The following is a 56,490-nucleotide window of genomic DNA, read 5'->3' as shown; positions in this document are numbered from 1 at the left end:
ACCTGCGGGTCAATGTCGCCGTACCCGATCAAGTGGGAACGCTGTCGACTGTTGCGGCTGTGCTGGCGGTTGAGCGGCTCGCCGTTCGGTCTGCGGTCATCACATCCGTTGAAGGGCTGGGTATCTCGCAGTGGACCGTGGCCGGCTCGCCGCCCGACCCCACACGGTTGCGGGACCGACTCGCGGTGGCTCTGCGCGACGACACTGACCTGGTACGGCGCTTGGCCGCGCGCGACTCGTCCGCAGTGAAGGCACGGGTCGCCAGCCGGGTGGACCTGTTGCCTGGTGCTTCAGAGACGGCCACTGTGCTGCAGGTGCGAGCACACGACCGTCCGGGCCTGCTGTACGACGTCACGTCGGCTATCGCGTCCACTGGGGCCGATATCCGCTCTGCCCACGTGAGCACACTGGGTGCTGAGTGTGTGGACGTCTTCTACCTCACCGACAGCCACGGCTCGCCGCTGGACGACGAAGACGCGCGCACGACGGCAAAGACGGTCCTGGATCGTCTGACCTTCTAGTGTCGGCAGTGTGCATGTCGTAGAGACTCTCCAGCGTCAAGCGGTTGCCTGCGAGGACCTCGGGTCGTCGATGTACGCCGAGCTGTGCCGGCTCCTCGTGGACGACTACGAGGTCGGTGGGGTGTCCACTGGCGTACTGGCCGGCTATGAGGGCCGTCCGTTCGGTGACGCGATAGCACTGCGGTTGCTGGGCTCAGTGCATCGGCTTGTGCTGGCAGGGGAGGCGCCGGAGCTTGCAGCCTTCTATCCGAGCGTGGGTGGGTCGTGGGACCCGGTGCTGGGGTGGGAAGCGTTCGAGCAGGTGCTGCAGTCCCGGTCGGCCGAGCTGCGGTCGTTGCTGACCCAGCCGCCGCAGACGAACGAGGTCGGCCGGGCTGCTGCGCTGTACGGCGGCCTGCTGCAGTTGGTCGAGGCTGTGCCGCTGCCGGTGCGGCTGTTCGAGATCGGGTCGAGTGGTGGGCTCAACCTGCGGGCGGAACACTTTCGGTACAACGTGGCCGACGGGACGTCGTTCGGTGCTGCGGAGAGTCCGGTGGTCTTTGACGAGGCCTGGTCGGGTCACGCGTTGAAGCCGGCGCCGTTGCGGATCGCGGAGCGGGTCGGGAGCGACATCGCGCCGGTGAACCCGCTGACCGAGGACGGTGCGCGCACGCTGACGTCGTACGTGTGGCCGGACATGCCTGTGCGGCTGGCCCGGTTGCGCGGTGCCCTGGAGATCGCGCGTGAGGTGCCGGCCGACGTACGGCGGGAGGACGCGGTCTCGTTCCTGCACGGGTTGGAGTTGTCACGCGGGCACGTGACTGTCGTGTGGCACTCGATCATGTGGCAGTACCTGACCCGCGACGACCGGGCTGCGGTCGAGGCGCGGCTCGCAGAGCTCGGTGCCACGGCAGGGGAGTCGTCGCCGTTGGCCCGGCTGCGGCTCGAGCCCCTTCCGCGGACGCCGGGTGGGCCGTACGACTTCCTGGTGGAGTTGCAGCTCTGGCCGGGCGGCGTCCGGCGGATTCTCGGCCGGGCCGAGCCCCATGGCCAGGGCTTGGTCTGGCAACTTCCCACCGAGGTCAGGTAAGCCCAGCCCTCAACTGAGGGCCGCGACCAGGGTGTCGGTGAGCTCGGCGGCGTACCTGCCGTCCAGATCCAGATCGGGGTCGAAGATACCGATGTCGATACCCCTGCAGGTGGGTGCCGCGAGCAACGGTCGCAGCAGCTCGACGAGCTGGGCGTGATCGATGCCGCCCGGGTCGGGGCTGTCGACCGCCGGCATGATCGTCGCGTCGAGGATGTCGACGTCGAGATGCACCCAGAACCCGTCGAGCTCGTCTCGCTCGAGGTGCTGCAGCACGCCGCTCGCTGCTGCGGTCGCATCCTCGGCGACCTTGAGGGCCGGCCAGACCGGGATCCCGGCGGCCGTCACGTCGCCGACGTACTCGTCGTCCGCCCGAATGCCGAGCAGCGCTGCATCGGTGTCTCTGGTGTAGGGGCCCTGCTGCTCTAGATCGGTGAGATCCGCCTGCCCGCGCCCGGTGATCAACGCGAGCGCCTCACCACCGGCGGCCCCGACGTGCGGCGAGTTGTCGACCGTCCGGAAGTCCGAGTGCCCGTCCAGGTAGACGACGCCGTACCGCCCCCGCCGCTTCAACGCCAACGCCGGCCCGAGCAGGTTGCTGCACTCACCCCCGAGCAGAACCACGAACCGCTCTTCGTCGAACAGCTTCGTCAGCCGATCCGCCAACTTCACCGTGTACGCCGCCATCCCCTCGGCGTTGAACACCCCGTCCCCCGGCTTCCACCCCTCCCGGTCGTACCGAGGCGGCGTCACGCACCCCGCATCCCCAGCCCCGATCCGCTGCAGGAACCCCTGATCCCGGACCGCCCCCGCCAACTTGTAACACCCCGGCACACCCCCCACCACCGGCGGCCGCAACCCCAAATTGGAAGGCCCATCCACCACCACCCAGCTCTTCGCCACACCACACCTCTAACCGCTAGTAGTTGCTCTACCGGTTAGATCCTGGCGGTCTCTGGGGTCAGGTGTCAACGAACCTCAATCCCGCCACCGTCTGCCGACGGATCCACCCACGGCGTCCCGCCCGCCAACATCTCCTCCGACCGCTCACTCACGGGTGCGGCCCGGCTCTGGCGTGGAGGGCGGGCCGGTGCGCCGCGCACCTAGCCCCAGCGACGGCCTCAGTGCTACGGCTCCATCCGCTGGCGCCTGCGCATCCAGGAATCGCAAGCCACCAGCCACATCGGCCTCCGCAGACCCGGCCTCGAGCCGTCCACGCCCGGCCACCTGCCCAAACCCCTCACCCTCGAACGGCCGCCAACCGCCGCCCCGGTAATACCGCCGAACCTCATCGACCTTCGCATCCAGCCCCATCCGAATCTCCAGCGCGACCCGCTCACCGATGCTTGTCGGCTGGTCGGGAAGCTGAGGCCACACGTCGTGAAGCATCGGTCTGATGAGCGCCGCTCGCACCGCGCGTTGATGATCCGGGTGGTGTGGCACGACATCCCACAGCCGGTTGCGGACGACGCCGCCGGCGAGTCGATCGAAATGCGTCGCAGCTGGACCCGCGACGAGCTCGTCCGTCAGATCTTCCCGTGACGTGAAGATTCCACTGGCCTGGTCGAGCAGGCGGTCAGTCGCCGCGAAGGCACCTTCGTACTGCGGTCCGGGCAGCACGACATCCTGGTAGCCCGCCCGCCAGGTGAAAGCCTGGAAGTCCTCAATGGCGCGCACTTCGGCGACACCCTCGGTCAGGCCGAGGCTGTGCTTGGAGTCCACCGCATTCGGCTCGGTGGGGGCCTTCAGCGCCATGCCTGCGTGCGTCGACTCGTGCAGGACCGTGGCCAGCGCCTCGGCCTGCTCGACGGGGTGGTGATGCGACGTCTTTCCAGTCAAGTGCGGCAGCACGAGCTGGGCGGAGAGACGGACAGCGCCGGTCAGCGGGCTCACGCTGCCCCAGACGGCGGTGTCGGTGGCGTAGAGCTCACCGTTCCATCTGTCCACCGGCGTCGACCGGAGCGTCCGGGCTATCCGGTACAGGCGCACGAACTCCCGGTAGACCGCAGACTCAGGCGCGATCAGCCGGTCGGCGGCGGCCACGAGTCAGCTTCCCGGGCCTGCGGGGCCGTCGGTCCAGCTCGGCTCGCGAAGCTCGGCTTCGAGGTGGTCGAGCACTCGGGTCATCGCCCTGATGTGCGGCGCCTCGTCCTCGGGCGCGCGATCGGCGATCGCCCAGATGCGTCGACGTGCCTCCTGCAGTGCAGCGATGCGTTCCTCGACGGTGTCGCCCGTCCGGTACGAATCGGCGTGGATCGCGCCGGCTTCGTCGTACAGCGCACTCCACTGACGAGGCGGTGCGGGCGGTACGGCGAGCGACTCGATCAGGCGCAAGGCCCAGTCGCGGTCCTCGGCGGGATCGTCGGCCGACACCAGTGCGCGCAGCCGCTCCTGCTCCCGGCCGACATCTGCCCGCTCGGACCTGATCCGGCGCCTGGCCCCGGAAAAGGCAGAGTTGAAACCCGCGATGTCCATGTCTGTTCCTCTACGCGCCGTCGATCGCTGTCGGTGACAACGGTAGTGACCGGAGTTCGACGGCGGCGGGAGTTATCCACAGGTGGGGTGGTCGGTAGACTCGGTGGGGTTGTACTGGGTTTTCTCTGAGGAACGGACTGTTTCGTGTTCGATACGCTTTCTGATCGGTTGGCGGCCACCTTCAAGAACTTGCGTGGCAAGGGCAAGTTGACTGATGCCGATATCGAGGCGACGACGCGGGAGATCCGGATCGCGCTGCTGGAGGCGGATGTCGCGCTGCCGGTGGTGAAGGAGTTCATCGCGGCGGTCCGGGAGCGGGCCAGCGGGGCCGAGGTGCGCGGCGGGCTGAACCCGGCGCAGCAGGTGATCAAGATCGTCAACGAGGAACTGGTCACGATCCTCGGCGGCGAGACCCGCGAGCTGCAGATGGCGAAGCGGCCGCCGACGGTGATCATGCTGGCCGGTCTGCAGGGTGCCGGTAAGACGACCCTGGCCGGGAAGCTGGCCAAGTGGCTGAAGGAGACCAGGCACCAGACGCCGATGCTGGTCGCGGCCGACCTCCAGCGGCCGAACGCGGTGACCCAGCTCCAGGTGGTCGGCGAGCGGGCCGGCGTACCGGTGTTCGCGCCCGAGGCCGGTAATGGCGTCGGCGACCCGGTGGACGTGGCCCGCCGGGCGATGGACGAGGCGCGGGACAAGCAGCACAGCGTGGTGATCGTTGACACGGCCGGCCGGCTGGGTGTCGACGAGGTGCTGATGAAGCAGGCTGCCGACATCCGCGACGCGGTCACGCCGGACGAGATCCTGTTCGTGGTCGACGCGATGATCGGTCAGGACGCGGTCACCACGGCCCAGGCGTTCCTGGACGGGGTCGGGTTCGACGGCGTCGTCTTGTCCAAGCTGGACGGTGACGCCCGCGGTGGCGCCGCGCTGTCGATCGCGCAGGTGACCGGCCGTCAGGTGATGTTCGCCTCGAACGGCGAGAAGCTCGAGGACTTCGACGTCTTCCACCCCGACCGGATGGCCTCGCGCATCCTCGGCATGGGCGACGTGATGAGCCTGATCGAGCAGGCCGAGCGCAGCTTCGACGCCGAGGAGGCCGCCAAGACCGCGGCCAAGCTGCAGAAGAAGGGCGGCAAGGATTTCACCCTGGACGACTTCCTCGCCCAGATGCAGTCGGTCCGCAAGATGGGCCCGCTGACCAAGATCTTCGGCATGCTGCCGGGAGCGTCGCAGTTCAAGGACCAGCTGGAGAACTTCGACGAGCGCGAGATCGACCGGATCGAGGCGGTCATCCACTCGATGACGCCGGCCGAGCGGACCGATCCGAACATCATCAACGGCTCCCGCCGGGCCCGGATCGCGAAGGGTTCCGGCACCGAGGTCGCCACCGTCAGCGGGCTGGTCGAGCGGTTCTTCGAGGCACGCAAGATGATGAACGCGATGGCGACCGGCAAGGGCATGCCGGGGATGCCGGGAATGCCCGGGATGCCGGGGATGGCCGGTGGCGGCGGCGCCCGGAAGGCGAAGCAGCAGGCGAAGAAGGGCAAGAAGCGCGGCTCCGGCAACCCGGCCAAGCGGGCCGGCCAGACCAACGCGCAGCCGTCCGCACCGCAGCCGGGCCAGCTGCCCGCCGCGTTCGGCGGCGCCGGCCAGAACGGCGACGACTTCGAGCTCCCGGACGACCTGAAGAAGATGCTCGGCGGTCAGTAGGCGCGCGTACGGTGGGTGACACGCGAGGGGGAGCTTGATCGGTACTTGGTGACTGCGTGAAGTGGCGCACCGTTACCGGTTGTCCGTAACCCTCTGGCGACTAAGATCGTGCCTACGCCCGAACACCCCGGTACTGCGAACACGTCGAAGGACGGCTCGGATGAGGCAGCAGTTCAAGAACCTGGATACGTGGCGGGGAAAGTTGACCGCCACCTGGGTCATCTTGGCGCCGCCGACCGCCATGGTCGCCGTGTTCGTCGCCGGCGGAGTCACCTCGAACACGTTCATCGTCGACGCGCACGCGCTGGCCCAGCCGCGCCAGGATGCGCAGTTCGACGAGTTGGCCGAGAACGTCCCGAGCCAGCCGGGTGCCGACGGCAGCCTGCCGACCCAGGAGAAGTCGCAGATCCAGGTGCCGGTTACCGGTGCGGTCGACGGTCCGGTGCAGCCGATCCCGGGGATCACCGGCAACCCGTCGGGCATCCCGGGGACAGTGCTGGCGGCGTACCAGAAGGCTGCCAACGAGCTGGCCGTGACGATGCCGGGTTGTCACATCACCTGGCCGTTGCTGGCCGGGATCGGCAAGGTCGAGTCCGCGCACGCCAGCGGCGGCCGGGTGGAGCCGAACGGGAACACCCGCGGCAAGATCCTCGGTCCGGTCCTCGACGGCGGTCCGGGGATGGCTGCGATCACGGACACCGATCAGGGTCTGTACGACGGGAACACGGCCTGGGACCGTGCGGTCGGGCCGATGCAGTTCATCCCGGGGACGTGGACGGCGTTCGGGGCCGACGGCAACGGTGACGGGGTCAAGGACCCGCACAACGTCTACGACGCGGCCCGGGCGGCCGGCGGTTACCTGTGCTCGGGTGGTGCGAACCTGTCCGATCCGCAGGGCCTGGTGCAGGCGGTGCTGCGCTACAACCACTCGATGGACTACGTGTCCACGGTGCTCCGGTGGATGCAGACCTACGCCAACCAGACCGTGACGATCCCGGACACCGAGGGCGTGATCAGCCCGCCGGTCGACGACAACGGCAACGTGGACCAGTCGAACGATCCGACCCGGACGAACACCACGGCGCCGACCACGCCTGCGCCGACGGTCGCGCCGACGTCTCAGCCCAGTACGCCGATCCCGTCGACGACCACCTCGAAGCCGCCCACCACGTCGAAGCCGAGCAGCCCGGCGACCACCACGCCCAAGCCGCCGATGACGGCGTCGCCGAAGCCGCCGACGACCACCCCGACGACGCCGCCGACCAGCACCCCCACCACGCCGTCGGAGACGCCGACACCGACACCGACACCGACACCGACGCCGACACCGACGCCGACACCGACGCCCACGCCGACTCCGGAGCCGACGCCGACCTGTACGCCGACGCCGACCACCACGCCGACGGCCACCCCGACCCCGGAACCGTGCGCGACGGCCCCGCAGGGCGACCCGAGTTCCCAGTCCACCCCGGACCAGGCGCCTCAGCCGGCCGGCTGAGCCAGCCGGACCACCGGGGTTTTCAAGCCGGGGTAACCGGGCAGATTACCTGCCTCTCGCGGCGCCTCGGCCCGCTGACTCACGCCTGAGCCGTGCCCGTTGTCGGAGGTGTTGGCGGGTCAGGTAACTTTGCGTCGACTTGATGTAACTTTCTGGCGTAGAGATCGTTGAGGGGTCTATGCGCCTAACCCGTAGTGGTAACCGTCGGGTCAAAATCATCATCGCCTCACTGTGCACGGCCCCTCTCCTGGTCGGGGCCATCGTGACAGTCGCCTCGGGCGGGGCCGGTGCCTCCGGTCAGCTCGCGGCGGACAGCCCGGTTGCTCCATCGCCTGGAGCCGGTCTGAACAGCGGTGAGTTCGACGAACTGACGATGATCGTCCCGCAGCGTCCCGGAGTGGACGGCCGGGTCGGTTCGGACAAACCTGCCCGTGCCGACGTACCCGTCCAGGGTGCGACCGACGGCCGGTCCGTGGTCCGGCCGGGACGACCGGATGCCGTCAACGGCATCCCGCGCGGGGTGTTCCCCGCCTACCGCCGCGCCACCGCGAATCTCGCCGTGGTCCGGCCGAACTGTGGGCTCACCTGGCCGTTGCTGGCCGGGATCGGCAAGGTCGAGTCCGACCACGCCAGCGGCGGCCGGGTCGACGTGGCCGGCACCACCCGGGGCAAGATCCTCGGCCCGGTGCTGAACGGTCGCGGCGGCAACGGCCGGATCACCGACTCCGACAAGGGCCGGTACGACAGCGATCTGACCTGGGACCGTGCGGTCGGTCCGATGCAGATCATTCCGCAGGTGTGGACCGAATTCGGCGCCGATGGCAACGGTGACGGCTTCCGCAACCCGAACAACGTGTACGACGCGGTCACCACGGTCGCGGTGTACCTGTGCTCGGAGGGCGACGACCTCAAGCGGCCGCGTGACCTGGTCGCGTCCCTGCTGCGGTACCAGCACTCCAAGGACTTCGTCGCCACCGTGCTGAAGTGGATGCGGGTCTACAGCAAGAACGCGGTGCTGATCCCGAACGAGAAGGGCAGCCTGTCGGTGCCCAGGGCAACCGGTAACGCCGAGCGCAAGGTGGACCCGCGCGACGTGCCGGACATCGCGGACGACAAGCCGACCACGTCCACCACGCCGAAGCCGAAGCCGACCGCGCCGACCACGGACGAGCCCACTGTGCCGGACCCGGTGGACACGCCGACCAAGGAGCCGACGCACAAGCCGACCCGGCCGCCGACAAGGCCGACGCCGACCCCGACGCCGACTCCCACGCCGACACCGACCCCCACGCCGACACCAACCCCGACGCCGACTCCGACCCCGTCGGACACGCCGACCAGTACGCCGTGCTCGACGAGTGATCCGACCACGCCCACCTGCACCCCGGGCGGCGGCTCGCACGGCTGAGGTCGTTCCGGTTAACGTCGCGGTATGACGGAAACCGGCGTACTCAGGCTCGTCGGCACGGTGTTGCCGGCCGGCGAGCGGCAGGAGATCCATCTCAGCGGTGGGCTGGTCGTCGACCCGCCCGCCGCTGCCGATGTCAGCACCGTGGACACCGGCGGCTGGATCGTGCCCGGTCTGGTCGACGCGCACTGTCACATCGGGCTGGACCAGCACGGTGCCGTCGACCGGGAGACCCAGGAGCAGCAGGCGATCGCCGACCGGGAGGCCGGTGCGCTGCTCGTCCGGGACGCGGGTTCGGCCGCGGACACCCGGTGGATCGACGATCGCGAGGATCTGCCGAAGATCATCCGGGCCGGCCGGCACATCGCACGTTCGAAGCGCTACATCCGCAACTACGGCTGGGAGATCGAGCCGGAGGAGTTGGTCGCGTACGTCGAGCAGGAGGCCAAGCGTGGTGACGGCTGGGTCAAGCTGGTCGGCGACTGGATCGACCGCGACGCCGGCGACCTGACCGCCTGCTGGCCGGCCGAGGCGCTCGATGCGGCGATCGCCCGCGCCCACGAGCTCGGCGCCCGGGTCACCGCGCATGTCTTCGGTGAGCACGCCCTGCCGGACCTGCTTGCCGCCGGCATCGACTGCATCGAGCACGGCACCGGTCTGCTCCCGGACATGCTGGACCGGATGGCCGAGCACGGTGTCGCGGTGGTCCCGACGCTGATTCAGGTGGAGAACTTCCCGGAGTACGCCGACCAGGCCGCCGCCAAGTTCCCGGTGTACTCGGCGCACATGCGTGACCTGTACGACCAGCGCCTGGTCCGGCTCCGGGATGCCTTCGAGGCCGGCGTACCCGTGTATGCCGGGACCGACGCGGGCGGTGTGCTCGGGCACGGCCTGGTGGCGCAGGAGATCCAGGCGCTGACGAGCATCGGCATGTCCGGCGAGCAGGCGCTGGCCGCCGGGTCGTGGGCGGCACGCGAGTGGCTGGGTGCCCCGAGCAACCTCCGGCCGGGTGATCCGGCCGATCTGGTCGTGTACGACGAGGATCCCCGGGTGAATCCCACCGTCCTCAGCCACCCGCGGGTGATCCTGCTCCGTGGCAAGGTGGTCTTCGGGGCGTGACGGACCGAATTCACGCCGTGACGGGAAAAAGTTCACCCAAACCCTGGTCGCGGCGGAAGAATTTGGCTTAGCGTGACCCGTGACACCGGGACCGCCGACGCCCCTCGGCGGACCGGAGCAAGGGAAGGAACCGCCCGATGGGGAAAACCGCCCGAGTACCCAGAATGTCCGGACTGCTCGCCGCCGCGGCCGCCGGCGCCCTCGCACTGAGTGCCCTGCCGAGCAACGCCGCACCGTCCGAACCGACGAGAGCGTCCACTGACCTCGCCACCGCGTTCCAGGAAGCGGCAGCCACGTACGACGTACCGCGGGAGGTGCTCGTCGGCGTCGGCTACGCCGAGTCGCACCTCGACGGCCACAACGGCCTGCCCAGCCAGGCAGGCGGGTACGGCGTGATGCACCTGGTCAGCAACAACAAGAACCCGACGATGTCGCAGGCAACGAAACTCACCGGTCTGCCGGTCGAGAAGCTGGCCAAGAACACCGCGGCCAACATCCTCGGCGCCGCGGCCGTCCTGGACTCGTACGCCGATGCAGCGAAGCTGACTGATCGGTCGAACCTCGGCAAGTGGTACGAGGTGATCGCGAAGTACTCGCACTCCGCGGACGCCCCGACCGGCCGGCTCTACACCGACGAGGTCTACAAGATCATCGGCCAGGGCGTGAACGCGGCAGGCGTCACCACCGAGCCGAAGAAGGTCACCCCGGACCGTGGCGCCTACGCCAAGGTCGCTCCGCTCGGAACGCGTACGCCGACCTCGGTCGCGGCCGTGGACTACCCGGGCGCGATCTGGAATGCGGCCAGCACCAGCAACTACCGCGTCGGCCGGACCGCGGCGATCTCCACGATTGTCATCCATGTGACGCAAGGCTCGTACGCCGGCACGATCAGTTGGTTCAAGAACCCGTCGGCCCAGGTGAGCGCGCACTACGTGATCCGGTCCAGCGACGGCCAGGTCACCCAGATGGTGGCCGAGAAGGACACTGCCTGGCACGTGCGGACCGAGAACCCGTACACGATCGGCATCGAGCACGAGGGCTGGGTGGACCAGCCGTCCTGGTTCACCGACGCGATGTACCGCTCGTCGGCCGCGGTGACCCGCAACATCGCCGACCGTCGTGGCATCCCGAAGGACCGGGCCCACATCCGGGGCCACAGTGAGATGCCCAACAACGACCACACCGACCCGGGTCCGAACTGGAACTGGAACTACTACATGGAGTTGGTGAACGGCGGGAACCCGAACCCGCCGACGTACAACTTCACCACCTATGGCACCGGCGTCCGGGTCCGCTCGGCGCCCAGCCTGTCCGCCTCGATCGTGACCACACTGCCCGGCCCGACCCAGGTGTTCGTCATCTGCCAGGTGCAGGGTGACCCGGTCACCGCCGAAGGCACCACCAACAACTGGTGGGCCAAGCTCCGCGACCAGGGCGGCTACATGACCAACATCTACATCGACCACCCCGACCCAAAGCTCCCCGGCGTACCTGAGTGCTAGCTGAACATCCGAGGGCCCGGGAGATCCCGGGCCCTCGGCGTTTGTCAGCCTGGTCCAGCGAACGCCCGGGTGAAGGGTAGAGCCTGCTGTAGCGACTGCGGTGTCCTGGTGGCGGAGGATTGAGGACATGTTGACCAAGATCCTGTCCCGTGGCGGCAGAGCCAGCGGCTACCTAGCCCTCCGCTTCCTGACGGGTATGGGCATCCTCGTGGCGCTCCCGCTGGGCTTGCTGTTCGCCTGGCTCCCTGCTGTGAGGGCAGGTCTCGTCCGGCTGGCGAACGTGGAGCGATCCCAAGCGTCCCGGTACCTCGACCTTCCGGTCGAAGCGGCGGGCAGCTCCTTCAAGCGCAGCCTGCGGCTCCTGCTGATGCCAGTGGTCATGATCCCGGAACTGCTGGTGGCAGTCATCGCCGTGGTCGGCGCACCGGCAGCACTTGCCGGCATGCTGCTGTGGCAGCTTGACCCGGGCAACTTCAGCCTCATGGGTGTCGGTGTGGACGGCTGGTTCGAGGCGCTCACAAACGGTCCGATGCAGGTTCTGGTCAGCCTGGGTGTCCTGGGCTGGGGGGCTCCGGCACTGGCACGTGGACACGCTCGCACTGCCCTCAGCCTGCTCGCACCGAGTGAAGCCGAGTTGGACACCGCTAGGCTCAGCCAGCGAGTGGAGCAGCTCACCAAGAGCCGTGCCGGTGCAGTGGACTCGCATGGTGCGGAGCTGCGTCGCATTGAGCGAGACCTGCATGACGGGACCCAAGCCCAGCTGGTGTCGCTGGCCATGCGCATCGGCATCGCCAAGCAGATGATGGCCGATGACCCGGAGAAGGCCGCCAGCCTCCTCGACGACGCCCGTGACGGTGCAGAGCAGGCTATGAACGAGCTGCGCGGCGTACTGCGGACCATGTACCCGCCGATCCTCGCCGACCGCGGTCTGGCCGGGGCGGTCTCCGCACTGTGCGCCCGCTGCCCACTACCGGTCGACCTCAGGTTGGGCGAGCTCGGCCAGGTCCCGGCCGCTGTCGAGGCTGCCGCCTACTTCGCCGTTGCCGAGTCGCTCACCAACATCACCAAGCACTCCGCGGCCGGGCATGTCGACGTACTGATGGAACGGCGTGGTCCGGAGCTGTACCTGGCGATCACCGACGACGGGATCGGTGGTGCGCGGATCAGCCAACAGGCTGACCAGCTGGGCCGGGGGAGCGGTCTGCATGGCATGCTCCACCGGGTGGAAGCGATCGACGGACGGCTCGAGCTGCAGAGCCCGATCGGTGGGCCGACGACAGTCGAGGTGGTGCTGCCGTGCGGGTCGTGATCCTGGAGGACAACCCGATCCTGGCCGAGGGACTGGGCCTGCTGCTCGGTAACTCCGGCTTCGAGGTGGTCGCGGTCGCCGGTGACGCGGACGAGTTTGCGAAAGTCATGGCCGACAACGCTCCGGAGATCGCGATCGTCGACGTACGGCTGCCGCCCACGTTCACCGACGAGGGCCTGCGCGCCGCGATCGAAGCCCGCCGGCTCCGCCCTGGTCTCCCGGTGCTCGTGTTCTCGCAGTACGTCGAGGAGGTGTACGCCGCCGAGCTGCTGGCCGCCGGAAGTGAGGGCGTCGGCTACCTGCTCAAGGATCGCGTCTCCCGGGTCGACGAGTTCTTGGAGGCGGTACGACGAGTGGCCGCCGGCGGGACCGTGCTCGACCCGGAAGTGGTCAGCCAGCTGATGGTGAAGCGGAGCAGTCCGCTGGATCGCCTGACACCGCGCGAGCGGGAGGTGCTCGCACTGATGGCCGAAGGACTGGGCAACGCGGCGATCGCGGAGAAGCTGGTCGTCTCCGAAGGTGCCGTGCACAAACACGTCGGCAACGTGTTCCTCAAGCTCGATCTGCCCCCGACCGATTCGGGTCACCGCCGCGTCCTCGCCGTACTCGCACACCTGGGTCTCTGACAACGTCGGTCATTCGCCCTTGACGAGCCGGGCCCAGTAGGTCACTCTCATGTGCGAGAGCGCTCTCACGCACCGAACCGCCCCTAGGTGAGGAGAGTCCGATGAAAGTCCTTCTAGCCGCCGTGCTCGTCGTGAGCGCGGTGACCGTCCCCAGCCAGGCTGTCGCGGCGAGCCCTGACCAGCCGCTCGCCGTACCGCGTCAAGCGGCAGCTATGCAGCAAGACTTCGGTCTGACCGAGCAGCAGATGAAGCAACGTCTGAAGGCCGAAACAGCCGCGGCCAAACTCCTGCCGGCCGCTCAGCGGGCTGCTGGGGCCGACTTCGGTGGCGCATGGTTGGACGCGACCACTCAGAAACTGGTGATCGGCCTGGCCGGGCAGGATCGTGCGGCGGCAGTGAAGGCCACCGGCGCGCAGACTGTCGCCGTACCGGTGCCGGCGGCGGAGCTGGACCGGCGCAAGGCAACTGTCGACAAGCTGGCCGGCAAGGCAGTGCCCGATGCGGTCAGTGGCTGGGCGGCTGACCCGCGCACCGGCAGCGTCGTCATCAATGTGCAAGCGGGTAAGCGTTCCGAGGCTGTCGACGCGTTCGTGGCCAAGGTCGCGAAGGCCGGCGCGGTCACGGTCCGGGAGGTGGCTGCCCAAGCACCACAGACGTTCGCGGCCGGCACGGTCGGCGGTGACCCGTACTACGTCAGCAACATCCGCTGCTCGATCGGGTTCTCCGTACACGGCGGCTTCGTCACGGCCGGCCACTGCGGTCGCGGCGGCACGGTCCGCGGCTGGGACGGCTCGGACATGGGCAGCTTCCGCGGATGGTCCTTCCCCGACAACGACTACGGCTGGGTCTCGGTCGGCAACGGCTGGTGGACCGTACCCGTGGTGCTCGGCTGGGGCCAGGTGAGCGACCAACTGGTCCGCGGCTCCTGGGAGGCGCCGGTCGGTTCGTCGGTCTGCCGCAGTGGGTCGACGACCCATTGGCACTGCGGCCAGATCCTGGCGAAGAACGAGACCGTGAACTACGGCAACGGCCAGTTGTTCCACGGCGCGACCAAGACCAGCGTGTGCGCCGAGGGCGGCGACTCCGGCGGGTCGTTCATCACCGGTGACCAGGCCCAGGGTGTCACCTCCGGCGGCTGGGGCAACTGCAGCAGCGGCGGGGAGACCTGGTTCCAGCCCGTCAACGAGATCCTCTCGGCCTACGGCCTCACCCTGCACACAGCCTGAAACGCAAAGATCCCGGATCCCCGCCGCGCGGGGATCCGGGATCTTTGCGTCACGCAGGTTCGTTGGGAACCGACTCGAGGGTGGGCTTGTCGCCGTTCTTGGTCGACAGCGAGTCGATCAGCTGCTTGGCCAGGGCGAAACCGGAACCGCCCATGGTGATGGTCTTCACCAGGGTGTCCTCGATGCCCTGGGCACCGTTCAGCACGACCATGTTGCCGACCTTCTCGAACGAACCCGCCGCCGCGGCGACGATCTCCGGGTACGCCTCGGCCAGCTGCTGGGCGACGACCGCGTCGGTGTTGGTGGCCAGCGCCTCGGCCCGCGCCTTGATACCGGCCGCCTCCGCCATCGCCTTGGCCTGGACGGCGGACGCCTCGGCCTTACCGTTCAGCTCGGTGGCCTTCGCCTGTGCCTCACCGCGCAGGGTGACCTCGCGGGCGTGGGCCTCGGCGGCCGCGATCTGTGCGTCGCGCGCGGCCTGGGCCAGCGTGCGCTGCTTGTACGCCTCGGCGTCGGCCGGCTTCAGCACCGTCGACTCCAGCTGCTTCTCGGCCAGCGACGCGTTCAGCTTCGCGGTCTCCGTCTCGGCGACGACGACCTCCTGCCGGGCCAGGGCCTCGGCCAGCGGGCCGGACTGCGAGGCCTTCGACTTCGCCTGGTCCACCTCGGCCTGGTAGCCGGCCTGGGCGATCGAGCTCTGCCGTACTGCGGCCGCCTTGGCAGCGGCGGCGACCTGCTCGCGCTCGGTCGCCTCGCGGTCCCGCTCGGCCTGCGCGATTCGGGCGGCCGCCTCGACCGCCGCGGCCTGCGGGCGGCCCAGGTTCTTGATGTAGCCGGACTCGTCGTCGATCTCCTGGATCTGCAGCGAGTCCACCACCAGGCCGAGCTTCTCCATGTCGCCGGCCAGCGAGCCGCGGATGTTCGTGGTCAGCGTCTCCCGGTCGTGCAGCATCTCCTCGACCGTGGTCGAACCGACGATCGCGCGCAGGTGGCCCGCGAACAGCTCGTGGATGGTGCTCATCACCTGCTCGTCGCTCTGCTCCAGGAACCGCCGGGCCGCGTTCGCGATCGAGCCGTAGTCGTCACCGACCTTGTACGCCGTGACGCCCTTGATGTGCAGCGGGATGCCCTGACTGGACACACACGTCACCGTCAGCGGCGTGGCGCGGATGTCCAGCGGCAACCGCCGTACGGTCTGGAATCCGGGCAGCACCGCGGTACCGCGGCCGACGACGATCTTGAAGCCGAGCGTTTCGTTGACCTGGTCCTGGCTCGAGTGCGCGCCGAGGCCGGAGATGATCAGGGCCTCGTTCGGTTCGGCCACCCGCCAGACCATCCGGAACAGGATGAGCAGGACCAGCAGTGCGACGGCACCGATGATCAGGTACGTCCAGAGCATTTCCCCTCCAAGGGAACAAGATTTCAGAAGGCGCGAGCGACGTAGACCGTGCGGGGCGGGTCGAAGTCGACCACCACTACCGGGGTGCCCACCTCGATCACCTCGTCGGTCGCCGGGTAAGCGTAGAAGGCCTCGGTGGCACCCCGGACCGGCAGCATCACCTCGCCGACGATTCCCGGTGCGATCCGGCCGATCACGCGTCCCCGCTTCCCCACCATGACGCCCCTCCGACGTAGCTCAGCCGACTTCAGTTCCCGAAGCCTAGTGCTTGTGGCGGCGACCGTACCGGCGCATGGTGGTGATGTCGGACTGGGGGTGTTGGGGGGAGGCCTGATGGGGGCGGACGTGCTGGTCGGGGTCGTCGAGGAAGGGTCCGACGACGCGCGGCTCGAGGAACTTGCGTTGGTACTGCGGCAGGAGTTGCTGGCGACCGATGTCCGCGCGGTCGAGCCCTATCGCGAGGGTGAGGTACCGGACGGGACGCGGGGGCCTGGTCTTGCTGCCATCGCGGGGGTGCTGAGTGTGTCGCTCGCGCCCGGTCTGCAGGTGCTCGGCTCGGTCGTGACTGTCGTGCGCGACTGGTTGCGCCGGTCCGGCAGCGGGCGGACGGTGAAGGTCACGATCGACGGCGACACGATCGAGCTGACCGGTGCCAGCGACGCGGTCCAGCAGCAAGTGGTCGATGCCTGGGTCCGCAAGCACACCCCTGCGGACGGGTGAGATGGACGGCTCGCGCATCGCGCTCGTGATCGCGAACGACCAGTACGACGACCCGGGCCTGCGCGCCCTGGTGGCGCCGGCCCAGGACGCGGCCGCGCTGGCAGAGGTACTCGCGGATCCATCAGTCGGCGGCTTCGAGGTACAGGTCCTGCACAACGCGGCGGCCCAGGAGATCCGGTTCGCCGTCGAGGACTTCTTCGCGGACCGAGCGCCCGAGGACCTGCTGATGCTGCACTTCTCCTGTCACGGGTTGAAGAACGCGGCAGGCGAGCTCTTCCTGGCCGTCGCGGACACCAAGCCGACCCGGCTGGCCTCGACCGCTGTGGCCGCGGATTTCGTCAACCGGCAGATGGCCGACAGCCGGGCTCAGCGGATCGCCTTGTTCCTGGACTGCTGCTACGGCGGCGCCTTCCCGCGCGGCATGGTCGTCCGCGCAGCCGGTGAGGCACAGGTGCGGGATGCCTTCGCGGGTCAGGAACAAGTGGGTGGTGGACGCGGCCGGGTGGTGGTGACGGCGTCCAGTGCGATGGAGTACGCCTTCGAGGGCGGGCAGCTCGCGACGGATGCGTCGGCGCCGTCAGTGTTCACCAGCGCGGTAGTGGACGGGCTGACGACCGGCGAGGCCGATCGCGACGGTGACGGGTGGGTCGGCCTGACCGAACTCGTCGGGTACGTCACCGATCGGGTCCACCGGGTGACTCCGAACCAGAACCCCCAGATGTGGACCTTCGGCTCCCAGGGCGAACTGCTGCTCGCCCGCAGCCGGATCCGCCGGATCACCCCGGCCCAGCTCGCCCCTGAGCTGCTCGAGGCGATGGAGAGTCCGTTGCCCGCAGCAAGGTTCGGCGTGGTCGACTACCTGCGTGAACGCCTGCTCGGGAGCGATCTGAGCCAGGCGTACGCCGCGTGGCAGGCACTCCAGCCGATGGTCAACGACGACAGCCGGCGGGTCGCGCTGGCTGCGACGGAGGCGCTCGAGGTCGGCGTTCCGCGGATGACTCCGGAAGTGCTTGACCTTGGTACGGCGGGGGAGGGCGAGGTGCGACTGGACGGGGCGCCGATCGCGTTGATCGCGGTCGCGTCGTCCAGCGTGGAGTGGCTCAGGGTCGAGCAGGACGGGGCGATCATCCGGGTCCGGGCTGGAGCGCCCGAGGACCAGGAGGCGTCGGTCGTGGTCAGCGGTCCGACGGGGGAGTGGACGATCCCGGTGCGGCTGACGATGCCGGAGACGGAGTCCGAGCCGCCTCCACCACCTCCCGAACCAGAACCCGAACCACCCCAACCAGCACCACAACCCGAGCCCCCGCACCTACAACCGGTCGTGGAGATGGTCCCGGAGACGGTCCCGGAGCAGCGCCGGCAACCGCGTCCAGAGCCGCGCCTGGAACCGGCCCGCGACCTTGCGGAGCCGAGCTTGAAACCGCCTCCGGAGAAGCGCGCGGAGCCTGCGGTGAGGCGAGTGGAGCCTGCAGCGAAGCTCGTAGAATCGCCCCCGGAGAAGTCGGTTCAGCCGCCCGCGGAGCAGCCCGCGGAGGAGCGCACGGAGCCGACGCGGGACGACGTGGCTTTCACGCCGCCTTGGTGGCTGATCGGCGTGTTGGTCGTCGGCGCGGTGATTCTCATCTACCTGAACTGGCCGGGGCCGGAGGGTGACCCCCGGTATATCTGGAAGGACCATGACAACACCGGGTGGTATGTGTTCCGCAGCTGGCACGATCCGGAGATCGTGTCCTCGTTCGGTGCACTGCTGGCCGCCTTGGCCGCTCGGTGGTCGGGTCCCATCGCGCTGGGAATCGTGGCCGGCTGCGTCGGGTCCCTGATCGCGGACGGACTGCTGATCCTCGGCGGCGGGATCGCGTACATCGAGCAGAACTACTGGCTCGGCGTGACCGCGGTCGCCGGCGTGATGGTCGGCGTACTCCTGATCGTGTTGTGGCCTGGGCGTTGGCCGGTGTGGCCGGTGCCGCCGGCGGGCGCGGCCCTGGCCGTTGCCGGCGGCATCTTGATGCTGATGAGCCCGTTGATCACCAACCCCAACGACGGCGTGGCCTTCGTCGACGTCACCAAACTGGCCTTGCTGGAACCGGTGGTCCCGGTGGCCCTGGCCTGGCTCGCGTTGGCCGCGTCCGAGGTCCGGGCCCGGACCTGGCTCGCTGCTGCGGCGACGACGTACGCGCTGATCAGCATCGTCGCGGTGATCCCCGCGTACACCGAGGGGAACTCGGCGGCTGCCTTCCTGACCGCGCTGTTCGGCAACCTGCTGGTGATCGCCGGAGTTCTCAGCCGCGGATTGCGCCTTCAGTCGCGCCCTTGATGAACTGGCGGGCGAAGATCCCGAACACGATCACCAGCGGCACCATCGCCATCAACGCACCCGTCATCACCATGCTGTAGTCGACACCGTGGCTGCGGTTCAGCGTGGACAGTGCCACCTGCAGGGTGAGGTGATCGGGGTTGGTGAGCACGATCAGCGGCCACATGTAGTCGTTCCAGGACGCGACGAAGGTGAAGATGCCGAGGAACGCCAGCGCCGGCCGGGCCGACGGCAGCGCCACGTGCCGGTAGACCCCGAAGAACCCGCAGCCGTCCAGCGTCGCAGCCTCGACCAGCTCGTCGTGGATCGAGTTCTGGAAGTACTGCCGCAACCAGAAGATGCCGAACGCGTTCGCCGCCCCGGGAATGATCAGTGCCTTCAGCGAACCGACCCAGCCGAGCAGCGCCATCGTCTGGAACTGCGGTACGGCGGCCAGTTGCGCCGGCAGCAGCATCGTCGCCAGCAGGATGACGAACAACGCATTGCGGCCGGGGAACCGGAACTTGGCGAACGTGAACGCGGCCAGCGAGTCGAAGAACAGCACGAGCAGCGTGGTCGAGACCGCCACGACCGCGGTGTTGGCCATCGACTGGAAGAACGCGACGTTCGCCAGCACGTGCCGGACGTTGTCGTCGAACTGCGACCCGAAGGTGAACTTCGGCGGGAACCGGTAGATGTCCGCGGTGCTGTTCGTCGCCATGATGATCGTCCAGACGAACGGGAACATGAACACCAGCAGGGCGACGATCAGTACGGTGTGCAGCGCGATCCCGCGCCACCGGTAGCGCATCACTTGCCCTCACCCCTGTCGCGGAAGATCCGCCAGTTGATGGCCGTGAACAACAACACGAGCATGAAGATGCTGAGCGCGATCGCGGCCGCGTAGCCGTAGTCGTTGTCCAGGAAGGCGGCGCGGTAGAAGAACAGCACGACCGTCATCCCGCTCTGCCCGGTGCCGCCGCTGTTGCCGACCATCACCTGCGGCTCGGTGAAGGTCTGCAGTCCGCCGATGGTCGAGATCACCACGGTGAACAACACCACCGGGCGAAGCTGCGGCAACGTGATCGAGAAGAACGTCCGGGTCGCGCCGGCGCCGTCGACCTTGGCCGCCTCGTACTGCTCCTTCGGGATCGCCTGCAGACCGGCCAGGTAGATCAGCGTGTTGTACCCGACCCACTGCCACACGATCATCGTCGAGATCGCGATCTTGATCCCCCACGGCTGGCCGAGCCAGTCCTGCTCGGGGATGCCGAGCGACCGCAACGCGGCGTTGACCAGGCCGAAGTTGGTGCTGAACACCGAGCCGAAGAAGATCGCCATCGCGACCAGCGAGGTGACGTTCGGGATGAAGTAGGCGATTCGGTAGACATTGGTGAACCGGATGGCCGACTGCAGCATCACCGCGAGCACCAGCGCGATGGCCAGCGTCGGGACGGTCGACATGAAGAACAGCACGACGGTGTTCTCCAGCGACAGCCAGAACGTCGGGTCCTCGACCAGGAACCGGAAGTTGTCGATCCCGGTGAACTGGCGCGGGCTGAGGCCGTCCCAGCGCTGGAACGCCAGCACGATCGTGGACAGCATCGGGTACAACCCGAAGACCGCGAACAGGAGGTAGAACGGCGACAGGGCCAGATAGAACCGCCAGTACGACCAGACCCGCCGGCCGGGCCGCCGACCGGTGGAAGGCCCGGTCAGCGGTTCGGCCGGCGCGGTCGGCGCCGTCGCAGTTCCGGTCATGGGGCCTCCCGGCCTGGACTGAGGAGCGCAGGGAGCGAAGCGACTGGAGTGACGAGGGAAGGCCGGGAGCCAAGGCCCCATGACCCTGCCGGCGCCGAAGGCCCGGCCAAAAGCACTGTCACTGCACTCCCTGGCGCTTGGCGATCGCCTTCGCCTTCGAGACAGCGGAGGCCCACGCGGCGTCGGAGGTCTTCGAGCCGGACTGCACGGTCTTGAGCTCGTCCTTGAACGGCTGCGCGACCGCGCCGTCGGACGGGGCCTCGTAGGCGACCGGGATGGCCTTGGCCGCCGGGCCGAAGACGTCGATCGGCACCTGCCCGCCGAAGAACGGATCCGCGACCTTCAGCTGCGGCTTGTCGTAGGCCGCCGGCGTCGCCGGGAAGATCTGGGCGTCGGCGTACGCCTTGGCCTGGTTGTCCGGGCTGAGCATGTACTTGATCACCTCGAACGCCTTGGCCGGATCGGCCGCGTTCTTGGTGATGGTCAGGAACGAGCCGCCGAAGTTCGCCGGGCCGCTCGGGGTCGCGGCCAGCCGCCACTTGCCGACGCTGGACTTGACCGCGGACTTGATGTCGAGCGCCACCCACGCGGCGCCGACGTGGGCCGGGATCGTGCCCTGGTCGAGGCCCGCGTTCCAGTCCGGCGAACCGCTCGCGGTCTTGCCGTCGATCTTCAGCGTCATCGCCTTGACCACGGTGTCCCAGGCCTTCCGGATGTGGTCCTGGTCGCCGATGAAGGTGTTGTCCTTGGAGACGTACCGCTCGGTGCCCTGGCCGACGACGATGTCGTACAAGTCGGTGGCATCCCAGACGATCAATGCCTTCGGGTTCGACTTCTTCAGCTCGACCCCGGCGGCGAAGAAGTCGTCCCAGGTCTTCAGCTGCTCGGCCACCTTGGCCGGATCGCCCGGCAGGCCTCCCTTGGTGAACACGTCCTCGCGGTAGTACAGCGCGGTCGGCCCGATGTCGATCGGGAGACCGATCACCTTGCCGTCCAAGGTGGTGGCCTGCTTGACCTTCCACTCGACGTAGTCACCGAGCACCGAGTCCGCACCGACCGTCTTCAGGTCCACGAACCGCTCCGCCTGCGGCAGCATCGAGGCGATGTCCTCGCCCTTGATCCCGGTGATGTCCGGGATGCCGGTGCCACCGTTGAAGGTGGTGATCAGCTTCTGCTTGAAGTCGCCGCCGATCTCGGAGTACTTGATCGTCGGGTCGGGGAAGTGCGCGATGGTGTCGTCGACCACCGACTTGCCCAGGCCGCCGGGCCAGCACCACAGCGTCAACGTGGTGGCGGTGTTCTTCTTCGCTTCCGTCCCGGTGTCCATTCCGGACGAACAGCCGACGACCGTACCGCCGAGCACGGCTGCGAAGCCCCCAGCGAGCAGCGTCCGACGTGAGAGCTCCATGGTTCTACCTTCCTGAGTGGGCGCTGATCAGCGCTTGGAGATGGTGGTCTTCGGGGTGGGCGGCCTGCCATGCGGCCAGGTCGGCCCAGCGGGGCGCCGCGTCGGCGCCACCGAGCCGGGTCACCGACAGCGCGGCCACGAGTGCGGCGAACCGGACCCGCTGCTCGAGTGGCAGGTCCCACAGCGTGGCGGCGATGAAGCCGGCGGCGAACACATCACCCGCCCCGGTGGTGTCCGCCGCCTGCACTTGATACGCCGGTACGGCGACCCGCTCACCGGTGGCGGCGTCGAGCGCCAGCGCACCGTCGGCACCGTTCGACACGACGACGAGCGGTACGAGCTCCGCCAGTCGGTCGAGGGCCTGCTCCGGGCTGTCCGTCCGGGTGTAGTTCATCGCCTCACCGGCGTTCGGCAGGAAAACGTCGCAGTGCTCCAGTTGGTCGAGCACCTGGGGGTCCCACTGCTCCGACGGGTCCCAGCCGACGTCGGCGAACACCACACAGCCGGCCGCCTTCGCCTTAGCCAGCCACTCGTTCGGCCAGGGGCCGATGTGGGCGGCGACAGCTCGGGCGACCGGCGGTGCGGTGATCAGCTCGTCGGCCGACAGCAGAGGAGGGGTGCCCCGGGTGACCAGTGCCCTGTCGTTGTCATAGGCAAGGGCCACCGTCAGTGGGGTCTGCCAGCCGGCGAGCTTGCCGGAGAGAGTCAGATCGATGCCTTCACCGTCGGCGAGCCGGTCCCAGAGGCGGTCGCCGAGGTCGTCCGCGCCGAACGCGGCGGCCAGGCCGGTACGCAGGCCCAGCCGGGACAGCGCGACGGCGAAGTTGGCGATACCGCCCGGGCTCTCGAGGGAGTCGGTGGCCCAGACCTCGGTGCCGGGGCGCGGCGGAGTGGGCAGGCCGAGCACCAGGTCCTGGAACACCAGCCCGGAGACGACCACGTCCAACTCGGTCATGCTCTCGTCACACTCCTGCACGCTCGATCAAACTCGTGCATGAATCTTGAATCCTCTGCGCAGGATGCGCAATACCTGCTCACAAATTTGACGGAGAATGACGGAGTTTGCGTGATACGGTCTCTCTGTGTTGCCAAAGCAGCGGCAGGATCAGATCGTTCGCTCGCTTCGGGCCGATGGGGCCGGGGGCGTGAAAGTGCTGGCCGAACGGCTCGGCGTGAGTGAGGCGACGATCCGGCGCGACCTGGAGCAGCTCCATGCCGAGGGCCGGCTGACCCGGGTGTACGGCGGTGCCCTGGCGGTCGACGGCGGTGACGAGCCGTTCGCCGACGTGAACGCCGTACATGCCGCTCAGAAGGACCGGATCGCGCGGCGGGCTGCGGAGTTGGTGACCGACGGTGAGTCGGTGCTGCTCGACATCGGGACCACGGCGCTGCGGGTCGCACAGCATCTGCACGGCCGGTCGTTGACGGTGGTGACGAGCAATCTCGCCGTACTGGAGGAGCTGCAGAACGACGAGCAGATCGAGCTGATCGTGCTCGGCGGGTTCGTCCGGCGGAGTTACCGGTCGCTGGTGGGGTATCTGACCGAGGAGAGTCTGCGGCAGATCCACGTCGACTGGCTGTTCCTCGGGACCAGCGGGGTCCGGCCGGACGGGCGGGTGATGGACAGCACGATGATCGAGGTACCGGTGAAGCGGGCGATGATCCAGTCCGCCGACCGCGTGGTGCTGCTGGCGGACGCGACCAAGTTCCCGGGGCACGGCGTCGCGCGGGTGTGTGAGCCGGGTGAGCTGAACATGGTGGTGACCGAGCCCGAGGCCGACGAGGCGACCCGGGCGCAACTGGTGGAGGCGGGCGTACAGGTGGTGTTGACGTGAGGCTGACCATCCTCGGCGGCGGTGGGTTCCGGGTGCCGCTCGTCTACCAGGCGTTGCTCGGTGACCGCGGCTCCGGCCGGATCACTTCTGTGGTGCTCTTCGACACGGACTCGTCCCGGCTGGCCTCGATCGGGGCGGTGCTGCGGCAGCAGGCTGTCTCGGTTCCCGATGGGCCGGTGGTGACCGAGACGACGGATCTGGACGAGGCGCTGCGGGGCGCGGACTTCGTGTTCTCGGCGATCCGGGTCGGTGGTCTTGAAGGGCGGACGGTCGACGAGCGGGTCGCGCTGGATCTCGGCGTACTCGGTCAGGAGACGGTCGGCGCCGGTGGGATCGCCTACGGACTGCGGACCCTGCCGGTGGCGGTCGCGATCGCGCAGCGGGTGGCCGCCGTGGCGCCGGAGGCTTGGGTCATCAACTTCACCAACCCGGCCGGGATGGTGACCGAGGCGATGATCCCGTACCTGGGCGACCGGGTGATCGGGATCTGCGACTCACCGTCCGGGTTGGGCCGACGGGCGGCGCTGGCGCTCGGTGTGGATCCGTCTACTGCGTTCTACGACTACGCGGGGCTGAACCATCTGGGGTGGCTACGCGGGCTGCAGTCCGGTGGGGTCGACCGGTTGCCATCGCTGTTGGAGTCGGGCGATGCCTTGGCGTCCTTCGAGGAGGGGCGGCTGTTCGGGGCGGACTGGTTGCGGTCGCTGGGGTCGATCCCGAACGAGTACTTGCATTACTACTACTTCGCCCGCGAGACGCTGGCCGCCGTACAGGCTGTGCGGCAGACGCGCGGGACGTTCCTGCTGGAGCAGCAGTCCGCGTTCTATGCGGAGACGGCTCGGCACCCGGAGCAGGCGCTGGAGCTGTGGCAGAAGACCCGCGCCGAGCGTGAGTCGACGTACATGGTCGAGAGCCGTGAGGTCGCCGACGCGGGGGAGCGGGACGAGCGGGACATGGCGGCCGGCGGGTACGAGCAGGTCGCGCTGTCGCTGATGCGCGCGATCGCCCACAACGAGAGGGCGTCGCTGATCCTGAACGTGCGCAACCGGGGTGTCCTGCGTCACCTGGACGACGATGCGGTCGTCGAGATCCCGTGCACGGTCGACGCCAACGGCCCGCTGCCGGTCACCGTGTCGCAGTTGACGGATCATCAGGCCGGTCTCGTCTGCGCGGTGAAGGCCGTCGAGCGGTCCACTATCGAGGCTGCCGCCGGTGGCTCCCGCGCCGCCGCGCTGCGTGCCTTCGCCTGGCACCCGCTGATCGACTCGGTCACCGCCGCGGGCAAGCTCCTCGACGCCTACGCCGACCAACTCCCCGACCTGGCCCCCTTCCGCCGGTGATGCCACCTGGCCCCAGCCAGAGGTGGATTGGTTGGAAACCCACGGATCTGGCACAATGGCCTGCTGAGTCCGTCCAGGTTCGTGCAGCCCTCTAACTCCACCTCCTGGTCGGCCCATTCGAGTGGTCACCCGTTGTCCCCACGACGCTGTGCTGCTCACCCAGACATGTATTCCAAGGGAGACCCCCGAAACGTGGCAGTCAAGATCCGTTTGAAGCGCATCGGCAAGAAGCGTGCGCCGCACTACCGCATCGTCGTGATGGACGCCCGGACCAAGCGGGACGGCCGGGCCATCGAGGAGATCGGCAAGTACAACCCGAAGACCGAGCCGTCGTTCATCCACGTCGAGTCGGACCGGGCGCAGTACTGGCTGGGCGTCGGCGCGCAGCCGACCGAGGCCGTCGAGGCGATCTTCAAGGCCTCCGGCGACTGGCAGAAGTTCAAGGGCCAGGACGCTCCGGCGCCGTTGCGGGTCAAGGAGCCGAAGCGGGACAAGCAGGAGGTCTTCAACGAGGCCCTGGCCGAGGCGCACGGCACGCTGAAGACCGAGGCCGTCACCGCGAAGAAGACCGCGGCGAAGAAGACGGCTGAGAAGAAGGACGCCGCGCCGAAGGCTGCCGACGAGGCACCCAAGGCTGACGAGGCTCCGAAGGCTGACGAGGCTCCGAAGGCTGACGAGGCTCCGAAGGCTGCCGACGAGGCCCCGAAGGCGGAGGCTGCTGAGGCCCCGGCCGAGGCCGCGCCGGCCGACGACGCCAAGGCCTGACCATGATGGAGACCGAGGCGCTCGAGCACCTGGTCCGAGGCATCGTGGACAACCCCGACGACGTCAGCGTCCGGGCCCGGAACCTGCGGCGTGGTCGCACGCTGGAGGTGCACGTGCACCCCGACGACATCGGCAAGGTGATCGGCCGCAACGGCCGGACCGCGACCGCGATCCGGACCGTCGTCGGCGCGCTCAGCTCCGAGTCGTCGATCCGGATCGACTTCGTCGACGAGTTCAACCGGCGCCCGCGCCGCTGACTCGCAGTACTTCCTGGAGGGCCGCACCCACCGCGGGTGCGGCCCTTCGCCATATTCTCTTGGCAATTGGTAGAGCCTCAGTCAATCGGTAGTGAGCAGAAGGGCTTGTGCTGGTGTTGGTGACAGTCGGGCGGATCGGCCGGGCGCACGGAATCAAGGGCGAGGTCGGCGTGGACGTCCGGACGGACGAGCCGGACCGGCGGTTCGCCGACGGCGCGACCGTCGTCACATCCGCCAAGGTGCCCAGGGCCCTCACTGTGGAGTCCAGCCGGTGGCACAGCGGGCGGCTACTGGTGAAGTTCGCCGGCGTGCCGGACCGTACGGCGGCCGAGCAACTGCGCAATCTGGTCGTGCAGTCCGAGATCGACGAGGACGAGCGCCCGGAAGACCCGGACGAGTACTACGACCGCGAGCTGATCGGCCTGGCCGTCCGTACGGCTGACGGCGCCGAGGCGGGCGAGGTCACCGATGTCGTCCACCTGCCCTCGCAGGACCTGCTCGAGATCCGCCGCCCGGCCGGCAACGCCGTACTGGTGCCGCTGGTCGAGGCGCTGGTCCCGGAGCTCAACGTCGACAAGGGGTACGTCGTCGTGGCGGACCGGCCCGGCCTTCTGGACCCAGAGGGCGCTGAGGTGGCTCCCACCGAGCCAGGCGCTGACTGATGAGACTGGACGTCGTCACGATCTTCCCGGAGTACCTGGCCGCGCTGGACGTGTCTCTGGTCGGCAAGGCGGCGAAGAGCGGCCTTCTGGACATCCACCTGCATGATCTGCGCGAGTGGACCTACGACCGTCACCGGACTGTCGACGACACCCCGTATGGCGGTGGCGCAGGCATGGTGATGAAGCCAGAACCGTGGGGTGAGGCTCTCGACGCCATTGCACCCCCTGATGGTCCTGCACAGCCCAGACTGATCGTGCCGACCCCTGCCGGTCGCCCCTTCACTCAGGAGCTCGCCTACGAGCTTGCAGCCGAGCCATGGCTCGCGTTCGCGTGCGGCCGCTATGAGGGCATCGATGGACGCGTCACGTCGTACGCAGGGGAGCGGATGCGTGTCGACGAGGTGTCCATCGGCGACTACGTGCTCAACGGCGGTGAGGTCGCCGTACTGGTCATGGTCGAGGCCGTCGCCCGGCTGCTGCCTGGCGTGATCGGCAACCCGGAGTCCCTGTCTGAAGAGTCGCACTCGGGTGATGGCCTGCTGGAGTACCCGGTGTACACGAAGCCGCCGAGCTGGCGCGGGTACGACGTACCGGACGTGCTGCTGTCGGGTAACCACGGCCTGATCGCCACCTGGCGTCATGCGGAGTCGGTACGGCGCACTGCCGAGCGCCGGCCTGATCTGCTCGCGGCGTGGGGCGATGCGGTCGCTGGGAAGGACGATGCGACGTCACAGGTCCGCCTCCTGCCCGCTACCGAGGCTGACGCGGGGGAGATTCACACACTGCAGTTGGCTGCCTTCCTGTCGGAGGGACGGGCGTACGACGACCTGTCCATCCCACCGCTGGCGGAGGACCCGGCGGCGAGCGTCGAGCGGCTGAAGCAGGGCGGCGTACTCAAGGCTGTGGCTGGCACCAGGATCGTCGGCTCGGTACAGGTGACCGTGGACGGCTCCGTTGCCCGGCTCGGCCGGCTCATCGTCGCTCCGGACTGGCAGGGCCGTGGTCTGGGCACTCGGCTGCTCCGAGTGGCCGAACAGCTCGCGCCTGCCGACGTCACGTCGTACGAGCTCACCACCGGTGCGGAGAGTGACCGGAACCTCAGGCTGTACCAGAAAGCCGGTTACCGAGAGGTACGACGGGAGCGGCAGACCGCGAAGGTCGAGCTCGTCCTGCTCACCAAGCGTCGCCGCCGCCGCTGATTTCGTCGTCGCTGGGGCGGTGTGGCAAGATTGCTGGTTGCTGCCCTTTCGGTGCTCCTGCCACAGGGGGTGACCACCGCTCGGCAGCATCTGGACGACTCTCACCATCGACATTTCGTGGGTGACCTGTGGCACGCGCGAGGAAGAGACACCTGATGAGCAACATCCTGAACGAGCTCGACAACGCGAGCAAGCGCGACGACATCCCCGCCTTCCGTCCCGGTGACACCGTCAAGGTGCACGTCAAGGTCGTCGAGGGCAACCGGTCCCGCGTCCAGGTGTTCCAGGGTGTCGTGATCCGCCGCCAGGGTGGTGGCCTGCAGGAGACCTTCACGGTCCGCAAGGTCAGCTTCGGTGTCGGCGTCGAGCGGACCTTCCCGCTGCACACCCCGATCGTCGAAAAGGTCGAGGTCGTCACCCGCGGTGACGTCCGCCGGGCCAAGCTGTACTACCTGCGCGAGCTGCGCGGCAAGGCAGCCAAGATCAAGGAGAAGCGGGACGTTCCGGCCTCCTGAGCGTCTTAGCGACGACGGTCACCTATGGCGCCGAGCACTGCGACTCGCGCTCGCCCTCGCCCGGTAGCCAGGAGGGCACGTCGCAGCAAGGGACGTCACCGCAGGCTGAAGCAGCGCAACCCGCTGCTCAGCCTGCTCATCGAGATGAGCACCGTCACGGTGCTCGCGCTCGTCATCACGGTGGTACTGCGGCTGTTCGTCGCGGAGGCGTTCTACGTACCGTCGGAGTCGATGTACGACACGCTGACCACGAACGACCGGATCCTGGCCGAGAAGATCAGCTACATGCACCGCGACGTGGATCGCGGCGACATCGTCGTCTTCAAGGACCCCGGCAACTGGCTGAACGAGGAACAGGTCGAGCCCGGCCCGTTCCGCAAGATCGGTGAGTTCGTCGGCATCCTGCCGCGCAGCGGCGAGGGGCACTTGGTCAAGCGGGTGATCGGCATCGGCGGCGACCGGGTCATCTGCTGTGACCGGGCCGGCCGGATCACCGTGAACGGCATCCCGCTGGACGAGCAGGAGTACCTGCTCACGGACGCCAAGCCGTCGTTGCAGCCCTTCAACGTGCTGGTTCCGGCCGGTCACCTGTGGGTGATGGGCGACAACCGGGCCGAATCGGCCGACTCCCGCGCCCACATGGGCGGCCCCGGCGGCGGATTCGTGCCGACCGAGAACGTGGTTGGCCGGGCCTGTTGCGTAATCTGGCCGTCTGACCGGATGACGATGCTTCGTCCTCCGGAAACCTTCAAGAAGCCGGGGCTGAAGAAGTGACCGATACACCGACGAAGACGCCGGAGAAACCCGCCCACCGCTCGGGGTTCGCCGCGGCCGCCCGTGAGTTCGTCCTGATCGTGGTCGGGGCACTCATCGTCTCGTCGATCCTGCGCGCGTTCGTCGGGCAGATGTTCATCATCCCGAGCGAGTCGATGGAGAACACTCTTCTGGTCGGCGACCGGGTCGTCGTGGAGAAGCTCACCGACGTCAAGCGTGGCGACGTGGTCGTGTTCGAGGACCCGGGCGGCTGGCTCGGCCCGGAGGAGAGCGGTCAGAAGCGTGGTTCGGTCGGCCGGTTCTTCGAGGTGGTCGGCCTGCTCCCGGACTCCAGCCACGGTCACCTGATCAAGCGGCTCGTCGGCATGCCGGGCGACAAGGTCGCCTGCTGCGACGAGAAGGGCCGGCTGCTGGTCAACGGCCAGCCGCTCGAGGAGACCAGCTACCTGTATCCGGGTGACGCGCCGTCGCAGATGGAGTTCCAAGTCACCGTCCCGGCCGGCAAGGTCTTCGTGATGGGCGACCACCGATCCGCCTCCGGTGACTCCCGGGTCCACCTGAGCGACACCAACACCGAGGGAAGCAACCCCGGCGACGCCGCCTTCGTCCCGATGGACAAGATCACCGGCCGGGCCATCCTGGTCGTCTGGCCCGCTGCCCGCTGGAGCAAGCTCGGCGTCCCCGACACCTTTAAATCCGTCCCGGCCGCGGCCGAGCCGCCCCCGGACAAACCCTCCATCTCCCTCACCGCACCCCCCAAGTGAGGCAGCCCCCGGTGCCCCAGTCCGCCCCCCACCTCCCGGCCCCGGCAGTCCTCCCCACCCACCCCACCTCTGTCGAGCCGCAGGTCGTCCCGGCCCAGCCGTCGCATCACGCGTCGCACCGGTGCGACGCGTGTCTCGCACCTGCTGAGCGGTTGGGTTGCTGTGTGCTGTCGGCACCCTCCGCGTGCGGCTCACCCCGGCTGCGGCACCCACTGTCCGGGGTGCCTAGGGTGGGTTTTGTGGCTGGAGTTCGGAGGGCTGGATGAGTGCGCTGCCGCGGGGGAGCACGGTGCGGCGGGATGCCGGGTTGTACGGGTACGAGCGGGCGCTGCGCCGCGTCGGCCTGGATCCGATCGCCGGCGTGGACGAGGCCGGCCGCGGACCCTGCGCCGGACCGCTTGTCGCCGCCGCGGTGATCCTGCCGGACGGTAAGCGCGGCCAGATCCCCGAACTCGCCGACTCCAAGCTCCTCACCGCCAAGGCTCGCGACCGCTGCTACGACGAGATCCGCAAGCGCGCCCTGGCCTGGTCGGTCGTCGCTATCGAGGCCACCGAGTGTGACCGGCTCGGCATGCACGTCGCGAACGTGGAGGCGCTCCGCCGCGCACTGTTCCGGCTCGACGTACGGCCGTCGTACGTGCTGACCGACGGGTTCGGCGTGGACGGTCTCGGCGTCCCGGGCCTGGCGATCTGGAAGGGTGACCGCGTGGCGGCTTGTATCGCCGCGGCGTCTGTGATCGCGAAAGTGACCCGCGATCGGGTGATGGAGCACTGGGACCAGGTGTACCCGCAATACGGTTTCGGGATTCACAAGGGCTACTGCACGCCTGAACACCAGGCGGCACTGGACGAATACGGCCCGTGCCCGCAACACAGACGGCGGTTCGAGAATGTCCGCCGCAGTCTGCGGCCCGATATGGGACAGAATGTGACCAGTCCCACCGGAGTGGAGAGCCGATGAGCGAGCGTAGCGAGCGAACAACCAACACAGCCGCTTTAGTGCTCATGCCGGAACCGAGCGCTAGCGAGGTGGAGGCGTGAGCGCTGACGACCTCGAGAAGTACGAGACCGATATGGAGCTACAGCTCTATCGGGAGTACAAGGACGTCGTCGGGATCTTCAAGTACGTCGTGGAGACCGAACGGCGGTTCTACCTCTGCAACGCGGTCGACCTGAAGGTCCGCACCGAGGGCGGCGACGTGTACTTCGAGGTGACGATGGCCGACGCGTGGGTCTGGGACGTCTACCGTTCCGCCCGCTTCGTCAAGAACGCCAAGGTCGTCACCTTCCGTGACGTCAACATCGAAGAACTCGCCAAGTCCGACTTAGAAGTCCCCAAAGACTCCGACTTCGGCCGCTAACCGCCCTGCCGATTCCGCTAGCCCGCCGCGCGGCTATGGGGTTGGGGGTAGGCGCCAGCCGGTGTCCTCGTGCTGGATGAGGGTTAGGTCGGCGAGGGTTTCCAGGCATTGCTGGGTGGTTTCCAGGTCCAGGCCGGCTGTGCCGGCTATGCGGGTGGCGGGGACGGGGTTGAGGACGGGGACGGCGTCGAGGGTTCGGCGGAGGTCGTGGTGGAGGTCGTCGGTCGGGCTCTTCGGGGCTTGGGGGTACGGCGTGAGGCGGGTGCCGAGTGGGGAGATCGCCTCGACGATGTCGGCGACGTTGGTGACGAGCACCGCATCGCGTTCGCGGACCAGGAGGTGCGAGCCTTCGGACATGCGTGAGGTGATCGGGCCTGGTACGGCGAGGACCGCCCGACCGCACTGCTCGGCCCACCCGGCGCTGTTGAGCGCTCCACTCCGAACGGCCGCCTCGATCACGACAGTGCCGAGCGTTCCCGCAGCGATCAGCCGATTGCGCGCCAGGAACCGGAGCTTCGTCGGTGAACACCCCGGCGGCAGCTCACTCACCACCAGCCCTTCCTCCACGATCCGGCTGAACAGCGCCGAGTTCTGCTTCGGATAGCTGACATCAACCCCGCACGCCAGCACCGCCACCGTCACGCCCGAACCAGCCAGCGCACCCCGATGAGCCGCCGCATCGATCCCGAACGCGCCCCCGGACACCACGGTGATCCCGTTGTCCGACAGCCCGGACGCCAGCTCAGCCGCCACATGCTCGCCGTACGACGAACTCGCGCGTGCACCCACCATCGCCACGGACCGCGTGAGCACCTGTCGCAGATTCGCCGGCCCGCGCACCCACAACCCGAACGGCACCCCGGCCCGTCGCGTCAACTGCCCGGCATCCGCGAGCACCTCCACCTGCTCGGGCCACTCGTCGTCTCCAGGGATCACGAACCGCGCGCCGGCCGCCGCCGCCCGCTCCAGATCGCGCTCCGGCTCGGCCTCAGCCAGCCGAGTTGTCCACCGCTCCGTGCCAGGAGCACCCTGCTGAAGCAGTTCCCAGATCTGCAGCGCCTCAAGGCCCTCGAAGGCCTTCAACGCCGCGAGATCGCCGGGTTCAACGACCCGAGACAGTCCCGCCCGAGCCAGCCGATCGCTGTCGTCCGCGCCGGAAACCGCCGCACCCGTCGATCCACCGGTGCCTCCGACCCCCGCTTCGTCTACCCGGGCTGAAGATTTCTGTGCGACCCCTCGCGGTGCTGCGCCACCAACTGGAGCAGTGTTGTCGACGAGGTCAGAGCTGAGAGCGCAGTTCGTGGTCATGCGGCGGTTCCTTTGATGGGGCGAGCGTCGGCGAGGTCAGTGAGAGGTTCGCCGGAGCGGAGTTGGAAGGCTTGATGGGTCAGCTCGACGGTGGGTCTGTCGAGGCCCTGGAGATCGGCCAGCGTCCAGGCCAGGCGGACGACGCGGTCGAAGCCGCGGGCGGTGATGCGACCGGCGGAGTACAGGTCCTCGAGCATCTTGTGGCTGGCGGCATCCAACGGAAAGTCGCGGCGCAGCACCGGGCCGGGGATCTCGCTGTTCAGGATCCAGCCGGTCTCCCGGTAGCGGTACGCCTGCCGGTCACGGGCCGCCTTCACCCGCTCGGCCACGACCTCCGTCGACTCGGGCTTCTCCCCGTCGGTGGTCGTGCGCGCGGCCGGAAGGATCTGGCGCTGGATGTCCAGCCGGTCCTTGATCGGCCCGCTGATCCGCTGCCGGTAGCGCGCGAGCACCTGCGGCGTACACGTGCAGATCCCGCGGTTGGTGCCGGACAGCCCGCAGGGACACGGATTCGCGGCGAGCACCAGCATGAACCGCGCCGGGAACTTCGCCACCGCTGCCGACCGGTGCACCTCGATGTACCCGGACTCCAGCGGCTGCCGCAACGTGTCCAACGTCAGCGGATGCATCTCCGGCGCCTCGTCGATGAAGAGGATCCCTCGATGCGCGCAACTGATCGCACCCGGCCGCGGCATCCCCGAACCACCGCCGACCAGACTCGACAGCGACGCGGTGTGGTGTGGCGCGATGAATGGCGGCCGGACGACCAGTTCGGCGTCGCTGGTCAGCAAGCCGGCCAGCGAATGCACCGCTGACACCTCGAGCGAATCGTCCGTACTCAGATCCGGCATCAACCCTGCGAGCCGCTCGGCCAGCATCGTCTTGCCCGACCCCGGCGGCCCGTGCAGGAGGAGATGATGACCACCGGCCGCGGCGGCCTCGATCGCTCGTCGCCCTTCGCGTTGACCGATCACGTCGTCCAGGTCCACCTCTGGCACCCGGGTCAGCGACTCGGACAACAGCCGCGGTTCGGCGCGTGGTGGTTCCTCGTCCGGAATCTCGGTCCCGCGCAACATCGCCAGCACCTGCCGCAACGATCGAACGCCGTACACCTCGATGCCGGGCACGAGCCGTGCCTCGCCGGCATTCAACTCGGGTACGACGATGCGCGCGAAGCCGGAGCGGGCCGCGGCCAGGGTCATCGCGAGCGCGCCGCGGACCTCGCGGACCCGGCCGTCGAGCCCGAGCTCGCCGATCATCGCGGAGTTCCGCATCGACTCGCTCTCGAGGACCCCGGCGGCCGTGAGGAGAGCGATGGCAATGGCGATGTCGTAGTGCGAACCCGTCTTGGGCAGCGTGGCCGGCGAGAGGCCGATGGTGACCTTGCGGTCGGGGAATCGCTCGCCGCTGTTCACTACAGCGGCGCGAACCCGGTCGCGTGCCTCGGACAATGACGCGTCCGGCAGGCCGATCAGGGTCGTCTTCGGCAGGCCTTGCGCGATGTCGGCCTCGACCTCGACCAGGTGTCCTTCGAGACCGACCAACGCCACGGACCATGTGTGTGCGAGAGGCATCAGGCTGCGCCTCTCACGTGGTCCACGCGCGGCGGTGTGTTGTGGTCGAAGAGGACGGCGACGAAATCGATCCGGATCGCGCCCGGCTTGACTTGGTGGGTCTGCAGCCAGCGGCCGGCCAGCTTCCGCAGCGTGGTCAGCTTCCGGTAGGTGATCGACTCCAACGGGCTGCCGTAGTTGAGCCCGCGGCGGGTCTTCACCTCACAGACGACAAGGGCGTCGCCGTCCCGCGCGACGATGTCGATCTCGCCCAGCTCGCAGCGCCAGTTGCGCTCGAGGATGACGAAACCTTCGGTCGTGAGATACCTCGCGGCGAGATCTTCGCCGTACCGCCCGACTGCGTTCTTGGTCCGCATCGATGACCACCTCCGGCTAAGAACATGCCGGGATCAGGTACCGATTTCGGGCGCGACTTGTCGGGCTGTGGACAACCCCCAAGCGGGTTGCGTCAGCTACGCATGTGTTTACCGCGGGTCGGCTTCTGCGGCGGTGTGCGAACCGCGCGCAGCTCGCTCTCCGGCCGGACCGCCTGCAGTCCGCCCGTCCCCGGGTCGGTGTCGCCGATGTCGAAGTCCCAGCTGTCCTCGTTCGCCAGCCGGCTGTGCCAGCGCCCGTACAACCCGTAGATCAGCAGCCCGACGACCATCCAGATACCGAACTTGGTCCAGGTGCTCGTCTTCAGGTTGAGCATCAGCCACAGCGTCGCGCCCAGTGACAGCAGCGGGATCAGCGGCACCATCGGCACCCGGAACCCGCGCTCCAGGTCCGGCTCCGACCGGCGCAGTGTGAGTACGCCGATCGCACAGAAGGCGAAGCAGAACAGCGCACCGATGACCAGCAGCTCTTCCAGCTCGAGCACCTTCGGGTACAGCGTCAGAGCCAGTGCGGCGGCTCCGGCAGCGGTGGCCGCACGCGCGGGGGAGGAGTACACCCGGCTGACTCGGCCGAGGCTCTTCGGTAGCAGGCCGTCACGACCCATGTTGAACAGCACGCGGCTCTGTGCGATGAGCACGACCACGATCACCGTCATCAGCGCGAGCAAGGCACCTAGATTGACCACCTTCGCGGCCCAGCCGACCCCGACCGCTGCGAGCGCTTCCGACACCGGTGCGCTGCCGCCCAGTTCGCCGTACGGGCGCATGCCGACCAGCACGACGGCCATCGCGATGTAGAGGATCGTGACGGCGCCGACGCCGAGCAGCATGCCCTGCGGGACCGTCTTGCGCGGGCTGCGGGCGTCCTCCGACGCGGTCGCGATCAAGTCGAAGCCGATGTAGGCGAAGACGATCGAGCTGGCCGCCGTGAAGATGCCCATTATGCCGAACGAGCCGAACGACGAGTCGAGGATCCAGCCGAGCAAGGTCGGACTGGCGGTCGCGGGCGCGGCCCTGGCCATCGGCACGAACGGCTGGTAGTTGGCCGTGTCGATGTGCATCGCACCGACGACCACGACCAGCAGGATCACCGCGACCTTCGCGATCACCACGACGGTCAGAACCCGGGCCGACAGCTTAGTGCCGGTGACGATCATCGCGGTCAGGATCAGCAGCAGCAGCGGCGCGACCAGGTTGACCTTGGCGTCGGGCCCGAAGAACTGCGCGACATTGGCGGGCAGCGTCACCCCGAATCCGTCCAGGGTGGCCAGGAAGTACGCCGACCAGACACGCGCGACGATCGCGGCGGCGGTGACCAGTTCCAGCACCAGCGCCCACCCGACCAGCCAGGCCCACATCTCGCCGAAGGTCACATAGCTGAAGGTGTAGGCACTACCCGAGACCGGGATCGTGGACGAGAGCTCGGCGTAACAGGCCGCGGCCAGCACACAGACGATCGCCGCGATGACGAACGACAGGATCACGGCCGGACCGGCGACCTTGGCCGCCTGGTTACCGCTGATGCTGAAGATGCCGGACCCGATCATCACGCCCAGGCCGAGTACAACCAGGTCGCGACGACCGAACAAGCGCGGCAGACGGTGCCGCGCGTCCTCGACTCGAGTGAACGCCGACTCGACCGGCAGGCGCCGGCCTACGGTCTGTCCGTTCGCTGAGGGGGCCATGGTCAGGGGTGCCTCCGTTGCTACTAGGGCAATCGGGCCGAACAGTAGTCGACCGTCGGGCTATCGACCAGCCCTCCTCTCCTCGACCTCCGCGCGGTGGCTTGCGATGCCGGGTCCGCTCCCGCATGGTCGAGGCATGGCGCCGGACGATGTCGGTACGACCCCTTCCTGCCCGGAAGGTTTCACAGTGTTACTGGCCGACTACGAACGGCATCTGACGGCGGAAAGGGACCTCAGCAGACATTCGGTCAGAGCGTACCTTGGAGATGTCGCGGATTTACTCGAACATTTGATTCGGCTTGGTCACGATGATCTCGAGGGCCTGGACATCCGCGGTCTGCGCTCGTGGCTGGCCAAGCAGCAGAGCCTCGGGAAGTCGCGCAGCACGATGTCGCGCCGGGCGACCGCCGCGCGTGTCTTCACCGCGTGGGCACAGCGGACCGGGCGGATCACCACGGATCCCGGCGCACTGCTGGCGAGTCCTCGGCCGCACAAGACCCTGCCCGGCGTACTGGGCCAGGCAGATACGCGGGCAGTGCTGGATGCGGCGGCCGTTGCGGCCGACGACGGCAGTCCGCTCGGGCTACGCGATCTGGCCATCATGGAGCTGCTCTACGCGACCGGCATCCGTGTCGGCGAACTCTGCGCACTCGACATCGACGACATCGACCCGTCGCGGCGGGTGGTCCGCGTGTTCGGCAAGGGCCGGAAGGAACGCTCGGTCCCTTACGGCGTGCCGGCCTCCGACGCGCTTCGCCGCTGGCTGGACGAGGCGCGGCCACAGCTGGTCCGGTCGGGGAGTGGTCCGGCGGTGTTCCTCGGAGCTCGCGGCGGCCGGATCGATCAGCGAGCGGTACGGCGCCTTGTGCACGAGCGGATCGGGGTCGTCGACGCGCCGGACCTGTCGCCGCACGGGCTACGCCACACGGCCGCAACCCACCTGCTGGAAGGCGGCGCCGACCTCCGCAGTGTCCAGGAACTCCTCGGTCACGCGTCGCTGGCGACGACGCAGATCTACACCCACATCTCCACCGAACGGCTGCGTCGGGCCTACGAACAGGCGCATCCGCGAGCCTGACCCCCGCTATCCGGGCTGGGCTGGGTGGGTGAGGCGGCAGGGATCGCAGCTGTCCGCCGCCCGCTCGAGGTGAGTGTCGGTGGGGTGGGATGCGGCGCGGTGGTGGGGGAATGCGGCAGACTGCGGGGCATGCGGGTTTCGGCGAAGTCTGACTATGCGTTGCGGGCGCTGATCGAGATCACTCAGCGCTGGGTGGCCAACGACCCCTCGGTGGTGTCGGCCGAGGAGCTCAGTCGCGCGCAGGGGATTCCGCACGGCTTCCTGCAGGGGATCCTGGCTGACCTCCGGCGTGCGGGCGTGCTGGCGAGCCAGCGCGGACAGTCCGGCGGGTGGAAGCTGGCGGTCGACCCGAACGAGGTCTCCGTCGCCGACGTGATGCGCGCGGTCGACGGCCCGATCGTGAGCATCTCCGGCGTACGGCCTGAGAGCGTCGCGTACAACGAGCGGGCTGTTGTGCTGCAGCGTGTCTGGATCGCCGCCCGCGCAAGCCTGCGGGACGTGCTCGAGCACACCACCCTCATCGACCTCGCCAAGGGCAAGCTCCCGGCCGGCGTCGAACGCCGCTCCCGCGACGAAGACGCCTGGCAGGCCCGCGTCCCCGGCAGCTGACAACAGCCGACCTGTGGCAACCACCTGCGGTCCCTGCTGATGCCGGCGACTACTCGTGCAGCCCAGCTGCCTAGTGCCGTCTGACCAGGAGCCCGGCCGCCAGGGTCAGCGCTGCCGTGGTGGCGACGACAGCCGTGGCTGTTCGTTCGCCGCTCGAAGGAGGCGTCGCGTCGGCGACGGCGCGCGGTTGAGGTAGGCCGGCCCTACCCGGTGGGTCCGCGCCCGGCGGCGCTGCATCTGGTTGGTCGGCGCTGGGTTCGGTGTCTGGGGTTTGAGTGAGGGGGAGTAGGCGGACTGGGCGGTTGGGGAGCAGGGTGAGGGGGTTGAGGTAGTGCTTGCCTTGGATGAGGCCCCAGTGGAGGCAGGTTGCGGGGGCGCAGTGGGAGCCGGCGGCTGAGAGGTGGCCGAGGACAGTTCCTGGGGTGACCACGGTGCCGACGGTCGATGAGGGGACGACCGGCTCGTAGGTGGTGCGGCGTGGGCCGGTGGATACGACGACGACACCTCGGCCCGCGAGTTGGCCGGCGTACGTGATCGTGCCGGCGGTTGCGGCGAGGACAGGTTGGCCGGGTGAGCCGGCCAGGTCGACGCCTCGGTGGCCAGGAAGCCAGGGCTTGGCCGGGAGGTCGAAGCCGCGCACGACTTGAGGTCGTGGTTGTAGGGGCCAGGTGGCCGCCTGCGGCCGGGCAGGCGGAGGTGGGCTCGCCGCTGCGGGCGCGGCGGTTGCGAGTGGGAGGACGGGGATGGTTGTCAGGGGGAGGGTGATGAGGAGAAATCGGAGTGGGCTCATGTCTGGAAGATGCCGTGAGATGGGGCGGTCACGGACGGTGAGTTCGGGGGCTGTGGACAACCGGGTCCCGGTTCGCTTCGACCTGGGGTGGTCCCGTACACTTCCGGTGGCGTCCCATGCGAGTGGGACGACTTCGCACGCCCGCATACCTGTGCGTTCCCCTCGGTCCCGGCCTACGCCGGGATGGGTGCGCACACCGGGCGTCAGGCGCGGCGGACCACCCGGTTCGGCGCGGGACAACCGAGACAGCGCCGATCGGACCGGGGAGCCCGGCCACGGCGCGACAGGAGGAAACACCTCATGGCCGTCGTGACCATGAAGCAGCTGCTCGAGAGCGGCGTGCACTTCGGGCACCAGACCCGTCGCTGGAACCCGAAGATGAAGCGCTACATCCTCACCGAGCGCAATGGCATCTACATCATCGACCTGCAGCAGTCGCTGTCGTACATCGACCGCGCCTACGAGTTCGTCCGGAGCACCGTTGCCTCCGGCGGCGCGATCCTGTTCGTCGGCACCAAGAAGCAGGCCCAGGAAGCGATCGCCGAGCAGGCGACCCGGGTCGGCATGCCCTACGTGAACCAGCGCTGGCTGGGCGGCATGCTCACCAACTTCCAGACCGTGAACAAGCGGCTCCAGCGGCTCAAGGAGCTCGAGCTCATCGACTTCGACGACGTGGCCGCCTCCGGCGTCACGAAGAAGGAGTTGCTGCAGAAGCGGCGCGAGCACGACAAGCTGCTGAAGACCCTCGGCGGTATCCGCGACATGGCCCGGGTTCCGGCCGCCGTGTGGATCGTGGACACCAAGAAGGAGCACCTCGCGGTCGACGAGGCGCGCAAGCTGAAGCTGCCGATCATCGGCATCCTGGACACCAACTGCGACCCGGACGAAGTCGACTTCCCGATCCCGGGCAACGACGACGCGATCCGCTCGGTCGGCCTGCTGACCCGCGTGGTCGCCGACGCTGTCGCCGACGGTCTGATGTCGCGTGGTGGCCAGGGCGCTGCCGCGGCCGGCGAGGAGCTGGGCGCCGAGGAGCCGATGGCTGCCTGGGAGCGGGAGCTGCTGGAGAGCCAGAACGGCACCACCGAGGCGAAGGCCACCGAGGCGAAGGCCGCTGAGGCCCCCGCCGCGGAGGCCACCGAGGTCAAGGCCGAGGAGACCCCGGCCGCTGAGGCCCCGAAGGTCGACGAGGCTCCGAAGGCTGAAGAGGCGAAGGCCGAAGAGGCTCCGAAGGTTGACGAGGCGAAGGCCGAAGAGGCTCCGAAGGTTGACGAGGCTCCGAAGGCTGAAGAGGCCCCGAAGGCCGACGAGGCCTGACAGCCCTGAGTGCCGCCCGGCTCACGCCGGGCGGCACCACCCAAGGCCCAACCACCGGGCCGCAAGCACCGGGCCCAGAAGCACGAGGCCCGGAGCACCAGGCCCACAGCATGCACTGGGCCCCCAAGCATCAGGCCGAGTGGGCACCGCGGACTGCCGCGGAAGCGCCCGCCGAAACCTGCAGGCCGCCCATCCAGCCGCACCGACAAGACGAGAGAACGAGGAATGGCGAACTACACCGCCGCTGACGTGAAGAAGCTCCGCGACGCCACCGGCGCGGGCATGATGGACGCGAAGAAGGCGCTCGAGGCGACCGACGGCGACTTCGACAAGGCGATCGAGGAGCTGCGCATCAAGGGCGCGGCCAAGGCCGCCAAGCGTGGCGCCGAGCGCTCCGCCACCAACGGCCTGGTGGCCGCGGCGGAGAACGCGCTGGTCCAGCTCAACTGCGAGACCGACTTCGTCGCCAAGAACGAGCAGTTCCAGCAGCTGGCCGCCGACATCGTCGCGCACGCCGCCGCGAGCAAGGTGGGCGACGTCGAGGGTCTGCTGAGCGAGAAGCTGGCCGACGGCAAGAGCGTCGCCGAGAACATCGAGGCCCTGGCCGCCGTCATCGGCGAGAAGCTCGAGCTCGGCAAGGTGGCCGTGTTCGACGGCAAGGTCGCCGCGTACATGCACAAGCGTGCCGCGGACCTGCCGGCGCAGGTCGGCGTACTGGTCGAGTTCGAGGGCGACAACGTGGAGGCCGCCCGTGGCGCCGCCATGCAGGCCGCCGCGATGCGCCCGCTGTACACCACCCGCGACGAGATCCCGGCCGAGACGGTCGAGAACGAGCAGCGGATCGCCGAGGCGACCGCCCGCGAGGAGGGCAAGCCGGAGCAGGCGCTGCCGAAGATCGTCGAGGGCCGGGTGAACGGCTTCTTCAAGGAGGTCGTGCTGCTCGAGCAGCCGTCGGTCCAGGAGAGCAAGAAGACCGTGAAGGCCGTGCTCGACGAGGCCGGCGTGACCGTGAAGCGGTTCGCCCGCTTCGAGGTCGGCGCCTGACCCCAGCAGGGACTGACAGCACAGCATCATCGACGAGGAGGCCGGAATCGTGACGGAAACCCTGGGTACCGAGACGAGTCCGGCCTCTTCGCCGCATCTCCCGGCCTATCACCGGGTGCTGCTCAAGCTGTCGGGTGAGGTGTTCGGCGGCGGCAAGCTCGGCGTCGACCCCGATGTGGTGAACTCGATCGCCAAGCAGATCGCCGACGTGGCCCGGTCCGGTGTCCAGGTCGCCGTGGTGGTCGGCGGCGGCAACTTCTTCCGCGGCGCCGAGCTGCAGCAGCGCGGGATGGAGCGCAACCGGGCCGACTACATGGGCATGCTCGGCACCGTGATGAACTGCCTGGCGCTGCAGGACTTCCTGGAGAAGATCGGCATCGAGACCCGGGTGCAGACCGCGATCACGATGGGCCAGGTTGCCGAGCCGTACATCCCGCGCAAGGCCGAGCGGCATCTGGAGAAGGGCCGCGTGGTGATCTTCGGCGCCGGCTCCGGCATGCCGTACTTCTCCACCGACACGGTCGCCGCGCAGCGGGCCCTGGAGATCGGCGCCGAGGCGCTGCTGATGGGCAAGCAGGGTGTGGACGGGGTGTACGACTCCGATCCGAAGAAGAACCCGGACGCGGTGAAGTTCGACCAGCTCTCGTACGACGACTTCCTGGCCCGTGGGCTGCGGGTGGCCGACGCCACCGCGATCAGCCTCGCCCGGGACAACGCGCTGCCGATCGTCATCTTCGGCCTCGAGGAGGGCAACATCGCCCGGGTCGTGCACGGCGAGAAGATCGGCACGGTCGTCTCCCCGGGGCAGTAGCCCAGGTACTGCGACACGCCCGGGTGACCGGGGTGGGTCGTCGTACCCGAGGACCGGGATCGGCCCGGCCGGGAACAAGCACTAGGATCGTTCGACACGGGCGGTGACGTCCGTGGTCTGGTAGACCTGCGTTCGTAGGGTTCCTGTGTTCGCAGGTTTGGAGCGGCCGCGCCGAGGCGGCCCTGAGGAAGCGAGGAATGTCGTGATCGACGAAGCTCTCCGCGAAGCCGAGCAGAAAATGGCGAAGGCCGTGGAGGTCGCGAAGGACGACTTCGCCGCGATCCGCACCGGCCGGGCCCACCCGCAGATGTTCGCGAGCCTGCTGGCCGACTACTACGGCAGCCCGACGCCGCTGCAGCAGCTGGCCGGTTTCCAGGTGCCCGAGCCCCGGACCGTGCTGATCTCGCCGTACGACAAGGGCGCGATGGCGGCGATCGAGAAGGCGATCCGCGACTCGGACCTGGGCGTCAACCCGGGCAACGACGGCGCGGTGATCCGGGTGGTGATGCCGCAGCTGACCGAGGAGCGGCGCAAGGAGTACATCAAGGTCGCCAAGACCAAGGCCGAGGAGGCCAAGGTCTCCATGCGCAACATCCGCCGGCACGCCATGGACCAGGTGCACAAGACCGTCAAGGACGGCGACGCGGGCGAGGACGAGGGCAAGAGTGCTGAGAAGCGGCTCGACGGGTTGACGAAGAAGTACGTCGACTCGATCGACGAGCTGCTCAAGCACAAGGAAGCCGAACTGCTCGAGGTGTGATGGGCGTCGAGAGTACGCCCGCGCCGAGCCCCAGCCCGAGCCGCGCCGGCCGCAACCTGCCGGCGGCCATCGCGGTCGGTGTCGGCCTCGGCGCGCTGATCATCGGGTCGCTGTTCTGGCAGAAGGTCCTGTTCACGGTCCTGGTGCTGGCGACCGTGCTGGTCGCCGTCGACGAGATGATCAAGGCGCTCCGCACGGGCGGCGCGGTCATTCCGCGGATTCCGATGTTCGCCGGTACGACGGCGATGCTGATGGCGGCGTACTTCGGTGGGCCGATGGCGCTGCTGGTCGCGCTCGCGATCACGGTGCTGGCGACGATCTTCTGGCGGATGCCGGGCGGTTCGGTCGGCTTCGTCCGCGATGCCAGTGCCGGAGTGTTCCTGATCGGGTACGTACCGCTGCTGGCCGGGTTCGCGATCCTGCTGGTCCAGCCGGAGGTGGACGGTCCGCAGCGGGTGGTGACGTTCTTCCTGGTCGTGGTCGCCAGCGACGTCGGCGGTTACGCGGCCGGTGTGCTGTTCGGCAAGCATCCGATGGCGCCGACGATCAGCCCGAAGAAGTCCTGGGAGGGCTTCGCCGGCTCGACGCTGGCCTGTATCGGTGCCGGCATCGGCTCTGTCGTCTGGCTCCTCGACGGGAACTGGTGGGCCGGTGCGATCGTCGGCGCGGTCGCCGTCGTCACCGCGACCGTGGGCGATCTCGGCGAGTCGATGATCAAGCGGGACCTCGGCATCAAGGACATGTCCAACCTGCTGCCGGGTCACGGCGGCGTGATGGACCGGCTGGACTCCTTGCTGGCCACGGCTCCGGCCGTCTGGCTGCTGCTGCACGTACTCGTCTGATGAGGACCTGATGACTGTTGCTCCCGACGGTCGGCCGCTGGTCGGCGACGTCGTCCGGCTGGACCGTCTCGTTGCCGCCGACATCGAACCGCTGTACGACGCGATCGCGAACGAGCAGGTGTACGCGTCCGGGTTCGGCGGCGGCATCGCCGGCCTGCCCGCCGACGCGGCGGAGATGGCCGGGCAGTGGATCGAGTCATCCGCCAAGCGAGTGGCGTACGTCGTCCGACTGGTTGCCGACGGCACCGTCGTCGGTACAACGAGCCTCGGAGACGTGGACCTTGGCAACGAGTCGGTGCACCTGGGCTGGACCGGCTATGCGCCGTCGGTGTGGGGGACCGCGGTCAACCCGGAGTGCAAGTTCCTGCTGCTGCAGCACGCCTTCGAGGACTGTGGCTTCGGCCGGGTGAAGATCCAGACCGGTACGGCGAACACCCGGTCCCAGGCAGCGATCGCGAAGCTGGGTGCGACGCGAGAGGGCGTACTGCGCCGGCACAAGCGGCTCGCGGACGGCTCGTTCCGCGACACCGTGGTGTTCTCGATCCTGGCCGATGAGTGGCCGGAGGTCCGCAAGCGGCTCGAGGACCGCCTCAGCTGACGGTGCTGCGGGTGCCGGCCAGTTCGGCGAGAGCGGCGTACGAGGCGAGTAGGTCCGAGCGGTCGTAGGTGCTTGTCGTGAGCAACACTTCGTCAGCCGCGGTACGGCGTACCAGACCGCCCAGTGCGGCGTCGACCTCCTCCGGAGTGCCGTAGATCTGGCCGCGGAGGGACTGCTCGAAGAACCCGTGCTCCTTCTCGGTCATGTCCCGTTGCTGTACCGGCTCCAGCGGTGGGAACACCCCACGGGTGCGCGAGTAGGCGCTGGACCAAGCCTCAGGCAGTAGTAGCCGTCGCGCCGCTTCAGTGGTTGCTGCAACCGCAGCACTCGTTGCCAGTACGACGTAAGGCCTCGGAGCCCACGTGGACGGCTGGAACTCGGTGCGGTAGCGGTCCAGCAACTGCAGCAGGTCTGACTCGGCTTTGACGCCGGCGATGACCAGGGGGAGGCCTAGCGAGGCTGCAAGGAGTGCGCCTTCTCCTACGGCGAGGATGAAGGGTGGGACGCGCAGGCCTTCGCCGGGGCGGGCGTGGACCTGTGGGTGGCTCTGCTGCGTGCCGTCGAAGTACCCGAGCAGCTCCCGGACCTGTACGGCGAAGTCCTCGGCCGCATCCTTCTCGACGCCAAGTGCTCGGCGGATGCCGTTGGTGAAGCCCACCGAGCGGCCCAGACCCATGTCGATGCGGCCAGGGAAGAGTGACTCGAGTACGCCGAACTGCTCAGCCACCACGAGTGGGCGGTGGTTCGGCAGCATCACACCGCCCGTGCCGACGCGGATCCGGCTGGTGCTGGCCGCAACAGCCGCCGCCAGCACAGTCGGCGCCGAGCCGACCACACCGGGGACACTGTGGTGCTCAGACACCCAGAAACGCTTGTAGCCAAGCTCTTCCACCTGCTGGGCCAACGCGACGGTCTGCCGCAGGGTCTCCGCCTCCGACTCACCAACTCGAGTCCTCGAGCGGTCGAGCACAGACAACGGAACACCAGTCAGTGCGGACATGCCTCGTTCAACTACCGCATTCGCAGCGCCATTCCCAAGGTCAGTAGAGGAGCTTGCGGAGATCTTCGCGGAAGCCGCATCCGCCCGCCGGCTGTGCTCGGCAAGATCGCCAGCACGCTCGACATCATCTCCGGCGGTCGGCTCGTCATGGGACTCGGTGCCGGCGGCACCCATCAGCCGCCCGGCGCCGGCGGCATCCCCGGCGATAACCCGGCCGTTGCGGAGTACGCGTCGTACGGGCTGACTCTGGTCCCGCCGCGTGAAGGTGTCGACCGGCTGCGCGAGACCATCGAGATCCTGCGCGGCATGTGGACCCAGGACGTCTTCGACTACCGCGGCCGCTACTACACCCTCGAAGCGAACCGGAACGAGCCGAAGCCGATCCAACGCCCCGGCCCCCCACTTCTGATCGGTGGCTGGGGCAACCGGATGATGCGCCTGATCGCGGAGCACGCCGACAGCTGGAACATCAGCGGCCCACCCCACAACGACTTCGAATTCCTCGAAGATCGGGTACGGCGCTTGGACGCGGAGTGCGCCCGGATCGGCCGGGACCCGGGTGAGATCGGCCGCTCACTCCAGCAGATCGTCTCGTACGACGACCCGGCCGCCACCCGGTCCGTCGTACGCCGGGCTGTCGCGCTGGGCTTCGACCACATCGTCCTGTCGCTGCCACGCCCGTACCCGGATCACGCCGCCCGCTGGCTCCGCGACGAGATCATCCACCCTTCGATCTGAGTGGAAAGGGTTGGTGAGTTTTTCACCAAACTCCAGCGGCGGGCGGAAACTGGGTACGGATGACCACGCCCGGTTATCCAGTGAGTCCGAGGAGTGACATGAGGATCCAGGAGCGCACGACGACGAGACTCAGGGCCGCTGTCAGCGGTCTCGCCCTGATCGCCGCGGCCATGGTGCCGCTGGCATCCACCCCCAGTGCCGCAGCAGCGGTCGAGGCGCCGAGCGCCGTACAGGCTCAGGCCGCGGCTGCCGCCAAGCCGGTGCCGACGCCCGGCGACTCGGCGCAGGGCGTGCGGACGCTGAACATCGACTTCCAGTACCAGCAGACCGGTTACTGGTGCGGGCCGGCGGCGACGCGGATCGCGTTGTCGGCACGGATCTCGCCGCCGAGCCAGCAGCAGTTGGCCAACGAGCTGCCCACCGACGAGAACGGCACCGACTGGATCGGGCAGGTGACCCGGGTGCTCAACAACCACCTCGGCACCGGCTGGTACGAGACCAAGGAGATGCCGAACGACCCGCCCACCCAGGCCCAGCGCGATCTGCTCTGGCGGGACGTCGTCCTCGACATCGACAACAACTACGCGATCGTCGCCAACATCGTCGCCCCGGCCAGCAACCACCCGCCGGGCTACCCGAACTACACGATCTGGCACTACTTCACCGTGATCGGCTACGACACCAGCGACATGACCGTCCTGATCGCCGACCCGGCCGGCTTCGCCCCGACCGCGACGTACTGGCTCACGTTCAACCAGCTCGCCACCCTGATCCCGCCGAAGGGCTACTCGGCCTGACCGGATCGCCCGTGCTCACCGGCCCGCCCTCCGGTGAGCACGGCTGTGATCCTGGGCACGTGGTGGATGTGAATTTGTGAAGGACGAAGGCGGCGGGCGACAATGGGTCGGTTATGACTACCTCCCTTCCGCTTGTTTTCGATGAGCCGCGCCGTGCCAAGAAGCCGCCGCGGCACCTGGCCGACCTGTCCGGGGAGGAGCGGCGTACGGCGGTCGCCGCGCTGGGAGAGCCCGCGTTCCGGGCCAAGCAGCTGTCGAACCACTACTTCTCCCGGCTGGTCTCCGACCCGGCCGAGATGACCGATCTGCCGGCCGCCACCCGGGACAAACTGGTCGCGGAGCTGATGCCGCCGCTGCTGACCCGGGTGCGCGACCTGGAATGCGACAAGGGGCAGACCCGCAAGACGCTGTGGAAGCTGCTCGACGGCTCGCTGGTCGAGTCCGTCCTGATGCGGTACACGGACCGCACCACGATGTGTGTCTCCTCGCAGGCCGGCTGCGGAATGGCGTGCCCGTTCTGCGCGACCGGCCAGGCCGGGTTGACCCGCAACATGACCACGGCGGAGATCGTCGAGCAGGTCGTCGACGGTGCTCGCGCACTGTCCCGCGGCGAGATCGCGGGCGGTCCCGGCCGGGTCAACAACATCGTGTTCATGGGCATGGGCGAGCCGATGGCGAACTACAAGGCCGTGATCGGCGCCGTACGGCGGTTCACGGACCCGTCGCCGGAGGGCCTCGGCATCTCCGCCCGCGGTGTCACCGTGTCGACCGTCGGCCTGGTGCCGCGGATCAACCAGCTCGCCACCGAAGGCATCCCGGTCACGCTCGCGCTGTCGCTGCACGCGCCGGACGACGAGCTGCGCGACGAACTCGTGCCGATCAACAACCGCTGGAAGGTCGACGAGGTGCTCGACGCGGCCTGGGGCTACGCGCAGCAGACCAAGCGCCGGGTCTCGATCGAGTACGCGATGATCCGCGACATCAACGACCACGCCTGGCGCGCGGACCTGCTGGCCGAGAAGCTGGCGGCGCGCGGCGACTGGGGCTGGGTGCACGTCAACCTGATCCCGCTCAACCCGACACCCGGCTCCAAGTGGACCGCGTCGGACCCGGCCGACGAGCGCGAGTTCGTCCGTCGCCTGCAGGCCGGCGGCATCCCGACCACTGTCCGCGACACGCGCGGTCAGGAGATCGACGGCGCCTGCGGTCAGCTCGCCGCGGCCAACAACGCATGACGGTGCCGGAGGCGCCCGCGCGGTTCACGCGGGTTCGCTGGCGCCAGGGGTACGACGTCGCCGAGGTGGACCAGTTCGTCCGGCGGCTGCTCGCGACCCTCGACGGGCATCCGGTGGACAGCCCGGTGACATCCGATGAGGTCAGGAACGTGGCGTTCCGCAGTTCCCGCTTCCGCGGGGGCTACGACGTGGGCGAGGTCGACCGCTTCCTGGACCTGGCCATCGGCTGGCTCAACGGCCGCTGAGTCGGGCAACCTGCATCAGGCAAGTCCGGTGAAGATCTTCGCCAGCGCGGCTGGCTGCGAGAACATCGGCCAATGGCCGGTCGGCTGCTCGACCAGCTCCCAGTTGGGTGACTTGAGCTGCGCGGCGACGTCGCGCGAGGGCTCGGCCCCGTCCATCAGGCACTTGATGTAGGTGGTTGGCAGCTCCCCGATCGGGCGAACCAGGTGGGCCGGCTCCGAGATGGCTCGCCCAGGGTGCGGCGTACTGCGGCTGACGATCGCGGCGATCGCCTCGTCCGACAGGTCCTGGTCCACGTAGTCATCGGCAGCGAGCGGTGGCCAGAAACCACCTGACTCCGCCAGTTGCCCTTCGACCCAGGCGCGCCCCTCGGCCGACCACCCGTCGATGAACGACTTCCCGTCGGTCGGGATGTTCGAGTCGACGTACACCACTCGCCGCAGCCGGTCGCCGATCCGCGCCGCCGCCTGACCGACCGGGATCCCGGAGTAGCTGTGCCCGGCGAGTACGACGTCGCGCAGATCGTTGCCCTCGACCACCGACACGATGTCGTCGACATGCTGCTGCTGACCGACCTGCGCCGAGTCCGAGCCGTGCCGCTCCGCGAGGCCGCTCAGCGTCACGGCGTACACCTCATGCCCCTCGGCCCGCAGCACCTCGGCCACCTCGTCCCACGCCCACGCACCCAGCCAAGCCCCTGGAACCAACACAAAATCCACCATGCCGTGCACCGTAAAGCACCCCACCGACAAACTGGGCCCATGCCGGCCGGCTCGGCATCGACCGGGTCACGCTGGAGACCGGAGCTGCCAATACTCCAGCGCGCGAGTTCTACCGCAGCCTCGGCTTCGAGGAGGAGGACGTTCGGCTCACCAGAGTCCTCAGCTGACCAGCGCGGCGGCTTCCTCGATCGTGTCGACGAGGTGGATGGAGGTTGCCATTGCCCGCTCTGAGGCCAGGGACTGGAGGAGTGGCCAGACTGGGAGCTTGACGGTCCAGTGGTGGATGTCTACCAGGATCAGGGGGACCTGGGTGGCCTGGTCGCCGTAGTAGTTGGGGGTGACGGCCTGGAAGATCTCCTGGACCGTGCCGGCCGCGCCGGGGAGGTAGAGGATGCCGCCGCGTGCGCGTCTCAGCAGGACGTCCTCTCGCTGGGCGTTGGAGAAGTACTTCGCGATCGACGACGCGAACACGTTCGGCGGCTCGTGACCGTAGAACCACGTTGGGATCGACACTCCACCATCGCCGGGGAACTCACGCCGTACGCCGAGACCCGCAGCCGCCCACGCTGCCACGGAGGGACAGAACGAAGGTACGGCGGCCAGCGTGGAAAGAGCCGTGTCGACGACGGAATCGTCGTACCCGGACAGCGACGAACCCAGGTTGGCTGCCTCCATCGCGCCCGGACCGCCGCCGGTGACGACGGTGTGCCCGGCCCGGGCGAGGGTGCGACCGAGGAGCACTGCGGAGCGGTACGCCGTACTGCCGCGAGCGATCCCGTGTCCGCCCATCACGCCGATCCATGGCTGGCCGTCGGGGAGCTCGGTGAGGGCGTCGGCGATGGCGTGGTCGTGCAGGGCCGCGGCGAGGGTGCGGCTGGTGTCGCCCTTCTCGTCGTGCTGGCGGGACCAGGCGTAGATCTGCGCGTCCGGGGTGGCGTCGTACCCGTTCTCGAGGCCGGCGTAGAGCTCCTCGGCGTCGTAGAGCGTGCCGCGGTAGGCGTCGAACGGGAGCGACGGGATGGCCGGGAAGACGAGCCCGCCGCCATCGCGGATCCAGGCCTCGGCCTTCTCCTCCAGGGCGCAGCCGAGGAACAGGGAGCCTCTCGGGTCCAGGCCGAGGAGTTCCGCCGTCCGGCCGGACAGGTCGACCGATTGCACCCGCCAGCCCTCCATCGAGGCGGCCCCGGCGGCCACGATCCGGTCGAAATGGGCCAGCGACTCGATGTCGACGTGCGGGATGCTCGGCAGTGTCACGAGCAGCACCCTAACGGGCCGGAACGCACCCGGAACCGAACCGGCATTCTTCCGGCATTTCATCGGCCTCGGCTATGAGGAGGCGGTCCGATGAGGTAATCCTTGGGGCATGACACATGCGGAGCTCTGGGAGCGTCACAAGGCCGTCATGCCGGACTGGCTCGCGTTGTACTACGAGGAGCCGATCGAGATCGTCAAGGGATCCGGACGCCGGGTCACCGACGGCGAGGGCAACACCTACCTCGACTTTTTCGCCGGCATCCTGACCAACGCGATCGGCTACGACATCGCGGAGATCTCCGACGCGGTGCGCGAGCAACTGGCCACCGGTATCGCGCACACCTCGACGGTGTACCTGATCCGCAAGCAGATCGAGCTGGCCGAGCAGATCGCGGAGCTGTCCGGCATCCCGGACGCCAAAGTGTTCTTCGCCAACTCCGGCACCGAGGCGAACGAGGCGGCGATGATGCTCGCCACCCAGAACCGCCGCTCCAACCAGGTGCTGGCGATGCGCAACTCGTACCACGGCCGCGGTTTCGGCACGGTCGCGATCACGGGTAACCGCGGCTGGTCCGCGAGCAGCCTGTCACCGGTGAACGTGCAGTACGTCCAGGGTGCGTACCGGTACCGCAGCCCGTTCCGCGACCTGCCCGACGCCGACTACATCAAGGTCTGTGTCGACGACCTCCGCAACGTCATCGACACCACCACCGCGGGCGATGTCGCCTGCCTGATCGTCGAGCCGATCCAGGGCGTCGGCGGGTTCTCCTCACCGCCGGACGGCCTGTACGGCGCCTTCAAGGAGGTCCTCGACGAGTACGGGATCCTCCTCATCGCCGACGAGGTACAGACCGGCTGGGGCCGGACCGGTGAGCACTTCTGGGGGATCCAGGCGCATGATTTGGTGCCGGACGCGATGACGTTCGCCAAGGGTCTGGGCAACGGGTTCGCGATCGGCGGCGTGGTCGCGAAGCCGGCCTTGATGGACAGCCTGAGCGCGAACTCGCTGTCCACCTTCGGCGGCAACCCGATCTCCACCAGCGCGGCGAAGGCGACCATCGACTACCTGCTCGACCACGACCTGCAGGCGAACGCGGCCAAGCGCGGCGCCCAGTTGGCCGACGGGCTGCGCGGGATCTCCGAGGAGTTCCCCGAGCTCGGCGACGTCCGCGGCAAGGGCCTGATGCTGGCCGCCGAGATCGTCAAACCCGATGACAACAGCCCCGACGCAGCCACCACCGCCAAACTCCAGCAGGAGACCAAGAACCGCGGCCTGCTGGTCGGCAAGGGCGGCCTCTACGGCAACGTCCTCCGGATGGCCCCACCCATGACTCTGACCGAGGCCGAGACCACCGAAGCCCTGGAGATCATCCGAGACTCCTTCAACACGCTGCGCTGACCTCTGAAGCGCTCAGTCGACCGCGGCGGTGCTACCGGAGGGCTACCAGGCGACTACCAGACGCGCTCAGACAAGCGAAAGGCCCCGATCACCGGGATCGGGGCCTTTGGCACCTGATTTACAGCGGAGCTTCCACCGAAGTGGCCGCTTCGGCGGCCGACGGAGGCGGTGCGCCGGTGATCTTGCGGCGGCGGCGGGAGCGGCCCTCGAGGTAGCGGGCCAGCATCGACAGCAGCGAGCAGAGGCCGATGTAGATCACCGCGATGACGATGTACGTCGGAATGTACGGGAAGCCGTACTGGAGCCGGCCGCCCATCTGCTTGCCGACGTACAGCAGCTCGGCGTAGGTGATGATGAAGCCGAGGGCGGTGTCCTTCAGCAGGACGACGAGCTGGCTGACGATGGCCGGCAGCATCGAAGTGATGGCCTGCGGCAACAGGATCAGCCGGACCACCTGGTTCTTCCGCAGCCCGGTCGCGTACGCCGCCTCACGCTGACCCTTCGGTACGGCGGCGATACCGGCCCGGAAGATCTCCGCCAGCACGGAGCCGTTGTACAACGTCAACCCGAACACGACCGCCCAGAACGGGCCGATACCGAGCTGGAACTGCAGGTTGCCGTAGTAGAAGAAGAACATCAGGATCAGCAGCGGGATGGCCCGGAACAGTTCGACGACGAACGTCGCCGGCCCCCGGAACCACCAGTGGTCGCTGATCCGGGCCGCCGCGAACACGGCACCGAACAGGAGTGCGAGCACCGTGGCCAGGCCGGCCGCCTTGAGCGTGTTGAGCAGACCGTTCCACAGTTCCTGCTGGATCGAGGAGTAGGTGAACTGGATCCAGCGGCGTTCGGCGAACTGTCCGCTCTCGTTCAGCCGGTAGATCACCCAGCCGATGACGGCCAGCACGGCGACGATGACGATCAGGTTGAGGATCCGGTTGCGCGCCTTCGCCCGCGGGCCGGGTACGTCGTACAGGACCGCACTCATCAGGCCACCGCCATCCGTCGCTCGGCCCACCGCTGCAGGAAGACCAGGGGAATGATCAGGATCAGGAAGCCGACGGTGATCCAGACGAGCGTGGCCATCTGGTTCTGACCGCGTTCGGCCATCACGGCAGGGATCGCACCGGCCTCCGCGACGGAGAACCCGGCCGCGATCGTGGTGTTCTTCAGCAACGCGATCATCACGCTGGTCAACGGCGGCACGATCGCCCGGAAGGCCTGCGGGAGGACGACGATGCCCAGCACCTGCATGAACGTCATGCCGACCGAGCGGGCGGCCTCGGCCTGGCCGGGCGAGATGGTGTTGATACCGGATCGGACGATCTCGCAGACGAACGCCGACGTGTAGACCGTCAGCGCGATCACCGCGGACCAGAAGAACGTGGGCAGGGAGATCTGCATCTTCGGGGCGCCGAAGACGAGGAACGCGAACACCAGCGTCAGCGGAGTGTTCCGCAGGATGTTCACGTAGCCGGTGCCGATGGCGCGCAAGGCCGGCACCGGGGAGACCCGGAACCCGGCCAGCAGGGTGCCGAACACCAGGCTCAGCACCGCGGCGATCAGGAACAGCCTGACCGTGGTCCAGAAACCGTCGACGAACAGTTCCCAGTTGTCGGTGAGGACCGAGAGCATCGCGACCTTCCAGAATCAAGTGGAGCGCAATCCCCAGAATCAGCGGCGCGCGGGCCGGCCGCGACGCCCCTCAGGACGCCGCGGCCGCGGTGGATCAGTACTTCTCGAGCGGCGGCGGCGTCGAGTCCGAACCCGACTTGCCGAGCGTCTCGTCGTAGATCGCCTTCCAGGTGCCGTCGGTGGCCGACGTCTCCAGGATGGTGTTCACCTTGTCCCGCAGGGCCTTGTCGGCCAGCGGCAGGCCGATGCCGTACTTCTCGGTGCTGAACGGCTTGCCGACCACCCGCAGCTCGTCGGGTGCGGTCGCCGCGTAGCCCTTGAGGATCGCGTCGTCGGTGGTGACGGTGTCGACCTTGCTGTCCAGCAGTTGCGAGACGCACTCGGAGTAGGTCTTGAACTCGGAGATGTTGCTCGCCTCGGTGAGCTGCTCGTCCTTGACCCGCTGAATCGGGGTCGAGCCGGTCGCGGAGCAGACCTTCTTGCCCTTCAGTGCGGTCTTGCCACCGTCCATCGAGGTGTCGGACTTGCGGACCAGCAGGTCCTGGCCGGCGATGAAGTACGGGCCGGCGAAGCCGACCTGGGTCTTGCGCTTGTCGGTGATCGAGTAGGTGCCGACGTAGTAGTCGATCTCACCACCGGCCAGCGCGGTCTCCCGGTTCGCCGACGGGATCTCCTTGTACTCGATCTTCTCCGGGTCGAAGCCCAGGTTGGCCGCGACCATCCGGGCGACCTCGATGTCGAAGCCGCAGCGCTTGCCGTCGGCATCCTTGTAGCCGAGGTTCGGCTGGTCGGCCTTGACGCCGACGACCGGGTTCCCGCGGGTCTTGATCTTGGTGTAGGTCGCGCTGCCGGCCACGTCGGCCGCGGCCGCGGTGTCGAACTTGTGCAGGTCGCCGCAGGCGTCGGAGGCCGCGTTGCCGCCGCCACCACCGCCGGCATCGGGCTCGTCGGATCCGCAAGCGGCGACGGTGAGCGCGAGCGCCGCGACGCCGAGGCTGGCGACGAGGTTGCGCATTCTCATGATCTGGTTCCCCTTCGTGTGGTTGCTGGTACGGCAGCGGGCGGACGTCAGTGCTTCAGGATCTTGCCGAGGAAGTCCTGGGCACGTCGTGAGGTGGGGTTGGTGAAGAAGATCTCCGGAGTGGCCTCCTCGACGATCTCGCCATCGGCCATGAACACCACCCGGTTCGCGGCGGTGCGCGCGAAGCCCATCTCGTGCGTGACCACGACCATCGTCATGCCCTGCTTGGCCAGGTCGATCATCACCTCGAGGACCTCCTGGATCATCTCCGGGTCGAGCGCCGAGGTGGGCTCGTCGAAGAGGATGACCTTCGGATCCATCGCCAGCGCCCGCGCGATCGCGACGCGCTGTTGCTGGCCACCGGACAGCTGAGCCGGGTACTTCGAGGCCTGGTTGGCCACCCCCACCCGCTCCAGCAGTTCCATCGCCCGCTGCTCGGCCGCCTTCGGGTCCGTCTTGCGGACCTTGCACGGGCCGAGCGTGACGTTCTGCAGGATCGTCTTGTGCGCGAACAGGTTGAACGACTGGAACACCATGCCGACATCTGCCCGCAGCTTTGCCAGGGCCTTGCCCTCGCTCGGCAGCGGCTGTCCGTCCAGCATGATGGTGCCTTCGTCGATCGGTTCCAGCCGGTTGATCGCGCGGCAGAGCGTCGACTTGCCGGACCCGGACGGGCCGATCACCACGACGACCTCGCCCTTGGCGATGGACAGGTTGATGTCCTTCAGGACGTGCAGGTCACCGAAATGTTTGTTGACGCCGGTCAGGGCCACCAGACCGGTTGTCGTCAAGGTGCCGGAATCGCTCATGGCCAGAACCTAGCGGAGCCTTGGGTTCCGTCGCAGCGCTGGTCGGTTCCACGGTGGTAACGATCTGCAATATAGCTGAGCAGGCTGTGACCACCCGGTCACAGCCTGCTCGAAGTGTCGCTCAGCAGCACCCACTCGCGGCGATCGTGGCCGCGGTCGGAGGCTCCTTCACCGCCGCCTCCACCTCGGCGAGCATCCGCTGCCGCGCCGTCGGGGAGATCACCCGGCCGCGGGTGATCACGCTATGGATCCGGCGAGTGTTGCGGATGTCGGTCAACGGGTCCGCATCCAGGACGACGAGATCCGCGATCTTGCGGGGTTCGACCGAGCCCAGATCCGCCCGTAGCCCGAGGAACCGGGCCGGCTCGACGGTGGCGGCGTACAGGGCCTGGCGCGGGGTCGCACCGGCGTCGACGAGGTGCTCGAGTTCGTCGTGCAGGGCGAAGCCGGGGACGGAGTACGGCGTACCGGTGTCGGTGCCGGCCAGGATCGGGACGTCGTGCGCGAACAGCTCGCCGACGAATCGTTGCCGCCACGCCCACATCTGGCGCTGGCGGGCGATCTCCTCGGCCGGGCGGTTGGCCTTGTAGAGGGTGTTGAGGGCGTAGTCGTAGGCGAAGACAGCGTCCTCGCTCAGGTACTTCGCCAACGCGGGATCGAGGGCTGCGTGGTCGGGCTGGTCGAGCACGGTGTGCATGGTGAGCGTCGGTGTGACCCGGGTGCGGTTGCGTCGCAGCGTGCCGAACACGTCCGCGGCGCGGGCCCGGCTGAAGGTGTGCGCCGCGATCCACTCGATCGGGTGCAGCTGCCGGAACCAGGAGTTGTAGTCGCCCGACGTCACGGTGATGTCGAGGAGCATCCGCCGTACCTCGGCCTCCCGGGTGGAGACGGCGAGACCGAGCGAGTGGATGTGCTCGATGCTGCGCTGCCCGGCGTTGCTGACCTGCTTCGAGGTGAGCTGGTCGGGCCCGTGGCCGTGCACGGTCACGCCGTTCCTGCGGGCCTCGTCGAGGATGGCGGCGTACGACGTGGGGCTCAGGCGTGAGTAGACCTTGACGAAGTCGGCGCCTTCGGCCTTGACCCGGCGTACGGCGGCCCGCGCGGACGGCTCGTCGTCGACCACGATCACCTGGATCAGGTTCTGGTCCCACAGGGTGGGGTCGCCGTCGATGATGTTGCTCGCGACGACCATCCGCGGCCCGAGTAGGGTGCCGGCCTCGATCCGGTCGCGCCAGTCGTACAGCGCCGGGTTGTTGCCGGCCATCTCGCGGACCGTGGTGATCCCGTTCGCGAGGTACAGCGGGGGAGAGACCCGCTCGTCTCCGAGGCTG

The 56,490-nt window shown here is 68.4% G+C and carries 58 protein-coding genes and 1 pseudogene (2 of these 59 running past the window's edge); 37 read left to right on the top strand and 22 right to left on the bottom strand.

The features are described 5' to 3' along the window. Nucleotides 1–521, top strand: partial view of a [protein-PII] uridylyltransferase gene (locus EV652_RS29740; protein ID WP_132212582.1) — the final stretch only. It extends 1,744 nt beyond the left edge of the window; 521 of the gene's 2,265 nt are visible here — the last part of the coding sequence; its start codon lies beyond the left edge, outside the window; the stop codon is at nt 519–521. Nucleotides 522–531: 10 nt separating this feature from the next. Continuing rightward, a complete protein-coding gene (locus tag EV652_RS29735) occupies nt 532–1,590 on the top strand; it encodes a DUF2332 domain-containing protein (RefSeq protein WP_132212581.1) in 1,059 nt (352 codons plus the stop codon). Nucleotides 1,591–1,599: 9 nt separating this feature from the next. On the opposite strand, the gene EV652_RS29730 is transcribed toward EV652_RS29735, so the two are convergent. The 3 genes from EV652_RS29730 to EV652_RS29720 form a co-directional block, all read right to left on the bottom strand. After that, the gene (locus EV652_RS29730) at nt 1,600–2,340 is read right to left on the bottom strand and encodes an arginase family protein (protein WP_242002090.1); all 741 of its coding nucleotides are present in this window, start codon (nt 2,338–2,340) and stop codon (nt 1,600–1,602) included. 294 nt (nt 2,341–2,634) lie between these two features. After that, nucleotides 2,635–3,630, bottom strand: a complete 996-nt coding sequence (locus EV652_RS29725; RefSeq protein WP_132212580.1) for a hypothetical protein — start codon at nt 3,628–3,630, stop codon at nt 2,635–2,637. A 3-nt stretch (nt 3,631–3,633) separates the two neighbouring features. Then, nucleotides 3,634–4,062: a hypothetical protein gene (locus tag EV652_RS29720; RefSeq protein ID WP_132212579.1), complete on the bottom strand. Its 429-nt coding sequence runs from the start codon at nt 4,060–4,062 to the stop codon at nt 3,634–3,636. A 144-nt stretch (nt 4,063–4,206) separates the two neighbouring features. On the opposite strand from EV652_RS29720, the gene ffh reads away from it, so the two are divergent. The 8 genes from ffh (at nt 4,207) to EV652_RS29680 (ending at nt 14,463) form a co-directional block, all read left to right on the top strand. Beyond that, nucleotides 4,207–5,775 (top strand): signal recognition particle protein, encoded by a 1,569-nt coding sequence (ffh, locus tag EV652_RS29715; RefSeq protein ID WP_132212578.1) that lies wholly within the window; start codon nt 4,207–4,209, stop codon nt 5,773–5,775. 160 nt (nt 5,776–5,935) lie between these two features. Next, a complete protein-coding gene (locus EV652_RS29710; RefSeq protein WP_132212577.1) occupies nt 5,936–7,273 on the top strand; it encodes a lytic transglycosylase domain-containing protein in 1,338 nt (445 codons plus the stop codon). A gap of 262 nt (nt 7,274–7,535) precedes the next feature. After that, entirely contained in the window at nt 7,536–8,681 is a 1,146-nt protein-coding gene (locus EV652_RS29705; protein ID WP_242002089.1) for a lytic transglycosylase domain-containing protein, read from the top strand. 24 nt (nt 8,682–8,705) lie between these two features. Then, nucleotides 8,706–9,800, top strand: coding sequence for an amidohydrolase family protein (locus tag EV652_RS29700; protein ID WP_132212575.1), 1,095 nt, complete (start codon nt 8,706–8,708; stop codon nt 9,798–9,800). A 164-nt stretch (nt 9,801–9,964) separates the two neighbouring features. Next, nucleotides 9,965–11,302, top strand: a complete 1,338-nt coding sequence (locus EV652_RS29695; RefSeq protein ID WP_242002088.1) for an N-acetylmuramoyl-L-alanine amidase — start codon at nt 9,965–9,967, stop codon at nt 11,300–11,302. A 127-nt stretch (nt 11,303–11,429) separates the two neighbouring features. Further along, nucleotides 11,430–12,611 carry a sensor histidine kinase gene (locus tag EV652_RS29690; protein WP_132212573.1) on the top strand — a complete coding sequence of 394 codons (1,182 nt, stop codon included), beginning with the start codon at nt 11,430–11,432 and terminating at the stop codon, nt 12,609–12,611. Beyond that, nucleotides 12,599–13,237, top strand: coding sequence for a LuxR C-terminal-related transcriptional regulator (locus EV652_RS29685; RefSeq protein WP_132212572.1), 639 nt, complete (start codon nt 12,599–12,601; stop codon nt 13,235–13,237). Before EV652_RS29690 ends, EV652_RS29685 begins: the two co-directional genes overlap by 13 nt. Before the next feature lie 101 nt (nt 13,238–13,338). Then, nucleotides 13,339–14,463 carry a S1 family peptidase gene (locus EV652_RS29680; RefSeq protein WP_132212571.1) on the top strand — a complete coding sequence of 375 codons (1,125 nt, stop codon included), beginning with the start codon at nt 13,339–13,341 and terminating at the stop codon, nt 14,461–14,463. A 49-nt stretch (nt 14,464–14,512) separates the two neighbouring features. Here the strand turns inward: EV652_RS29680 and EV652_RS29675 are convergent, their stop codons facing one another. Then, entirely contained in the window at nt 14,513–15,862 is a 1,350-nt protein-coding gene (locus EV652_RS29675) for a flotillin family protein (RefSeq protein ID WP_132212570.1), read from the bottom strand. 23 nt (nt 15,863–15,885) lie between these two features. Further along, entirely contained in the window at nt 15,886–16,080 is a 195-nt protein-coding gene (locus EV652_RS29670) for an NfeD C-terminal domain-containing protein (RefSeq protein ID WP_132212569.1), read from the bottom strand. Nucleotides 16,081–16,195: 115 nt separating this feature from the next. Here EV652_RS29670 and EV652_RS29665 point away from each other — a divergent pair, with 115 nt between their 5' ends. Together EV652_RS29665 and EV652_RS29660 are read left to right on the top strand one after the other, a co-directional pair. Further along, nucleotides 16,196–16,582: a hypothetical protein gene (locus tag EV652_RS29665; RefSeq protein WP_132212568.1), complete on the top strand. Its 387-nt coding sequence runs from the start codon at nt 16,196–16,198 to the stop codon at nt 16,580–16,582. Nucleotide 16,583: 1 nt separating this feature from the next. Then, entirely contained in the window at nt 16,584–18,896 is a 2,313-nt protein-coding gene (locus tag EV652_RS29660; protein ID WP_158441274.1) for a caspase family protein, read from the top strand. On the opposite strand, the gene EV652_RS29655 is transcribed toward EV652_RS29660, so the two are convergent. From EV652_RS29655 to EV652_RS29640, 4 genes are all read right to left on the bottom strand, one after another. Beyond that, nucleotides 18,862–19,686, bottom strand: coding sequence for a carbohydrate ABC transporter permease (locus tag EV652_RS29655; protein ID WP_132212776.1), 825 nt, complete (start codon nt 19,684–19,686; stop codon nt 18,862–18,864). The two genes, EV652_RS29660 and EV652_RS29655, sit on opposite strands and share 35 nt — an antisense overlap. Further along, on the bottom strand, nt 19,686–20,636 hold the full coding sequence (locus EV652_RS29650) for a carbohydrate ABC transporter permease (protein ID WP_132212566.1): 951 nt from the start codon (nt 20,634–20,636) through the stop codon (nt 19,686–19,688). The genes EV652_RS29655 and EV652_RS29650 overlap by 1 nt, the downstream gene beginning before the upstream one ends. Nucleotides 20,637–20,754: 118 nt before the next feature. Beyond that, nucleotides 20,755–22,044 carry an ABC transporter substrate-binding protein gene (locus tag EV652_RS29645; RefSeq protein ID WP_132212565.1) on the bottom strand — a complete coding sequence of 430 codons (1,290 nt, stop codon included), beginning with the start codon at nt 22,042–22,044 and terminating at the stop codon, nt 20,755–20,757. A 4-nt stretch (nt 22,045–22,048) separates the two neighbouring features. Beyond that, a complete protein-coding gene (locus tag EV652_RS29640) occupies nt 22,049–22,999 on the bottom strand; it encodes a carbohydrate kinase family protein (RefSeq protein ID WP_132212564.1) in 951 nt (316 codons plus the stop codon). Between the two features lie 127 nt (nt 23,000–23,126). Here EV652_RS29640 and EV652_RS29635 point away from each other — a divergent pair, with 127 nt between their 5' ends. The 11 genes from EV652_RS29635 to EV652_RS29585 all read left to right on the top strand — a co-directional run bounded on the left by EV652_RS29635 (nt 23,127) and on the right by EV652_RS29585 (nt 31,516). Then, nucleotides 23,127–23,879 carry a DeoR/GlpR family DNA-binding transcription regulator gene (locus EV652_RS29635; protein WP_132212563.1) on the top strand — a complete coding sequence of 251 codons (753 nt, stop codon included), beginning with the start codon at nt 23,127–23,129 and terminating at the stop codon, nt 23,877–23,879. Beyond that, nucleotides 23,876–25,219 carry a 6-phospho-beta-glucosidase gene (locus tag EV652_RS29630; RefSeq protein WP_132212562.1) on the top strand — a complete coding sequence of 448 codons (1,344 nt, stop codon included), beginning with the start codon at nt 23,876–23,878 and terminating at the stop codon, nt 25,217–25,219. The genes EV652_RS29635 and EV652_RS29630 overlap by 4 nt, the downstream gene beginning before the upstream one ends. 192 nt (nt 25,220–25,411) lie before the next feature. Beyond that, nucleotides 25,412–25,984 (top strand): 30S ribosomal protein S16, encoded by a 573-nt coding sequence (gene rpsP, locus EV652_RS29625; protein WP_132212561.1) that lies wholly within the window; start codon nt 25,412–25,414, stop codon nt 25,982–25,984. A gap of 5 nt (nt 25,985–25,989) precedes the next feature. Then, nucleotides 25,990–26,241 (top strand): RNA-binding protein, encoded by a 252-nt coding sequence (locus EV652_RS29620; RefSeq protein WP_132212775.1) that lies wholly within the window; start codon nt 25,990–25,992, stop codon nt 26,239–26,241. Between the two features lie 113 nt (nt 26,242–26,354). Next, nucleotides 26,355–26,903 (top strand): ribosome maturation factor RimM, encoded by a 549-nt coding sequence (rimM, locus tag EV652_RS29615; protein ID WP_132212774.1) that lies wholly within the window; start codon nt 26,355–26,357, stop codon nt 26,901–26,903. Beyond that, nucleotides 26,903–28,102, top strand: a complete 1,200-nt coding sequence (trmD, locus tag EV652_RS29610) for a tRNA (guanosine(37)-N1)-methyltransferase TrmD (RefSeq protein ID WP_132212560.1) — start codon at nt 26,903–26,905, stop codon at nt 28,100–28,102. Before rimM ends, trmD begins: the two co-directional genes overlap by 1 nt. Nucleotides 28,103–28,257: 155 nt before the next feature. After that, nucleotides 28,258–28,617 (top strand): 50S ribosomal protein L19, encoded by a 360-nt coding sequence (rplS, locus tag EV652_RS29605; RefSeq protein WP_131355015.1) that lies wholly within the window; start codon nt 28,258–28,260, stop codon nt 28,615–28,617. A gap of 144 nt (nt 28,618–28,761) precedes the next feature. Then, the gene (gene lepB, locus EV652_RS29600) at nt 28,762–29,391 is read left to right on the top strand and encodes a signal peptidase I (protein WP_242002087.1); all 630 of its coding nucleotides are present in this window, start codon (nt 28,762–28,764) and stop codon (nt 29,389–29,391) included. Further along, nucleotides 29,388–30,155: a signal peptidase I gene (gene lepB / locus EV652_RS29595; RefSeq protein ID WP_132212558.1), complete on the top strand. Its 768-nt coding sequence runs from the start codon at nt 29,388–29,390 to the stop codon at nt 30,153–30,155. The genes lepB (EV652_RS29600) and lepB (EV652_RS29595) overlap by 4 nt, the downstream gene beginning before the upstream one ends. Nucleotides 30,156–30,417: 262 nt before the next feature. Continuing rightward, nucleotides 30,418–31,116: a ribonuclease HII gene (locus tag EV652_RS29590; RefSeq protein ID WP_132212557.1), complete on the top strand. Its 699-nt coding sequence runs from the start codon at nt 30,418–30,420 to the stop codon at nt 31,114–31,116. Nucleotides 31,117–31,192: 76 nt separating this feature from the next. Next, nucleotides 31,193–31,516 (top strand): DUF2469 domain-containing protein, encoded by a 324-nt coding sequence (locus EV652_RS29585; RefSeq protein WP_012922325.1) that lies wholly within the window; start codon nt 31,193–31,195, stop codon nt 31,514–31,516. A 33-nt stretch (nt 31,517–31,549) separates the two neighbouring features. On the opposite strand, the gene dprA is transcribed toward EV652_RS29585, so the two are convergent. The 4 genes from dprA to EV652_RS29565 all read right to left on the bottom strand — a co-directional run bounded on the left by dprA (nt 31,550) and on the right by EV652_RS29565 (nt 36,457). Next, nucleotides 31,550–32,599, bottom strand: coding sequence for a DNA-processing protein DprA (gene dprA, locus EV652_RS29580; protein WP_242002086.1), 1,050 nt, complete (start codon nt 32,597–32,599; stop codon nt 31,550–31,552). A gap of 221 nt (nt 32,600–32,820) precedes the next feature. Next, nucleotides 32,821–34,398, bottom strand: coding sequence for a YifB family Mg chelatase-like AAA ATPase (locus EV652_RS29575; protein ID WP_132212555.1), 1,578 nt, complete (start codon nt 34,396–34,398; stop codon nt 32,821–32,823). Further along, complete coding sequence (locus tag EV652_RS29570; protein WP_132212554.1) at nt 34,398–34,754, bottom strand: YraN family protein; 357 nt, start codon at nt 34,752–34,754, stop codon at nt 34,398–34,400. The genes EV652_RS29575 and EV652_RS29570 overlap by 1 nt, the downstream gene beginning before the upstream one ends. Nucleotides 34,755–34,846: 92 nt before the next feature. Continuing rightward, nucleotides 34,847–36,457: an APC family permease gene (locus EV652_RS29565; protein WP_132212553.1), complete on the bottom strand. Its 1,611-nt coding sequence runs from the start codon at nt 36,455–36,457 to the stop codon at nt 34,847–34,849. Nucleotides 36,458–36,593: 136 nt separating this feature from the next. Here EV652_RS29565 and EV652_RS29560 point away from each other — a divergent pair, with 136 nt between their 5' ends. Continuing rightward, on the top strand, nt 36,594–37,535 hold the full coding sequence (locus tag EV652_RS29560; RefSeq protein WP_132212552.1) for a tyrosine recombinase XerC: 942 nt from the start codon (nt 36,594–36,596) through the stop codon (nt 37,533–37,535). A 129-nt stretch (nt 37,536–37,664) separates the two neighbouring features. Further along, nucleotides 37,665–38,144 (top strand): RrF2 family transcriptional regulator, encoded by a 480-nt coding sequence (locus tag EV652_RS29555; protein WP_132212551.1) that lies wholly within the window; start codon nt 37,665–37,667, stop codon nt 38,142–38,144. Nucleotides 38,145–38,214: 70 nt separating this feature from the next. Here the strand turns inward: EV652_RS29555 and EV652_RS29550 are convergent, their stop codons facing one another. After that, the gene (locus EV652_RS29550; protein ID WP_242002085.1) at nt 38,215–38,784 is read right to left on the bottom strand and encodes a M23 family metallopeptidase; all 570 of its coding nucleotides are present in this window, start codon (nt 38,782–38,784) and stop codon (nt 38,215–38,217) included. A gap of 450 nt (nt 38,785–39,234) precedes the next feature. Between EV652_RS29550 and rpsB the strand changes: the two genes are divergently transcribed. From rpsB to EV652_RS29520, 6 genes are all read left to right on the top strand, one after another. Then, complete coding sequence (gene rpsB, locus EV652_RS29545) at nt 39,235–40,251, top strand: 30S ribosomal protein S2 (RefSeq protein WP_132212549.1); 1,017 nt, start codon at nt 39,235–39,237, stop codon at nt 40,249–40,251. Nucleotides 40,252–40,476: 225 nt separating this feature from the next. Then, nucleotides 40,477–41,295, top strand: a complete 819-nt coding sequence (gene tsf / locus EV652_RS29540; protein WP_132212548.1) for a translation elongation factor Ts — start codon at nt 40,477–40,479, stop codon at nt 41,293–41,295. Nucleotides 41,296–41,344: 49 nt separating this feature from the next. Continuing rightward, nucleotides 41,345–42,106, top strand: a complete 762-nt coding sequence (pyrH, locus tag EV652_RS29535) for a UMP kinase (RefSeq protein ID WP_132212547.1) — start codon at nt 41,345–41,347, stop codon at nt 42,104–42,106. Between the two features lie 205 nt (nt 42,107–42,311). After that, nucleotides 42,312–42,866, top strand: coding sequence for a ribosome recycling factor (frr, locus tag EV652_RS29530; protein ID WP_199238482.1), 555 nt, complete (start codon nt 42,312–42,314; stop codon nt 42,864–42,866). Further along, on the top strand, nt 42,866–43,708 hold the full coding sequence (locus tag EV652_RS29525) for a phosphatidate cytidylyltransferase (protein WP_132212545.1): 843 nt from the start codon (nt 42,866–42,868) through the stop codon (nt 43,706–43,708). Before frr ends, EV652_RS29525 begins: the two co-directional genes overlap by 1 nt. Before the next feature lie 10 nt (nt 43,709–43,718). Next, nucleotides 43,719–44,306, top strand: coding sequence for a GNAT family N-acetyltransferase (locus tag EV652_RS29520; protein ID WP_132212544.1), 588 nt, complete (start codon nt 43,719–43,721; stop codon nt 44,304–44,306). Here the strand turns inward: EV652_RS29520 and EV652_RS29515 are convergent. Beyond that, complete coding sequence (locus EV652_RS29515; protein WP_132212543.1) at nt 44,299–45,306, bottom strand: LLM class flavin-dependent oxidoreductase; 1,008 nt, start codon at nt 45,304–45,306, stop codon at nt 44,299–44,301. The two genes, EV652_RS29520 and EV652_RS29515, sit on opposite strands and share 8 nt — an antisense overlap. 93 nt (nt 45,307–45,399) lie before the next feature. Here EV652_RS29515 and EV652_RS29510 point away from each other — a divergent pair, with 93 nt between their 5' ends. The 4 genes from EV652_RS29510 (at nt 45,400) to EV652_RS29495 (ending at nt 48,321) form a co-directional block, all read left to right on the top strand. Continuing rightward, entirely contained in the window at nt 45,400–46,044 is a 645-nt protein-coding gene (locus EV652_RS29510; RefSeq protein WP_199238464.1) for an LLM class flavin-dependent oxidoreductase, read from the top strand. Between the two features lie 98 nt (nt 46,045–46,142). After that, entirely contained in the window at nt 46,143–46,841 is a 699-nt protein-coding gene (locus tag EV652_RS29505) for a C39 family peptidase (RefSeq protein ID WP_199238463.1), read from the top strand. A 113-nt stretch (nt 46,842–46,954) separates the two neighbouring features. Further along, entirely contained in the window at nt 46,955–48,076 is a 1,122-nt protein-coding gene (gene rlmN / locus EV652_RS29500) for a dual-specificity RNA methyltransferase RlmN (RefSeq protein WP_132212542.1), read from the top strand. After that, entirely contained in the window at nt 48,073–48,321 is a 249-nt protein-coding gene (locus EV652_RS29495) for a DivIVA domain-containing protein (protein WP_132212541.1), read from the top strand. Before rlmN ends, EV652_RS29495 begins: the two co-directional genes overlap by 4 nt. Before the next feature lie 15 nt (nt 48,322–48,336). On the opposite strand, the gene EV652_RS29490 is transcribed toward EV652_RS29495, so the two are convergent. Beyond that, nucleotides 48,337–49,041 carry an alpha/beta fold hydrolase gene (locus EV652_RS29490; protein ID WP_132212540.1) on the bottom strand — a complete coding sequence of 235 codons (705 nt, stop codon included), beginning with the start codon at nt 49,039–49,041 and terminating at the stop codon, nt 48,337–48,339. Nucleotides 49,042–49,091: 50 nt separating this feature from the next. On the opposite strand from EV652_RS29490, the pseudogene EV652_RS46240 reads away from it, so the two are divergent. Then, nucleotides 49,092–49,208 (top strand): annotated as a pseudogene (locus EV652_RS46240) (GNAT family N-acetyltransferase); the annotation flags it as partial. Here the strand turns inward: EV652_RS46240 and EV652_RS29485 are convergent. Beyond that, nucleotides 49,201–50,295: an LOG family protein gene (locus EV652_RS29485; protein WP_132212539.1), complete on the bottom strand. Its 1,095-nt coding sequence runs from the start codon at nt 50,293–50,295 to the stop codon at nt 49,201–49,203. The pseudogene EV652_RS46240 and the gene EV652_RS29485 overlap by 8 nt on opposite strands. A gap of 109 nt (nt 50,296–50,404) precedes the next feature. Between EV652_RS29485 and EV652_RS29480 the strand changes: the two genes are divergently transcribed. Then, a complete protein-coding gene (locus EV652_RS29480) occupies nt 50,405–51,694 on the top strand; it encodes an aspartate aminotransferase family protein (RefSeq protein ID WP_132212538.1) in 1,290 nt (429 codons plus the stop codon). A 118-nt stretch (nt 51,695–51,812) separates the two neighbouring features. Here EV652_RS29480 and EV652_RS29475 read toward each other — a convergent pair whose 3' ends face one another. The 5 genes from EV652_RS29475 to EV652_RS29455 form a co-directional block, all read right to left on the bottom strand. Next, nucleotides 51,813–52,682 (bottom strand): amino acid ABC transporter permease, encoded by an 870-nt coding sequence (locus tag EV652_RS29475; protein ID WP_132212537.1) that lies wholly within the window; start codon nt 52,680–52,682, stop codon nt 51,813–51,815. Then, nucleotides 52,682–53,329 (bottom strand): amino acid ABC transporter permease, encoded by a 648-nt coding sequence (locus EV652_RS29470; RefSeq protein WP_132212536.1) that lies wholly within the window; start codon nt 53,327–53,329, stop codon nt 52,682–52,684. Before EV652_RS29470 ends, EV652_RS29475 begins: the two co-directional genes overlap by 1 nt. Nucleotides 53,330–53,423: 94 nt before the next feature. Further along, nucleotides 53,424–54,350: a glutamate ABC transporter substrate-binding protein gene (locus EV652_RS29465; protein ID WP_132212535.1), complete on the bottom strand. Its 927-nt coding sequence runs from the start codon at nt 54,348–54,350 to the stop codon at nt 53,424–53,426. A 47-nt stretch (nt 54,351–54,397) separates the two neighbouring features. Then, complete coding sequence (locus EV652_RS29460; RefSeq protein WP_206752099.1) at nt 54,398–55,126, bottom strand: amino acid ABC transporter ATP-binding protein; 729 nt, start codon at nt 55,124–55,126, stop codon at nt 54,398–54,400. Nucleotides 55,127–55,280: 154 nt separating this feature from the next. Then, nucleotides 55,281–56,490 carry the 3' portion of an amidohydrolase family protein gene (locus tag EV652_RS29455; RefSeq protein ID WP_132212534.1) on the bottom strand. It continues 305 nt past the right edge of the window, so 1,210 of the gene's 1,515 nt are visible here — the last part of the coding sequence; its start codon lies off the right edge, out of view; the stop codon is at nt 55,281–55,283.

It is taken from the genome of Kribbella steppae (assembly GCF_004342025.1).
GTDB classification, from domain to species: Bacteria; Actinomycetota; Actinomycetes; order Propionibacteriales; family Kribbellaceae; genus Kribbella; species Kribbella steppae.
The sequence above is the reverse complement of the archived record's forward strand: the minus strand, read 5'-3'. Positions and strand labels throughout refer to the sequence as shown.

Coding starts and splice junctions, on each gene's coding strand:
- EV652_RS29720 (WP_132212579.1), bottom strand. CDS start 4,062: ATGGACATCGCGGGTTTCAACTCTGCCTTTTCCGGGGCCAGGCGCCGG.
- EV652_RS29710 (WP_132212577.1), top strand. CDS start 5,936: ATGAGGCAGCAGTTCAAGAACCTGGATACGTGGCGGGGAAAGTTGACC.
- EV652_RS29700 (WP_132212575.1), top strand. CDS start 8,706: ATGACGGAAACCGGCGTACTCAGGCTCGTCGGCACGGTGTTGCCGGCC.
- EV652_RS29695 (WP_242002088.1), top strand. CDS start 9,965: ATGTCCGGACTGCTCGCCGCCGCGGCCGCCGGCGCCCTCGCACTGAGT.
- EV652_RS29690 (WP_132212573.1), top strand. CDS start 11,430: ATGTTGACCAAGATCCTGTCCCGTGGCGGCAGAGCCAGCGGCTACCTA.
- EV652_RS29680 (WP_132212571.1), top strand. CDS start 13,339: ATGAAAGTCCTTCTAGCCGCCGTGCTCGTCGTGAGCGCGGTGACCGTC.
- EV652_RS29675 (WP_132212570.1), bottom strand. CDS start 15,862: ATGCTCTGGACGTACCTGATCATCGGTGCCGTCGCACTGCTGGTCCTG.
- EV652_RS29670 (WP_132212569.1), bottom strand. CDS start 16,080: ATGGTGGGGAAGCGGGGACGCGTGATCGGCCGGATCGCACCGGGAATC.
- EV652_RS29665 (WP_132212568.1), top strand. CDS start 16,196: ATGGGGGCGGACGTGCTGGTCGGGGTCGTCGAGGAAGGGTCCGACGAC.
- EV652_RS29660 (WP_158441274.1), top strand. CDS start 16,584: ATGGACGGCTCGCGCATCGCGCTCGTGATCGCGAACGACCAGTACGAC.
- EV652_RS29655 (WP_132212776.1), bottom strand. CDS start 19,686: ATGCGCTACCGGTGGCGCGGGATCGCGCTGCACACCGTACTGATCGTC.
- EV652_RS29650 (WP_132212566.1), bottom strand. CDS start 20,636: ATGACCGGAACTGCGACGGCGCCGACCGCGCCGGCCGAACCGCTGACC.
- EV652_RS29645 (WP_132212565.1), bottom strand. CDS start 22,044: ATGGAGCTCTCACGTCGGACGCTGCTCGCTGGGGGCTTCGCAGCCGTG.
- EV652_RS29640 (WP_132212564.1), bottom strand. CDS start 22,999: ATGACCGAGTTGGACGTGGTCGTCTCCGGGCTGGTGTTCCAGGACCTG.
- EV652_RS29620 (WP_132212775.1), top strand. CDS start 25,990: ATGGAGACCGAGGCGCTCGAGCACCTGGTCCGAGGCATCGTGGACAAC.
- trmD (WP_132212560.1), top strand. CDS start 26,903: ATGAGACTGGACGTCGTCACGATCTTCCCGGAGTACCTGGCCGCGCTG.
- rplS (WP_131355015.1), top strand. CDS start 28,258: ATGAGCAACATCCTGAACGAGCTCGACAACGCGAGCAAGCGCGACGAC.
- lepB (WP_242002087.1), top strand. CDS start 28,762: ATGAGCACCGTCACGGTGCTCGCGCTCGTCATCACGGTGGTACTGCGG.
- EV652_RS29590 (WP_132212557.1), top strand. CDS start 30,418: ATGAGTGCGCTGCCGCGGGGGAGCACGGTGCGGCGGGATGCCGGGTTG.
- EV652_RS29575 (WP_132212555.1), bottom strand. CDS start 34,398: ATGCCTCTCGCACACACATGGTCCGTGGCGTTGGTCGGTCTCGAAGGA.
- EV652_RS29570 (WP_132212554.1), bottom strand. CDS start 34,754: ATGCGGACCAAGAACGCAGTCGGGCGGTACGGCGAAGATCTCGCCGCG.
- EV652_RS29565 (WP_132212553.1), bottom strand. CDS start 36,457: ATGGCCCCCTCAGCGAACGGACAGACCGTAGGCCGGCGCCTGCCGGTC.
- EV652_RS29560 (WP_132212552.1), top strand. CDS start 36,594: ATGGCGCCGGACGATGTCGGTACGACCCCTTCCTGCCCGGAAGGTTTC.
- EV652_RS29555 (WP_132212551.1), top strand. CDS start 37,665: ATGCGGGTTTCGGCGAAGTCTGACTATGCGTTGCGGGCGCTGATCGAG.
- rpsB (WP_132212549.1), top strand. CDS start 39,235: ATGGCCGTCGTGACCATGAAGCAGCTGCTCGAGAGCGGCGTGCACTTC.
- tsf (WP_132212548.1), top strand. CDS start 40,477: ATGGCGAACTACACCGCCGCTGACGTGAAGAAGCTCCGCGACGCCACC.
- EV652_RS29525 (WP_132212545.1), top strand. CDS start 42,866: ATGGGCGTCGAGAGTACGCCCGCGCCGAGCCCCAGCCCGAGCCGCGCC.
- EV652_RS29520 (WP_132212544.1), top strand. CDS start 43,719: ATGACTGTTGCTCCCGACGGTCGGCCGCTGGTCGGCGACGTCGTCCGG.
- EV652_RS29515 (WP_132212543.1), bottom strand. CDS start 45,306: ATGTCCGCACTGACTGGTGTTCCGTTGTCTGTGCTCGACCGCTCGAGG.
- EV652_RS29505 (WP_199238463.1), top strand. CDS start 46,143: ATGAGGATCCAGGAGCGCACGACGACGAGACTCAGGGCCGCTGTCAGC.
- rlmN (WP_132212542.1), top strand. CDS start 46,955: ATGACTACCTCCCTTCCGCTTGTTTTCGATGAGCCGCGCCGTGCCAAG.
- EV652_RS29495 (WP_132212541.1), top strand. CDS start 48,073: ATGACGGTGCCGGAGGCGCCCGCGCGGTTCACGCGGGTTCGCTGGCGC.
- EV652_RS29490 (WP_132212540.1), bottom strand. CDS start 49,041: ATGGTGGATTTTGTGTTGGTTCCAGGGGCTTGGCTGGGTGCGTGGGCG.
- EV652_RS29480 (WP_132212538.1), top strand. CDS start 50,405: ATGACACATGCGGAGCTCTGGGAGCGTCACAAGGCCGTCATGCCGGAC.
- EV652_RS29475 (WP_132212537.1), bottom strand. CDS start 52,682: ATGAGTGCGGTCCTGTACGACGTACCCGGCCCGCGGGCGAAGGCGCGC.
- EV652_RS29470 (WP_132212536.1), bottom strand. CDS start 53,329: ATGCTCTCGGTCCTCACCGACAACTGGGAACTGTTCGTCGACGGTTTC.
- EV652_RS29465 (WP_132212535.1), bottom strand. CDS start 54,350: ATGAGAATGCGCAACCTCGTCGCCAGCCTCGGCGTCGCGGCGCTCGCG.